At 37.5% G+C, this 56367-nt stretch carries 61 protein-coding genes, 1 tRNA gene and 1 pseudogene (2 of these 63 running past the window's edge); 39 read left to right on the top strand and 24 right to left on the bottom strand.

The features are described from left to right. From MRZ19_RS08105 to MRZ19_RS08130, 8 genes and pseudogenes are all read right to left on the bottom strand, one after another. Window positions 1-444, bottom strand: partial view of a radical SAM protein gene (locus MRZ19_RS08105; protein ID WP_291031790.1) — the beginning only. Its footprint begins 465 nt before the window's first position; the window shows 444 of its 909 coding nt (coding positions 1-444); the start codon lies at window positions 442-444; its stop codon lies beyond the left edge, outside the window. After that, window positions 378-701 carry a hypothetical protein gene (locus tag MRZ19_RS08110; RefSeq protein ID WP_291031791.1) on the bottom strand — a complete coding sequence of 108 codons (324 nt, stop codon included), beginning with the start codon at window positions 699-701 and terminating at the stop codon, window positions 378-380. Before MRZ19_RS08110 ends, MRZ19_RS08105 begins: the two co-directional genes overlap by 67 nt. A gap of 24 nt (window positions 702-725) precedes the next feature. After that, a pseudogene (gene rfbF / locus MRZ19_RS08115) lies at window positions 726-1520 on the bottom strand (glucose-1-phosphate cytidylyltransferase). A gap of 9 nt (window positions 1521-1529) precedes the next feature. Continuing rightward, window positions 1530-2069, bottom strand: a complete 540-nt coding sequence (locus MRZ19_RS08120) for a hypothetical protein (RefSeq protein WP_291031792.1) — start codon at window positions 2067-2069, stop codon at window positions 1530-1532. A gap of 29 nt (window positions 2070-2098) precedes the next feature. Further along, the gene (locus MRZ19_RS08570; protein ID WP_366936159.1) at window positions 2099-2314 is read right to left on the bottom strand and encodes a glycosyltransferase; all 216 of its coding nucleotides are present in this window, start codon (window positions 2312-2314) and stop codon (window positions 2099-2101) included. After that, window positions 2286-2453 carry a glycosyltransferase family A protein gene (locus tag MRZ19_RS08575; protein WP_366936158.1) on the bottom strand — a complete coding sequence of 56 codons (168 nt, stop codon included), beginning with the start codon at window positions 2451-2453 and terminating at the stop codon, window positions 2286-2288. Before MRZ19_RS08575 ends, MRZ19_RS08570 begins: the two co-directional genes overlap by 29 nt. A gap of 142 nt (window positions 2454-2595) precedes the next feature. Further along, on the bottom strand, window positions 2596-3288 hold the full coding sequence (locus MRZ19_RS08125) for a hypothetical protein (protein ID WP_291031793.1): 693 nt from the start codon (window positions 3286-3288) through the stop codon (window positions 2596-2598). Window positions 3289-3501: 213 nt separating this feature from the next. Then, window positions 3502-3990, bottom strand: coding sequence for a glycosyltransferase family 2 protein (locus MRZ19_RS08130; RefSeq protein WP_291031794.1), 489 nt, complete (start codon window positions 3988-3990; stop codon window positions 3502-3504). A 132-nt stretch (window positions 3991-4122) separates the two neighbouring features. On the opposite strand from MRZ19_RS08130, the gene MRZ19_RS08135 reads away from it, so the two are divergent. From MRZ19_RS08135 to MRZ19_RS08170, 8 genes are read left to right on the top strand one after another with little or no spacing between them, the layout of a single operon-like run. After that, window positions 4123-5373 carry an amidohydrolase family protein gene (locus tag MRZ19_RS08135; protein ID WP_291031795.1) on the top strand — a complete coding sequence of 417 codons (1251 nt, stop codon included), beginning with the start codon at window positions 4123-4125 and terminating at the stop codon, window positions 5371-5373. Window positions 5374-5390: 17 nt separating this feature from the next. Then, window positions 5391-6218, top strand: coding sequence for a mechanosensitive ion channel domain-containing protein (locus tag MRZ19_RS08140; RefSeq protein WP_291031796.1), 828 nt, complete (start codon window positions 5391-5393; stop codon window positions 6216-6218). A 2-nt stretch (window positions 6219-6220) separates the two neighbouring features. After that, window positions 6221-7528 carry an aminofutalosine deaminase family hydrolase gene (locus MRZ19_RS08145; RefSeq protein WP_291031797.1) on the top strand — a complete coding sequence of 436 codons (1308 nt, stop codon included), beginning with the start codon at window positions 6221-6223 and terminating at the stop codon, window positions 7526-7528. Beyond that, window positions 7522-8925, top strand: a complete 1404-nt coding sequence (locus MRZ19_RS08150) for a phosphomannomutase/phosphoglucomutase (RefSeq protein ID WP_291031798.1) — start codon at window positions 7522-7524, stop codon at window positions 8923-8925. Before MRZ19_RS08145 ends, MRZ19_RS08150 begins: the two co-directional genes overlap by 7 nt. Next, window positions 8926-9924: a dihydroorotase gene (pyrC, locus tag MRZ19_RS08155; protein ID WP_291031799.1), complete on the top strand. Its 999-nt coding sequence runs from the start codon at window positions 8926-8928 to the stop codon at window positions 9922-9924. Beyond that, window positions 9924-10418: a pantetheine-phosphate adenylyltransferase gene (gene coaD / locus MRZ19_RS08160; protein ID WP_291031800.1), complete on the top strand. Its 495-nt coding sequence runs from the start codon at window positions 9924-9926 to the stop codon at window positions 10416-10418. The genes pyrC and coaD overlap by 1 nt, the downstream gene beginning before the upstream one ends. Before the next feature lie 5 nt (window positions 10419-10423). Next, window positions 10424-10990, top strand: coding sequence for a dTMP kinase (gene tmk / locus MRZ19_RS08165; protein ID WP_291031801.1), 567 nt, complete (start codon window positions 10424-10426; stop codon window positions 10988-10990). Next, a complete protein-coding gene (locus MRZ19_RS08170; RefSeq protein ID WP_291031802.1) occupies window positions 10990-11571 on the top strand; it encodes a ComF family protein in 582 nt (193 codons plus the stop codon). The genes tmk and MRZ19_RS08170 overlap by 1 nt, the downstream gene beginning before the upstream one ends. On the opposite strand, the gene metE is transcribed toward MRZ19_RS08170, so the two are convergent. Next, a complete protein-coding gene (gene metE, locus MRZ19_RS08175; RefSeq protein ID WP_291031803.1) occupies window positions 11566-13824 on the bottom strand; it encodes a 5-methyltetrahydropteroyltriglutamate--homocysteine S-methyltransferase in 2259 nt (752 codons plus the stop codon). The two genes, MRZ19_RS08170 and metE, sit on opposite strands and share 6 nt — an antisense overlap. Before the next feature lie 180 nt (window positions 13825-14004). Here metE and rplI point away from each other — a divergent pair, with 180 nt between their 5' ends. The 5 genes from rplI to MRZ19_RS08200 are packed head-to-tail and all read left to right on the top strand — an operon-like array spanning window position 14005 to window position 18217. Then, the gene (rplI, locus tag MRZ19_RS08180; protein ID WP_291031873.1) at window positions 14005-14451 is read left to right on the top strand and encodes a 50S ribosomal protein L9; all 447 of its coding nucleotides are present in this window, start codon (window positions 14005-14007) and stop codon (window positions 14449-14451) included. Further along, the gene (gene hslV, locus MRZ19_RS08185; protein WP_291031804.1) at window positions 14451-14984 is read left to right on the top strand and encodes an ATP-dependent protease subunit HslV; all 534 of its coding nucleotides are present in this window, start codon (window positions 14451-14453) and stop codon (window positions 14982-14984) included. The genes rplI and hslV overlap by 1 nt, the downstream gene beginning before the upstream one ends. A gap of 26 nt (window positions 14985-15010) precedes the next feature. Further along, window positions 15011-16333, top strand: a complete 1323-nt coding sequence (hslU, locus tag MRZ19_RS08190) for an HslU--HslV peptidase ATPase subunit (protein ID WP_291031874.1) — start codon at window positions 15011-15013, stop codon at window positions 16331-16333. Window positions 16334-16341: 8 nt separating this feature from the next. Beyond that, on the top strand, window positions 16342-17229 hold the full coding sequence (era, locus tag MRZ19_RS08195) for a GTPase Era (protein ID WP_291031805.1): 888 nt from the start codon (window positions 16342-16344) through the stop codon (window positions 17227-17229). Window positions 17230-17242: 13 nt separating this feature from the next. Beyond that, a complete protein-coding gene (locus tag MRZ19_RS08200) occupies window positions 17243-18217 on the top strand; it encodes a L,D-transpeptidase family protein (protein WP_291031806.1) in 975 nt (324 codons plus the stop codon). Between the two features lie 7 nt (window positions 18218-18224). Here MRZ19_RS08200 and MRZ19_RS08205 read toward each other — a convergent pair whose 3' ends face one another. The 5 genes from MRZ19_RS08205 to MRZ19_RS08225 are packed head-to-tail and all read right to left on the bottom strand — an operon-like array spanning window position 18225 to window position 22812. Then, window positions 18225-18611 carry a hypothetical protein gene (locus MRZ19_RS08205; RefSeq protein ID WP_291031807.1) on the bottom strand — a complete coding sequence of 129 codons (387 nt, stop codon included), beginning with the start codon at window positions 18609-18611 and terminating at the stop codon, window positions 18225-18227. Continuing rightward, on the bottom strand, window positions 18608-19684 hold the full coding sequence (locus tag MRZ19_RS08210; protein WP_291031808.1) for a hypothetical protein: 1077 nt from the start codon (window positions 19682-19684) through the stop codon (window positions 18608-18610). The genes MRZ19_RS08205 and MRZ19_RS08210 overlap by 4 nt, the downstream gene beginning before the upstream one ends. Before the next feature lie 9 nt (window positions 19685-19693). After that, entirely contained in the window at window positions 19694-21628 is a 1935-nt protein-coding gene (gene metG / locus MRZ19_RS08215) for a methionine--tRNA ligase (protein WP_291031809.1), read from the bottom strand. Continuing rightward, entirely contained in the window at window positions 21618-21926 is a 309-nt protein-coding gene (locus MRZ19_RS08220) for a hypothetical protein (RefSeq protein ID WP_291031810.1), read from the bottom strand. Before MRZ19_RS08220 ends, metG begins: the two co-directional genes overlap by 11 nt. Further along, a complete protein-coding gene (locus MRZ19_RS08225; RefSeq protein ID WP_291031811.1) occupies window positions 21913-22812 on the bottom strand; it encodes a class 1 fructose-bisphosphatase in 900 nt (299 codons plus the stop codon). The genes MRZ19_RS08220 and MRZ19_RS08225 overlap by 14 nt, the downstream gene beginning before the upstream one ends. A gap of 115 nt (window positions 22813-22927) precedes the next feature. On the opposite strand from MRZ19_RS08225, the gene rpe reads away from it, so the two are divergent. The 3 genes from rpe (at window position 22928) to MRZ19_RS08240 (ending at window position 26155) form a co-directional block, all read left to right on the top strand. Further along, complete coding sequence (gene rpe / locus MRZ19_RS08230) at window positions 22928-23563, top strand: ribulose-phosphate 3-epimerase (RefSeq protein WP_291031812.1); 636 nt, start codon at window positions 22928-22930, stop codon at window positions 23561-23563. Between the two features lie 8 nt (window positions 23564-23571). Further along, the gene (locus MRZ19_RS08235) at window positions 23572-25398 is read left to right on the top strand and encodes a hypothetical protein (protein ID WP_291031813.1); all 1827 of its coding nucleotides are present in this window, start codon (window positions 23572-23574) and stop codon (window positions 25396-25398) included. A 136-nt stretch (window positions 25399-25534) separates the two neighbouring features. Then, window positions 25535-26155 carry a superoxide dismutase gene (locus MRZ19_RS08240; RefSeq protein ID WP_291031814.1) on the top strand — a complete coding sequence of 207 codons (621 nt, stop codon included), beginning with the start codon at window positions 25535-25537 and terminating at the stop codon, window positions 26153-26155. Window positions 26156-26171: 16 nt separating this feature from the next. On the opposite strand, the gene ftsZ is transcribed toward MRZ19_RS08240, so the two are convergent. From ftsZ to nusA, 4 genes are all read right to left on the bottom strand, one after another. Further along, window positions 26172-27338: a cell division protein FtsZ gene (gene ftsZ / locus MRZ19_RS08245; RefSeq protein WP_291031815.1), complete on the bottom strand. Its 1167-nt coding sequence runs from the start codon at window positions 27336-27338 to the stop codon at window positions 26172-26174. Between the two features lie 28 nt (window positions 27339-27366). After that, window positions 27367-28773, bottom strand: coding sequence for a cell division protein FtsA (gene ftsA, locus MRZ19_RS08250; RefSeq protein WP_291031875.1), 1407 nt, complete (start codon window positions 28771-28773; stop codon window positions 27367-27369). 43 nt (window positions 28774-28816) lie between these two features. Next, window positions 28817-30274, bottom strand: a complete 1458-nt coding sequence (locus MRZ19_RS08255; protein WP_291031816.1) for a peptidylprolyl isomerase — start codon at window positions 30272-30274, stop codon at window positions 28817-28819. 96 nt (window positions 30275-30370) lie between these two features. Beyond that, complete coding sequence (gene nusA / locus MRZ19_RS08260) at window positions 30371-31483, bottom strand: transcription termination factor NusA (RefSeq protein ID WP_291031817.1); 1113 nt, start codon at window positions 31481-31483, stop codon at window positions 30371-30373. A 198-nt stretch (window positions 31484-31681) separates the two neighbouring features. Between nusA and MRZ19_RS08265 the strand changes: the two genes are divergently transcribed. The 5 genes from MRZ19_RS08265 to hemW are packed head-to-tail and all read left to right on the top strand — an operon-like array spanning window position 31682 to window position 35444. Further along, window positions 31682-31924 (top strand): HP0268 family nuclease, encoded by a 243-nt coding sequence (locus MRZ19_RS08265; RefSeq protein WP_291031818.1) that lies wholly within the window; start codon window positions 31682-31684, stop codon window positions 31922-31924. Between the two features lie 2 nt (window positions 31925-31926). Further along, the gene (gene miaB / locus MRZ19_RS08270) at window positions 31927-33243 is read left to right on the top strand and encodes a tRNA (N6-isopentenyl adenosine(37)-C2)-methylthiotransferase MiaB (protein ID WP_291031876.1); all 1317 of its coding nucleotides are present in this window, start codon (window positions 31927-31929) and stop codon (window positions 33241-33243) included. A 14-nt stretch (window positions 33244-33257) separates the two neighbouring features. Next, a complete protein-coding gene (locus MRZ19_RS08275; protein ID WP_291031819.1) occupies window positions 33258-33911 on the top strand; it encodes a lysophospholipid acyltransferase family protein in 654 nt (217 codons plus the stop codon). After that, the gene (locus MRZ19_RS08280; RefSeq protein ID WP_291031820.1) at window positions 33899-34366 is read left to right on the top strand and encodes a hypothetical protein; all 468 of its coding nucleotides are present in this window, start codon (window positions 33899-33901) and stop codon (window positions 34364-34366) included. Before MRZ19_RS08275 ends, MRZ19_RS08280 begins: the two co-directional genes overlap by 13 nt. Further along, entirely contained in the window at window positions 34356-35444 is a 1089-nt protein-coding gene (gene hemW / locus MRZ19_RS08285; RefSeq protein ID WP_291031821.1) for a radical SAM family heme chaperone HemW, read from the top strand. The genes MRZ19_RS08280 and hemW overlap by 11 nt, the downstream gene beginning before the upstream one ends. On the opposite strand, the gene MRZ19_RS08290 is transcribed toward hemW, so the two are convergent. The 5 genes from MRZ19_RS08290 to cysS all read right to left on the bottom strand — a co-directional run bounded on the left by MRZ19_RS08290 (window position 35437) and on the right by cysS (window position 39811). Next, a complete protein-coding gene (locus MRZ19_RS08290; protein ID WP_291031822.1) occupies window positions 35437-35955 on the bottom strand; it encodes a hypothetical protein in 519 nt (172 codons plus the stop codon). The two genes, hemW and MRZ19_RS08290, sit on opposite strands and share 8 nt — an antisense overlap. After that, the gene (locus tag MRZ19_RS08295; RefSeq protein ID WP_291031823.1) at window positions 35952-36464 is read right to left on the bottom strand and encodes a hypothetical protein; all 513 of its coding nucleotides are present in this window, start codon (window positions 36462-36464) and stop codon (window positions 35952-35954) included. The genes MRZ19_RS08290 and MRZ19_RS08295 overlap by 4 nt, the downstream gene beginning before the upstream one ends. Next, window positions 36461-37504: a hypothetical protein gene (locus MRZ19_RS08300; RefSeq protein ID WP_291031824.1), complete on the bottom strand. Its 1044-nt coding sequence runs from the start codon at window positions 37502-37504 to the stop codon at window positions 36461-36463. The genes MRZ19_RS08295 and MRZ19_RS08300 overlap by 4 nt, the downstream gene beginning before the upstream one ends. 108 nt (window positions 37505-37612) lie before the next feature. Beyond that, window positions 37613-38380 (bottom strand): sulfite exporter TauE/SafE family protein, encoded by a 768-nt coding sequence (locus tag MRZ19_RS08305; RefSeq protein ID WP_291031825.1) that lies wholly within the window; start codon window positions 38378-38380, stop codon window positions 37613-37615. Window positions 38381-38407: 27 nt separating this feature from the next. Beyond that, window positions 38408-39811 (bottom strand): cysteine--tRNA ligase, encoded by a 1404-nt coding sequence (gene cysS / locus MRZ19_RS08310; RefSeq protein WP_291031877.1) that lies wholly within the window; start codon window positions 39809-39811, stop codon window positions 38408-38410. Between the two features lie 120 nt (window positions 39812-39931). On the opposite strand from cysS, the gene hisD reads away from it, so the two are divergent. From hisD to hemC, 8 genes are read left to right on the top strand one after another with little or no spacing between them, the layout of a single operon-like run. Beyond that, the gene (hisD, locus tag MRZ19_RS08315; RefSeq protein ID WP_291031826.1) at window positions 39932-41248 is read left to right on the top strand and encodes a histidinol dehydrogenase; all 1317 of its coding nucleotides are present in this window, start codon (window positions 39932-39934) and stop codon (window positions 41246-41248) included. Window positions 41249-41250: 2 nt separating this feature from the next. Continuing rightward, entirely contained in the window at window positions 41251-41517 is a 267-nt protein-coding gene (locus MRZ19_RS08320) for a DUF2018 family protein (protein WP_291031827.1), read from the top strand. Between the two features lies 1 nt (window position 41518). Continuing rightward, the gene (locus MRZ19_RS08325; RefSeq protein ID WP_291031828.1) at window positions 41519-41977 is read left to right on the top strand and encodes a hypothetical protein; all 459 of its coding nucleotides are present in this window, start codon (window positions 41519-41521) and stop codon (window positions 41975-41977) included. After that, the gene (locus MRZ19_RS08330; protein ID WP_291031829.1) at window positions 41955-42875 is read left to right on the top strand and encodes a polyprenyl synthetase family protein; all 921 of its coding nucleotides are present in this window, start codon (window positions 41955-41957) and stop codon (window positions 42873-42875) included. The genes MRZ19_RS08325 and MRZ19_RS08330 overlap by 23 nt, the downstream gene beginning before the upstream one ends. A 20-nt stretch (window positions 42876-42895) precedes the next feature. Next, a complete protein-coding gene (gene hemA / locus MRZ19_RS08335; protein ID WP_291031830.1) occupies window positions 42896-44227 on the top strand; it encodes a glutamyl-tRNA reductase in 1332 nt (443 codons plus the stop codon). Window positions 44228-44241: 14 nt separating this feature from the next. Next, entirely contained in the window at window positions 44242-45993 is a 1752-nt protein-coding gene (locus MRZ19_RS08340) for a proline--tRNA ligase (protein WP_291031831.1), read from the top strand. After that, a complete protein-coding gene (locus MRZ19_RS08345) occupies window positions 45984-46403 on the top strand; it encodes an FxsA family protein (protein WP_291031832.1) in 420 nt (139 codons plus the stop codon). The genes MRZ19_RS08340 and MRZ19_RS08345 overlap by 10 nt, the downstream gene beginning before the upstream one ends. Beyond that, the gene (gene hemC / locus MRZ19_RS08350) at window positions 46403-47335 is read left to right on the top strand and encodes a hydroxymethylbilane synthase (RefSeq protein WP_291031833.1); all 933 of its coding nucleotides are present in this window, start codon (window positions 46403-46405) and stop codon (window positions 47333-47335) included. The genes MRZ19_RS08345 and hemC overlap by 1 nt, the downstream gene beginning before the upstream one ends. A gap of 50 nt (window positions 47336-47385) precedes the next feature. On the opposite strand, the gene MRZ19_RS08355 is transcribed toward hemC, so the two are convergent. Beyond that, window positions 47386-47625: a hypothetical protein gene (locus MRZ19_RS08355; protein ID WP_291031834.1), complete on the bottom strand. Its 240-nt coding sequence runs from the start codon at window positions 47623-47625 to the stop codon at window positions 47386-47388. Window positions 47626-47833: 208 nt separating this feature from the next. Between MRZ19_RS08355 and MRZ19_RS08360 the strand changes: the two genes are divergently transcribed. The 10 genes from MRZ19_RS08360 to galU all read left to right on the top strand — a co-directional run. Beyond that, window positions 47834-47911, top strand: a tRNA-Pro gene (locus MRZ19_RS08360). Window positions 47912-48081: 170 nt separating this feature from the next. After that, the gene (locus MRZ19_RS08365) at window positions 48082-48999 is read left to right on the top strand and encodes a branched-chain amino acid transaminase (RefSeq protein WP_291031878.1); all 918 of its coding nucleotides are present in this window, start codon (window positions 48082-48084) and stop codon (window positions 48997-48999) included. 12 nt (window positions 49000-49011) lie between these two features. Further along, window positions 49012-50085, top strand: coding sequence for an SPFH domain-containing protein (locus MRZ19_RS08370; protein ID WP_291031835.1), 1074 nt, complete (start codon window positions 49012-49014; stop codon window positions 50083-50085). An 8-nt stretch (window positions 50086-50093) separates the two neighbouring features. After that, window positions 50094-50789, top strand: a complete 696-nt coding sequence (gene hisIE / locus MRZ19_RS08375; RefSeq protein ID WP_291031836.1) for a bifunctional phosphoribosyl-AMP cyclohydrolase/phosphoribosyl-ATP diphosphatase HisIE — start codon at window positions 50094-50096, stop codon at window positions 50787-50789. Between the two features lie 8 nt (window positions 50790-50797). Further along, the gene (locus MRZ19_RS08380) at window positions 50798-51331 is read left to right on the top strand and encodes a DUF2393 family protein (protein WP_291031837.1); all 534 of its coding nucleotides are present in this window, start codon (window positions 50798-50800) and stop codon (window positions 51329-51331) included. A gap of 1 nt (window position 51332) precedes the next feature. Next, complete coding sequence (gene pdxA, locus MRZ19_RS08385) at window positions 51333-52304, top strand: 4-hydroxythreonine-4-phosphate dehydrogenase (RefSeq protein ID WP_291031838.1); 972 nt, start codon at window positions 51333-51335, stop codon at window positions 52302-52304. Window positions 52305-52437: 133 nt separating this feature from the next. Next, window positions 52438-52743, top strand: coding sequence for an ATP-dependent Clp protease adaptor ClpS (locus MRZ19_RS08390; RefSeq protein WP_291031839.1), 306 nt, complete (start codon window positions 52438-52440; stop codon window positions 52741-52743). A 10-nt stretch (window positions 52744-52753) separates the two neighbouring features. Then, on the top strand, window positions 52754-55033 hold the full coding sequence (locus tag MRZ19_RS08395) for an AAA family ATPase (RefSeq protein WP_291031840.1): 2280 nt from the start codon (window positions 52754-52756) through the stop codon (window positions 55031-55033). Beyond that, window positions 55026-55802, top strand: a complete 777-nt coding sequence (locus tag MRZ19_RS08400; RefSeq protein ID WP_291031841.1) for an ATP-binding protein — start codon at window positions 55026-55028, stop codon at window positions 55800-55802. Before MRZ19_RS08395 ends, MRZ19_RS08400 begins: the two co-directional genes overlap by 8 nt. Before the next feature lie 9 nt (window positions 55803-55811). After that, window positions 55812-56367 carry the 5' portion of a UTP--glucose-1-phosphate uridylyltransferase GalU gene (galU, locus tag MRZ19_RS08405; protein WP_291031842.1) on the top strand. Its footprint extends 278 nt past the window's final position, so the window shows 556 of its 834 coding nt (coding positions 1-556); it begins with the start codon at window positions 55812-55814; its stop codon lies beyond the right edge, outside the window.

Consider the following 56367-nt stretch of genomic DNA (forward strand, 5'->3'; position numbering starts at 1 on the left):
GTAAAGGGATTCTTGGAGCATTTCTTGACTAAAGGCTGTTAAAAAGACGACTTTAACTTCTTGTAAGCCTACTTTGTGAGCTAATTCTACCATTTTTGGTAATTCTCTAATGTTGGATTCCATTGCGACAAAGACGAAGTTCATATATGGAAAATCAACTTTAAGTTCTGCTTTTTTAGCTTGAATTTTATTGATATTTTCAATGATTTTATCAAAGCTAGAACCCACGCGGATAGCGTCATTAACGGCGGAATTTGCGCCATCTAGGCTGATTGCTATAATATCAACATTGTATTTAAAAATATCATCTATAAATTTATCTAGCCTTGTGCCATTTGTTACAAAATATTTTCTCACAGGCGTTTTATCTAAGCGTTCTAAAAATTTGCTAAAGTTTGGATTAATGGTTGGTTCTCCCCAACCAAAAAGGTAACTTCCTCGCATTTTTGTAGGACATTTTCTAGCTTGTCAAGCACGCTAAGTGGGAGATAAGTTTGGTTAAACTCCGCCTCATCTCTACCGCAAAACACGCATTTAATGTTACAAGCACTAGTCATTTCTAAGATTATGCGTCTTGGGTAGGATTTTAGCAGAGTTGCTCCGTCTTCAATTTCTTTTAAGTTTAGTGCGGAGTTCTCTTGCCGTGCTTGAGTTAGGGTAGATTTAAAAAGTTCTTTTGTTTTTGCGCGTAAAATTTCCATTAGGATTCCTTTCTTTTGATTTTCTCATTCCCATATTTTCCACGGGGCATTGCCACTTAGCCACATTTGCGTTAAGTCGTTTTTGTCTTTTAAGGTGTCCATACACTTCCAAAAGCCGTTGTGTTGGTAGGTATAAAGCTGTCCATCTTTGGCTAGATTTCTTAGCGGTTCTTGTTCAAAAATTGTAGTATCCCCTTGTGTGATGTAGTCAAAAACTCTTGGCTCACACACGAAAAATCCCCCATTAATCCAACCACTATGTTGCCCGCTAGAATCGCCTTTAGGTTTTTCAGTAAAGGATTTTACGCATTTAGATTGTGTGTCAATTTCTAGTGCGCCAAAACGCCCTTCAGGCAATATAGAAGTCATTGTGATTGCTTTTTTGTGAGATTTGTGGAAGTTTAAAAGTGCTTGGAGATTGATATTGCTTAATCCATTGCCATAGGTTAGCATAAAGGTTTCATCTTGGATATAGGGTTTAGCGTGTAGGATTCTGCCACCTGTCTGGGAATCTTGTCCGGTATAGAGCATTGTAACCTTCCAAGGCTCGTGGCGATTGGTATGCGCTTCTACGCGATTGCTAGCCATATCCACGCTAATATCGCTGTATTGCGTGTAGTAGTTTAGGAAGTAGTCCTTGATGATATGCCCTTTATAGCCTGTAAGGATAATAAATTCATTAAAACCATAATGGCTATAAATTTTCATAATATGCCACAAAATAGGGCGTCCCCCGATTTCTACCATAGGTTTTGGTCTAAGCCCTGTTTATTCAGATAATCGTGTGCCAAGCCCACCTGCTAAAATTAAGACTTTCAATGTGATTCCTTATTGATTTGCTTGTAAAGTGTTTTGAAACTCTACAAGCTTTTGCATATTTGTGTTAAAAGCATCTTCTAAATCTTTAAACTCATTGATTGCTTTGCGCAACTTTTCATCTTCTTTGATAGAGTGTAGATATTCAATGATTTTTTCTTTATTTGAGATGTATAATTGACAAGAAACTAATAAAAATATCATATATTTTTTATCAAAATATTCCCACATACTTCCCCATAAAAGTGCGTTGCTTAGGGCTTGTCCTGTGGCGCCTAGTGAGGACCACTCACCTCCGCCGTGATGGCGATATATGCAGTCAATTTTCGTGCTATGGTAGGCTTTTCCATCGTGTAAGGAGGCGAAGTTTCTAAAGCTATCTCCGCATACGATTTTTCTAATGCCTTGTGTTTTAGGGCTTTTAATTTTACTTGGGAGTCCTTTTTTAAAAAGTGTGTTTCTAAAAATCGCGCTAGCTACGCTTCCCATAGTCGCGCCCTTTCCTTGACAAAGGCTTTGAAAATCACAAGTATGATCGACTAGATAGTCCACATAAATGGTTTCTTTATCAGGGTGTTTAACTATGTTTTACCTTGATAGCTTGTGTAGTCTGTATGGGATTGTAGAAAATCTAGGGCATCTTGTATTTTTGTTTTACTAGTCCAATAATCATCAGGGTCTAAGGCGCAAAAATAGTCTGTTTGTGTGTGGGAGTAGAGTTTTAGGTAATTATTGATTACGCCTTCATTTTGTGGTGATTCTAGGACTTTAATTAGATTTGGATGCTTGGGCTTGATATTCCTTTGCGATTTTTAGGCTGTTATTAGTGGAAGCATTATCAGAGATTAAAATTTGATATTTATAAGTGGTCTCCTGCATTAAGATGGAATCTAGCGCGTCTTTTAGATAATTTTCTTTGTTGTATAAAGCCATCATAATTGTCAAAAGTGGTTTGTCTGTTTTTTCTGTATGCGGGGGGGGGGGGGATTTTTAGTTGCTATTATTTTTTGATTTTTCTGCCTTGACATTTTGTTCCTTTAGCGCGAAATTATTCCAAAAATTTATTAAATTTTAGCTTTTAGCGTGGAAAATTGAATTTGGATTCCAACATTTTGATTCTCTCTTGTGCTTGAGTTAGGGCGTTTTGGAGTGCTTGGTTTTCTTGGTTTAGACGCACGATGTGGGAGTTTTCTAAATACAATAAATCTTTTACAAATTGGATTTGTCTTGCGCGCTCTTTTGATTTAATAACGCTTGGGTTTTGTAGATCATCAAAAATGCCTTTATTGGGAATTTTTTTTAAAATCTCAAAAACTACATTGAAGCAAATGGTAAAATATTCCTCTATGCCAATGTCTGTTTGAAAAGATTGTAGAAAATAGATGAAGTTTAGGTAATTGTAAAAAAACGGCATTAGTGTTTCTTTGAAAAGATCAAGATTGGGAAAATTTGGCTTTTTCTCCATAAAGTCTTTAAGAATCCAGCAGATTGTCATCCAAGACATAGTATTATGAACTTGTCTTGCTAAATAGGGATTCTTTAGAGATTTCACTACCCCCTGAAAGACTTTAGGGATAATCGGAGTAGGATCTTTATCGTTATGCACAGACCAAGAGCCTTCGCGGTATCTGTAGCGATAGAGCTTTTTGGGCAAAACATAGATTGTCTTTGCTTGTAAGAATAGTAGCATTCCTAGGATTCCATCTTCATAGACAATATTGGGCACAAACTTTAAATAAATAGATTTTAAAAATTTTAAAGAAATTAGCATATTCACACTACAATGGAATAAATTGTGTTGAGCTGTTTTAATGCTTTCTAGCCATTGCTTTGGGGTGATGATTTGTGCGGTGTTGTAACCTAGTATTTCGTGCAGTGTTGTGTGATTAACTTCTATGTTTCCTTCTACAATTTTATCTACATCATACCAAATAATATCAGAGTTTTGGTGTTTTAAAAGACATTCTTCTAAAAGGCTTGGATGTCATACATCATCAGAATCCAAAAAGGTGATGTAGTCTGCATCGGGTTTAGCTAGGGATTTTTCTTCTGTGTTTTTATGGATGAAGTCAATGTTATAGATATTTTCTGTGGTAATTTCAAAAATGGAAAGCTCATTTTCTTTTTTGGTGTGTTTTGCTTGGATTTCGCCTTTAAAATAACTGATTACTAGTTCTCTGCCTGTGGTTGCCCCTTCATTGATTCTTTTGTGTAAAAGAGTGATGCGAGAATCGCTACAAACATAGTCTTTTGCCATTTCTTTGCAGGCTAAATCTGTGCTTCCATTATCTACTAATAGGATTTCAAAATTTTGATTGGTTTGATTAAGGACACTATCTACGCATTCTTTAAGGTATTTTGTGGAGATGTTATAGATTAGAATTGCAACTGCGACTTTTTGTGGACTTTTTCTGTGCGGGGGGGGGGGGGGATTTTTAGTTGCTTTAGTTGCTATTACTTTTTGCTTTGCCATTGTGTTCTTTTTTGGGTTTTGGTTTGATTGCTTTTAAAGATTTTAATAAAATTCTGCATTATTCCAAAAATTTATTAAATTTTAGCTTGGAATTTGTAATAATTTCTAAATTTATTTCTTTCAAGGGTGCGTATGATTATTAAAGGGGCGATGGTTTGTGATGCAAATGGTGAGCAGCGGGGCGATGTGCGTGTGGAGGGGGGTAAGATTGCGCAGGTGAGTCGTAGCATTTTACCAAAAGAGAATGAAGAGATTATAGAAGCGGAAAATCTTGTTTTATTGCCCGGTGCGATTGACTTAAATGTGCGTGTGAGTAATGGAATCTTAAGCAAGGAAAATCTGCTAAAACTCTCGCAAAAAGCCGCAAAAGGTGGAATCACACAGGCGGTTTTAATGCCTGATTGTAAGCCAACTTTAAGCAGTGAGCTAGGCTTGGAGTTGCTAAATGCGATTAAAGATGAGCTAAAGGCTGAGATTATAGGGATTACTGAAGCGGTGAATACGGAATCCAAAAACGCTTTAAATGAGCTTGCGATGCTTTATAAAAAGGGGGCGAAGGGGATTTTTGTAAAATCAAGCACGGATGGGAATTTGCTAAGGCGTGCGTGTGAGTTTGCCTTGATGTTTGATGTGCCGATGTTTTTTGCCTGTGAGGATGAGTCTTTAAGCGCAAATGGCGTGATGAATGATGGCGAACTTTCATCGGCTTTAGGACTGCCTGCGATTCCAACATTAAGTGAGACAAAAGAAGTGGCGCAAATGGCTGAAGTGGCGCGTTTTATGGGCGTTAAGGCGGTGTTTTTAGCCCTTAGCACACAAAGAAGTGTGGAGATAATTCAGCAATTAAAGGCGACTTCAAAACAAAAGGAGCAACAACAAGAGCCGTTTTTACAAACTTCCATTCATCATTTATTGCTTACAGAAAATCTTTGTAGCAACTACAACACTGCTGCTAAAATCAAGCCCCCCTTAAAGTCAGAATCCACACGCAAGGCGTTGGTTAAAAGCGTGAAAAAGGGGGAAATCGCATTGCTTACTTCCTTACAAGCGGAAAAATCCCTAGCACAAAAGGATTTAGCCTTTGAAGAAGCGGCGTTTGGCGTGGATATGATTGAGTATTTTATGGGGCTGTGTTATACGCTTTTGGTAAAAATGGAGCGTTTAACTTTAAGTGAGTTTAGTAAAATCTTAAGTTTTAATCCAGCAAATGTGTTAGGGCTTGCAAATAAGGGGCTTATTGCACAAGGTTATGATGCAGATTTGGTGCTGTTTAATCCAAAGGCAACATCTGTGGTAGATGATATAGAATCGCCTTATTATGATTCTATTATCCACGGGCAAGTTAAGCGTGTGTTTGTGGGTGGTAAAGAGATTATATTTTAGAAAATCAAGGGGCTAAAATGGAAGAAAAATTGCTACTGATTTGGGAGAGGTTTATTGTTTGGTTTTTTGGGTTTTTGCCAAATGTTGTGAGTGCTTTTTTTATTCTTATTATTGGCTATTATGTTGCAAGGGTTTTTTCAAAATATGTTGCAAAGTTAATCATTAAAGCAACAAAAGACGAAACACTGAGTGGATTTTTGAAGAATGTCGTGTTTGTGGGCATATTGGTGCTAGTGATTATCACAGCATTAACAAATCTTGGCGTAAAAACAACATCTATCATTGCTGTGCTTGGGACAGCTGGCTTGGCGATTGGCTTATCGCTTAAGGATTCTTTGTCAAATCTTGCAAGTGGAATTTTAATTGTGGTCTTAAAGCAATTTAGAAAAGGCGATATTGTTACGCTAAATTCCATTACAGGGCGTGTTAGGGAAGTGAATTTGTTCCAAACAAAAATCACAACTTTAGACAATCAGCTTGTGATTTTGCCAAATTCTATGATTATCTCAGCACCAATTATTAATGTTAATGCAAATCCCACACGGCGTTTGGACTTAATTTTTAGCGTGTCTTACACAAGCGATTTAGAGAAGGCAAAGCGCATTTTAGAAGAGATTTTTAATGGGCAAGAGATTGTCTTAAAAGAGCCTAAGCCTTTAATTGGCGTAGATGTGCTCAATGCAAGTAGTGTGGATTTTATGGTGCGCTTTTGGGTAAATAGTGGTGAAGTGCTTAATGCGAAATTAGACTTGCTCCAAAAGGTAAAAATGCGCTTTGATGCGGAGGGGATTGAGATTCCTTATAATAAGCTTGATATTAACTTAAATGCACCTTTAAAGGGGTAAGTGTGCAAATTATTGGTGCGGATTTTATCGTTGTATGCGATGAAAAGTTTAGTGTGATTAAAAAAGGTGGAATCCTTTTTGAAGCACAGAGAATCTTAGAAGTTGGCGATTTTAGCGAGTTGTGTGCTAAGTATCAAGCTAGGAGTGAGTATTTTTGCTCCTGTGTGATTACGCCAGCTTTGGCAAATTTGCATTTGCATTTGGAGTTTAGCAAAAATGAAGGGGAGTTGAAGTTTGGGGATTTTGGGGAGTGGTTAGATAGTGTTTTGCTAAACAGGGAATTTTTAATGGGTGATGGCTTGCAAGATGCGATGCAAGAAGGGATTTTGGAGTGTCTAAAAAGTGGCGTGGGCTTTGTGGGGGCGATTTCTAGCCACGGGGCGGATTTAGAGATTTTAGCAAACTCTCCTTTGCGCGTGCTGTATTTTAATGAAGCAATTGGTTTAAGCATAGAGGCAATAGATTTTTTATACCAAAATTTCTTAGCACGCTTAAAGGACTCTCAAACGAAGCAAAGTGAGCGGTTTATTCCAGCAGTGGCGGTGCATTCGCCTTATTCTGTGCATCCAAAATTGCTAGAAAAATTGCTAGAAGTGGCAAAAAAAGAAAAGTTGCCTTTGAGTGCGCATTTCTTAGAATCAAGGGTTGAGAGAGAGTGGTTAGAGTCAAGTGGAGGGTATTTTAAGGGATTTTATGAGAGATTTTTTAAAAAAACAATGGAATCTTTTTATAATGCTAAGGATTTTTTAAACTCATTTAAGGGCTTGGAGAATGTGTATTTTACGCATTGTTTGGAAGCAAATGCGGAGATTTTAGAGCAAATTCAAGCACAAAAGGGCAAGATTATTAGCTGTCCTAAGTCTAATCGCTTGCTCAATGGAAAATATTTGGATTTACAGGCGGTGCAAAAGGCTAGGATTCCGCTTTGTCTTGGCACAGATGGTAAGAGTTCTAATGATTCCTTATTGCTTTTAGAGGAGTTAAGAGTTGCGCTTTTTGCTTATGCGGATATGCCTTTAGAGCCTTTGGCAAGGGAGTTGTTACTAAGTGTAACACGCAATGCGTTTTTGGATTCCAACTTTTTGTTAGGCGAATTAAAGGCGGGGAATTTCGCAGATTTTGCGGTGTTTAAATTGCCTGAAAGTGCGTTTAAAAGTGGAGAGTTTTTAGCCCAACATTTAATTTTATATGCAAAAGAGGCGCATAGATTGTTTATTGATGGTGTGGAAGTGTTGCAACAAGCCTTAAAAAAGGCTAAAAGTTGGAATCCAAAATGCGAAGGAAGCAATAATAAAGGAAGTCAATGCTAGCAATTTTTAGAGAATATGATATTCGTGGGATTTATGGGCAGGATTTGGTTAGGGAAAATGTTGTGCGTATTGGCTATTTGGTGGGGCAGGAGTTGCATAAGCGCAGTGGTGCTACTTTGGGAGTTGGCTTTGATGCGCGCTTGCACTCTAGGGAGATTTTTCTTTGGTTTTGTGAGGGTGTGCTAGCTAGCGGAATTACGCCTTATGATTTAGGGGAGATTCCAACGCCTGTTGCGTATTTTGCTTTGTATTGTGAGTTTGAAAAGAATTTGCAATTAGATGGAAGTGTAATGATTACAGGATCACATAATCCGCCAGAGTATAATGGCTTTAAGATTACACTTTTTAAAGAGCCCTTTTTTGGGGAGCAAATTTACGCACTTGAGAAGGATTTTTACGCACTTGATTGGGACTTTGTTGCACAAAAGATTCCATCTAATATTAAGATTAAGACGCTCAATGCGCTAGATTTGTATGTGGAGTATCTTTGCAAGGAATTTGCGCATTTAAGTGGATTTAAGATTCCTTTAAGTTTGGATTGTGGGAATGGGATTGCTGGGGTTGGGATTACAAAAATTTTAGATAGGTTAGAGATTGCGTATAATGGGCTGTTTTTAGAGCCTGATGGGAATTTCCCAAACCATCACCCAGATCCAAGTGAGGAGAAAAATCTAAGCTTTTTGCACAAAGAAATCTGTCAAAAAGGTGGAATCGGATTTGCTTTTGATGGCGATGGGGATAGGCTAGCGGTGGTGAAATACACGAAAGACGGGAATAAGGTGTATAAGGGTGATGAGCTAGCGATTATTTTTGCAAACACGATTCCAAATCCTGTGGTAATTGGCGAGGTGAAATGCTCGCTTAATATGTATGAAAGCATTGATAAAATCGGCAGGGCGATAATGTATAAGACGGGGCATAGCAATCTTAAGGTAAAATTAAGGGAAACGAATGCGCATATGGCGTTTGAAGTGAGTGGGCATATTTTCTTTAATGACCGCTACTTTGGCTTTGATGATGCCACTTATGCGGCGTTGCGTGTGCTTGAGCTTGTGCATTCTAAAGGCTTGGAGTTTGATATGATTTTAGAAGGGCTGCCTAAGCTTTATTCCACTGATGAGATTAAGATTAAAACCACGGAGGAGAGGAAGTTTAAGATTATTGAAAGCTTAAAGCAAGCTTTAAGTGGCTCTAGCTTGCCTGCTAATTTCCCTAAAATTATAGAGATTATCACCATTGATGGGGTGAGGGTGGTTTTTGAAAAAGGCTGGGGGTTAGTTCGCGCTAGCAACACCACGCCTGTGCTTGTGACGCGCTTTGAGGCAAAAAGCAAGGGGTTGTGTGAGGCATACCAAAACGCCCTGCTAGAATTATTAGAAAACTTGAAGGAAGCTTAAATGATACAATTACAATCTCCTTATGATATGCATTTGCATTTACGCGATGGAGATATGTTACAAAATGTAGCAAAATACACGGCTAAATACTTTAGCGGTGCGCTTGTTATGCCAAATTTAACACCACCTATTACTAGCATAGAACTTGCTTTAGGCTATAAAGAGAGAATCCAAAATGCTTGTGGGGATTGCGCCTTTAATCCCTTAATGTCGCTCTATCTTACAGAAGGGCTTGATAGAAGCGTGCTAGAGAAGGCTAAGGAAGTTGGAATCGTGTTTCTAAAACTTTATCCAAAGGGTGCTACAACAGGGAGTGAGAGTGGAGTGAGTGCTGTGTTAGATAGGCAGGTGCTAGAGATTTTAGAAGTGGCAGAAAAGCTTGGATTTATCCTTAGCATTCACGGGGAGAGTAATGGCTTTTCGCTAGAGAGAGAAGTAGAGTTTCACCCTGTTTTTAGGGAGCTTGCAGAATCTTTTCCGCACTTAAAGATTATTTTTGAACATTTAAGCGATGCGCGCTCTGTTGCGCTTGTTGAAAAATATGATAATCTTTTTGCCACACTAACTTTGCACCATATTGCGTTAAGTTTAGATGATGTGCTAGGTTGGGGGTTAAATCCGCATTATTTTTGCAAGCCGATTTTAAAAACACCAAGGGATAGGGATGCACTGCTTGAAGTGGCACTAAATGCGCATTGTAAATTCTCTTTTGGAAGTGATTCTGCACCACATTTAAAAGAAAACAAAGAATGCTCTCAAGGGGCGGCGGGAATCTTTAGTGCGCCATTAGCACTCCTTGGGCTTGCGGAGTTGTTTGAAAAGTATAACAAGCTAGAAAATCTCCAAAGCTTTGTGAGTGATAATGCTAGGCGCATTTATGGTTTGCCAAAAACTGCAAAAATTGTAAAATTAATCAAAAAATCCACGCAGATTCCACAAGAATTTGATGGAATTGTGCCGCTTTTTGCTGGCAAAACACTTTCTTGGAGCTATGTATAATGGCAAAAATCGCCATTTATCCTGGAACTTTTGATCCTATTACAAATGGGCATTTGGATATTATTGAGAGAGCCTGTAAGCTTTTTGATGGGCTAATTATTGCTGTGGCAAAATCTAGTGGTAAAAATCCTTTGTTTAGCCTAGAAGAGCGCGTGAAAATGGTCCATCTTGCCCTTATGGAATCGCAAAATATTGCTTTAAAAATTGATGTGTATCCTTTTGAAAATCTTATTGCAGAATTTGCTAAAGAAAAGAATGCAAAAATCCTTGTGCGTGGGCTTAGGGCGGTGAGTGATTTTGAATATGAATTGCAAATGGGATATGCAAACGCTTCGTTAAATAAAGAGCTTGAAACAATTTATTTAATGCCATCTTTGCAAAACGCCTTTATTAGCTCCACGGTGGTGCGTTCCATCCTTGCGCATAAGGGGGAGATTGCGCATCTTGTGCCAAAGAGCGTGAAAGAGTATGTTATAAGTTTGGGTTTGGAGTAGTTATCGTGTATATCGCATTAGAAGGGATTGATACAGCAGGAAAAAGCACGCAAATTGCAAGGCTAAAAGAAGTATTGAAGGATGCGATTTTTACCTTTGAGCCCGGTGCTACACCGCTTGGAAAACGCATAAGAGAGATTTTATTAAACACTGAAGTCTTGAGTCTTAAAGCAGAAATGCTATTATTTTTAGCTGACAGGGCGGAGCATTTTGCAAGTGTGATTGCGCCAAATTTAGATAAACTCATTCTTAGCGATAGGAGTTTAATCTCTGGAATTGCGTATGCGAAGGATTTTGATTTTAAAATATTGGAATCTTTTAATGCCTTTGTAATGGAAAATATCCTGCCCAATAAAGCAATTTTACTAGAACTTGATAAGCAAACGCTAGAATATCGCCTAAATCAAAAGGGTAAAGATAGGATTGAGCAAAGGGGAATTACCTATCTTTTAGAATTACAAGAGAGATTAAAAGAAACAATGGAGTTTTTAAAGATAGAATCACTTGTGATTAATGCAAGCTTGCCACAAGATTCCATAACAAAGCAAATTATGGAGTTTATCCAAAATTAATGCGTTGTTTATTGTGCGGAAAATTCTCATTGAAGAGTGTGTGTAGGGATTGCTATTTAGAGTTTATTATTGTTGCTCCTTTGGTTAGGGAAATGGGGGATTTTAGGGTTATAAGCTTTTTTGAGTATGCGAATATTGCGCCTCTTTTGTATGCTAAATATTCTAAGCTTGGTAATAGGATTTATTGTTTGCTAGCACAAGCTATTGTGCAGAGTTTAAAAAAACGGAATGTTAGCTTATATGGTGTGTGTGGAGTGGGAGTAGATGATAAGATTAGACACGGCTATGCGCATAATGCGATTTTATTGCGCCATTTGAAGCAGCTAGGCTTGCAACCTCTCTATCAAACGCTACACGCTAGAAATCCTATAAGTTATGCAGGGAAAGATTTAGCCTTTAGACAAAGGAATCCTAGGGATTTTATGATAAAGCGTGAGGTTAGGGATAAGAAAATTATTTTAGTAGATGATGTTATAACAAGTGGTTTAACGCTTCAGCAAGCTAAGGAATGCTTAGAAACAAATGGTGCGCAAGTTTTGCACGCATTTGTCCTTGCAGATGCTAGCACAAAGGGATTATAAATCCTTTAGAATCTCTTTTGTTGCCTCTACCATATTTTTTAGACTTGGCTTAACTTCTTCGTATTTGCGTGTTTTTAATCCGCAATCTGGGTTAATCCATACTTGCTCTTTGGGTAAGACTTCTAAGATTGCTTGAATTTGTTCTTTTATCTCTGCAACGCTTGGGATTCTAGGGCTGTGAATATCATAAACGCCTGGTCCTATTTGCTTATCATAGCCCACTTGCTGGAAGATGTGTAAGAGTTTGTTACCATTGCGCGCAGTTTCAATGGTGATGACATCAGCGTCCATTGCTTCAATGGTTTTAATAATATCATTAAATGCGCTATAACACATATGTGTGTGGATTTGTGTTTGTGGCAAGGCTAGGGAAGTGGCAAGCCTAAAGCAATATAACGCCCACTGCTCGTATTCTTTAATGTTTTCCTTGCGTAAAGGATAGCCCTCTTTAAATGCTGCTTCATCAACTTGAATAATGCGGATTCCAGCGTTTTGTAAGTCGTTAATCTCATCAGCAATCCCTAGTGCGATTTGCTTGCACACGCTACTTCTTGGAATATCATCGCGCACAAAACTCCAATTTAGAATCGTAACAGGTCCTGTTAGCATTCCTTTCATAATTTTTTGCGTAAGACTCTGCGCATAAACGCTCCATTGAATTGTCATTGGCTGTAACCTTGCAACATCGCCAAAAATGATGGGGGGCTTCACGCAGCGGCTACCATAGCTTTGCACCCATCCATTTTGACTAAAGACAAATCCGCTTAATTGCTCACCAAAATACTCCACCATATCATTGCGTTCAGGTTCTCCGTGGACTAGCACATCAAGCCCTATTTCTTCTTGGAATCGCACGCAATCTTTAATGTAGTTTTGGATATGCTCTGTGTAGGCTTCTTCTGCGATTTTACCGCTTTTATACTCTTTTCTTGTGTTTCTTAGCTCTTTGGTTTGTGGGAAAGAGCCAATTGTTGTGGTAGGGAGCAAGGGGAGATTGAAGTGTTGTTGTTGGATTTTGATTCTGTCTTTAAAGCTTGGTGTGCGTTTTGCTTCTTGTGTTGCATTTGCGCGTGCTTGGACTTCTTGATTGTGGATTTTTAAAGAGTTTTTGCGCACTTGATTGAGCGCAATGTAACGCTCCCATTGTGTTTTGTGGTTTTGGATTCCATCTTTTAAGACATTGTTTAAAAGTTTAAGCTCTTCAATTTTTTCTACGCTAAAAGATAGCCAAGAGAGAATCTCGCTATCCATTTTAGATTCCGTATTTTTAGAATAAGGCGTGTGGAGTAGGGAACAAGAAGTTGTAAGCGTGAGTTTATTTTGTGGAATCTTTTTTGTGATGTTTTGGATTAATGTTAGTTTCTCTTCTAAATTTGCAATCCAAATGTTTCTTCCATCAATAATTCCTGCAAACAAAACTTTGCCGCTTTTTGCAAGTGTATCTAAACTTGCTAAATTTTTATTTCCATAGACAAAATCTAGCCCGATTCCATAAATGTCTGTTTTTACAAGAATTTCTGTTAATTCGCAACTCTGTTCAAAAAATGTGCTAACAATGGTTTTAACACCTTTTTTTACGATTGTATTGTAGAAGTCTTGGATTGTTTCTGTATTGCTATAAAGAGATTCTGCTTCTAAGCCTTTTGCAAAAATTGGCTCACTAAATTCGATAAGGATTCCATTTCCCAATGTGCCAACAAGTGCATCTATGAGTTCTAAATAAGCGGTTTGCACTTGTTTGAAAATTTCTTTTGCATCTCCGTTTGTAATGTGGCTGAGGGCAAAAAATGTAAAAAATCCTATCAGGGCAATTTTTGGTGTGTAGCCTAATTGCACAGCTTCTTTGTATTGTTTGATGATAAAATCAGTATTCAATATGTATTTGTTATTTTTATCAAGTTCAGGGACAACGAAGTGGTAATTTGTGTTAAACCATTTTGTCATTGCGCAAGCAACACCATTTTTATGTCCTCTAGCCATCGCAAAATAGAGTTCTAAGCCTTCTAAATTTTGGAATCTTTGTGGTTTAATGCCTAGTGCGTAAGCTAAATCTAGCATATTATCATAATAGCTAAAGTCATTCACGCAGACATAATCTAAATCTTTTTGCACTTCCCAGTGTTTTTTGCGCAAAGTCTGTGCTAGGGATTCTAACTCTTTAAGGCTAGATTCTTTTGCCCAGTAGCTTTCTAGTGCAAACTTCAATTCTCTGTGCTCTCCGATGCGTGGAAATCCTAAAATGCTGATACTCATTATTCTCCTTTGTGAAAAATTACATTGCAAAATTATATCACAAAAAATTAAAAATACACAATGTATTAAGATAATTTATAAAGATTTTTACTTATTGTGCGTGATTTAAACTCAAATTGAATAAAAAGTAGATAGAATCCGCATTTTGTTATTGAGATTTGTGAATATTTTGGAGAGATGATGAAAGTTTTATTGCTACAAGATGTCAAAGGTTTAGGCAAAAAGGGCGACATTTGTGAAGTTAAAGACGGCTATGGAAAAAATTTTTTAATCGCAAAAGGATTGGCGGATTTTGCGACAAATGCTGTGATTAACCGCTACAAAGCGGAGCAAAAAAAGATTGCTGAGTTAGCGGCTGAAGAAAAAGCACTAATGGAAATGGCAGCAAAAAAGATTGAAGAAGTTACTCTAAAAATTGTGCAGCAAGTGGGTGCAAATGGCTCTTTATATGGCGCAATTACTAAAGAGGATATTGCAGAGACTTTAGCAAAAGAGCATCGCATAGAGATTGATAAAAAAACCATTGCACTGAAAAATCCTATTAAATCCACAGGCATTTATGAAGTGGAAATTAAGCTAGGACACGGAATCTATGCAACTTTAAAAGTGGATGTGGAGGCGCAATAATGTTTCACGCAACAACGATTTTAGCTTATAAGAGTGAAAAGGGTGCAGTCATTGGTGGTGATGGGCAAGTTACTTTTGGAAATTGTGTGTTTAAGGGTAATGCGACAAAAATCCGCACACTCTACCACGGCAAAGTCTTAAGTGGATTTGCAGGAAGCACGGCAGATGCGTTTAGTCTTTTTGATATGTTTGAGAGGATTTTGGAAAATAAAAAAGGGGATTTATTAAAGTCTGTGATGGAGTTTTCTAAGGAGTGGCGTAAGGATAAGTATTTAAGGCGATTAGAAGCGATGATGATAGTGCTTGATAGGGAGCATATTTTTATTTTAAGCGGCACAGGTGATGTGGTAGAACCAGAAGATGGGAAGATTGCTGCTATTGGAAGTGGTGGGAATTATGCGCTCTCAGCGGCAAGAGCAATGGATAGATTTGGCAGTAATTTAGAGCCAAAAGATTTAGTGCTAGAATCTTTAAAAATTGCCGGAGAGCTTTGCATTTACACAAACCAAAATATTAAAATTTTAGAACTTTAGGAAAGAATGTGGAAAAACTATTTGCAATGACACCAAAAGAGATTGTAAGTTATTTAGACGAATATATTGTTGGACAAAAGGATGCTAAAAGGATTGTAGCAATTGCTTTGCGCAATCGTTATCGCAGATTGCAGTTGCCCAAAGAAATTCAAGATGAGGTGGTGCCAAAAAATATTTTAATGATTGGCTCAACAGGCGTTGGAAAAACGGAAATTGCAAGAAGAATGGCAAAGATTATGGGGCTACCTTTTGTTAAGGTTGAAGCTAGCAAATATACAGAAGTGGGCTTTGTAGGGAGAGATGTGGAATCTATGGTTAGGGATTTAGTAGTGGCTTCTATTAATTTAGTCAAAGAGGAGCATAGAAGTAAAAGCACGCAAGATATTGAAAAATATGTGTTAGATAAAATCATAGAAAAGTTGATTCCACCTTTGCCAAAGGGTGCAAGTGAGCAGAAAATTGAAGAATATGAAAAGGCAGCAAGCAAAATGCGCCAAAAGGTGCTAAATGGCGAAATGGATCATTTAAAAATTGAAGTGGAAGTGCCAAAAAAAACCTTTGAAATTGAAGATGGAAATATGCCAGCGGAGTTTGCAAAGGTGCAAGAAACCATCGCAAAAGTCTTCATTGCCTCCCCAAAAGATAGTCCTAAGAAAGAAGTAACGATTAAAGAGGCTAAAGAGCTTTTAAAGATTGAAGCAAGTGAGGCGTTGTTAGACTTAGATGCAATTAAGCACGAAGGCTTAAAGCGCGCTGAGAGTAGCGGAATCATTTTTATTGATGAGATTGATAAGGTAGCAGTTAGTGGCAATGGAGGGCAGCGTCAAGACCCTAGCAAAGAGGGCGTGCAAAGGGATTTGCTACCCATTGTGGAAGGCAGTGTGGTCAATACAAAATACGGCAGCATTAAGACAGACCATATTTTATTTATCGCAGCAGGTGCATTTAGCCTAAGCAAACCTAGTGATTTAATTGCCGAGTTGCAAGGAAGATTCCCCTTGCGTGTGGAGCTTGATAGTTTAGATGAAGAGGCATTGTATAAGATTCTAACCCAAACTAAAAATTCCATTTTGCGCCAATATGAAGCATTACTTGGCGTTGAAGATGTGCGCTTATCCTTTAGCGAGGGAGCAATTCGTGCCTTAGCGCATTATTCGCAAATGGCAAATGAAAAGACAGAGGATATAGGAGCTAGGCGTTTGCACACGGTTGTGGAGCAAGTGATTGAAGAGATTAGCTTTGAAGCGGAGAATTATAAGGGCAAGGATGTGGAAATCACAGAGGCACTTGTGAAGGAAAAGTTGGAATCCTTAGTGGCGGATGCTGACATTGCGCGTTATATTTTATAGGTAAAGATTTGGACAAGAAGGCTGGATTTGTTGCGGTTTTAGGGCGTCCAAATGCTGGAAAAAGCACCTTTTTAAACACGCTTTTAGGGCAAAAGCTAGCCCTTGTTTCGCACAAAGCAAATGCAACGCGTAAAAGAATGAATGTTATCTTAATGGAAGGTGAAACACAAATCGTCTTTGTGGATACTCCGGGCATTCACAGACAAGAGAAATTACTCAATCAATATATGCTAAAAGAAGCAATGCAAGCCTTGCAAGATTGCGATGTGTTGCTGTTTTTAGCACCTGTAACGGATGCAGTAAGTTTTTATGAAGAGTTTTTAGAAATGGCGCAAGATAAAACACACATTTTGCTTTTAACCAAAATAGATTCCGTCTCTAAGGAAATGCTGTTTGAAGCAATGCGTAAATATGAGAAGTTTAAGGATTATTATGAAGCCTTAATTCCTGTTTCTATTAAGGATTTAGGAAGCTTAAAGCGTGTGGTTGAAGTGCTCTCTCAGCTTATGCCACAAAGCCCCTATTATTATTATGATCCTGAGATTTTGAGTCCAAACACAACAAAAGAGATTGCAAAAGAGTTAATCCGTGAGGCTGTGTTTGAAAATCTAAGCGAGGAGTTGCCCTATGAAAGCGATGTGCAAATCACGCAGTATAGAGAAAAGCCAAATTTGCATTCCATTAAAGCGACAATTGTTGTGCATAAAGAGAGTCAAAAGGGAATGGTAATAGGCAAGGGTGGTGCGACTTTAAAGCGCATTGGTAAGGAAGCAAGAGTGAGTATTGAAAACTTTGTGCGTCAAAAGGTTTTTTTAGAACTTTTTGTAAAAGTTATGCCAAGTTGGAGTAAAGAGCGTGAAAACCTTAAGAAAATGGGGTATAATTTTGAAAATTAAAATAAGGAAATGTATGAATATTTTTAAAGTTGTTAGTTTGTGTTTAGTTTTGAGTTTTGCAAATGCAAGCGATTTAGAATGGGTGGAGCTTTATAAAAAAGGCGGCGTAAGTGCCATTGAGCAAAAAATAGATTCTATGATGCAAACGCGCGATTTTTGGGATGCGGCATTAAAGACACAAGACACGCGTTTTGGATATTATGAGGAGCTAGAATATCTTTTTATAGCAACTAAAGATGCGCCAACTCTAAGGCTTTATGCCCTAAATGATGGCAAATGGGATGAAAGATTAAATGTGGAGAGTATAGTTGGTTCAAAGGGTGGGCATAAAGAAAAAGAGGGAGATTTAGCAACTCCTATTGGCGTTTATGCTCTAAATGCGCGTTTGGTTAATTTGGATCAATTTTACGGACCGCTTGCATTTACTACAAATTATCCAAATCTTTATGATCGCTTACAAAAGCGCACGGGATATGGAATCTGGATTCACGGAATGCCTTTAGATGGGAATCGTGAAGATCTTAATACGCGTGGCTGCATTGCCATTGAAAACGATAAGTTAAGAAATGTAGATGCAATAGTGGATTATAGGAAGTCTTTATTGATCACTTATGAAAAAGGTGTCAAGGAAGTCAAAAAAGAAGATTTAGGCATTCTGTTAGCAGATTTATATGTATGGAGAGATGCTTGGAAAGAGAGCAATGCGGATAAATATTTGGAATTTTATAGTAAAGATTTTATCCGTTTTGATGGAATGCGATACGATGAGTTTGAGAAAAATAAACGCAGAATCTTTTCTAAAAAGGAAACAAAAGAAATTCTGTTCTCTAAAATTAATATCTCCCCTTATCCCAATGATGCAAATAAGGATTTATTTAGAATCTCTTTTTATGAAGATTACAAAGCTCCAAGTTATAAATTCAGTGGCGCAAAGGAACTTTATGTGGAGTTGAAAGATTCTAAAATGCAAATTCTAGCAGAGAGATAATCTTTGCTTAGAATTTAATGTATTTTAGTGCATCTTTTGCACTTTGGCAATTCCTATCCATTTTGCACACCTTTATACCTCTTTCATTAAAGACTTTTGCTGTATTTTGACAAGCCTTTTTAACAAGCACTACGGCGCAATCGTGGATAATCTCACCTAGCACATTGTGTTCATTTTTATGCGCGATTTGCTCTTCTTCGCTCATTTGCTCATCTTTATGTGCGCAACCCCTATTAGCATTTTCATCGCCGCGTGGGTTTTTGCGCAATTCAATGTAATCAATTTTTTTAAACATTCCGTTTCCACTTTGTTCAAAAATGGCAAAAAATGGAGTGTGTCCGGTGTTGTTAAACACTTTTAAGCTTTCATCAAAAACAGGGATTGCAATTTTCATAAGTATTCCTTTGTGTAGTCAAATAAATTTGCTTCTGTGGTTTGGTTTGTAAATCGTGTCTCTAGCGTATGTGTATCTATTCCTAAAATGAGTGCAAAGTTATATTTCTCTTTTATAAGTGCTGTAAAAAGTATCGCATTATCTGTATAGGGAATAGCCTTTGCATAGGGCGCATAAAGCTCTTGGTAAACTTTTGGAACAAAAAGCATTAAATGCGCCCATTTTGCATACATTCTAAAATAAGCTAAATATTGCTCATACAATTTGGAATCTTGGCAGGTTAGTAGGACTTTATTTGTTGTGCCGGGCTTTGCAATCACTCCGCGTTCATCTAAATAGAGTGGCTTAAAGTTGGTTAAAGTGGAAAAATTCTCTAGTTGAACATTGATGGAATAGTCTTCGCAGAATTGCAACACGCGAGCTAGCGGTTGCAAAAAGAGTTTAGGAAGTGGTATCTCATAATCTGTGCTTTTGTAAAAGAGTTTTATTCCAAAAAGGGAATAAGAATTTAATGCAAAGGGAAGTTTATTATCTTGGATTTTTTCTTGTAAAAGTATTTTAATTTCTTGTTGATTTTTTGGTAATGTACTTAAGTCTAGGCTTGTGTTACAATATAAAAAAAACCCTGCATCACTTTCAATAATATTATGGATAAGTCCGCTTATGCTTCCGCAAAAATGACCTAGTGTTTTTTTGTGTGTGGCAATTTGTGTGGCAATTTCATATTCTTCTTTGTTGAGTAAAAATAAAATCTTATTTTTTATTAGTAGATAATGGCGTAGAATCCGCATTAAAGATTGCTCCAAATCTTCTACGCTAATCCAAGCTACTTCTTTATCGTTCATTGCGATGTTTCCGCTAAAAAGGATTCCAAATGCACCTTTTTGGACAGCTTCTTCTATGTCTTTTTGGGCTTGCATATTATTTTTATTGGTAACGACAAATAAATCGCCTTTACGCACGCTACTACTTTGGTCGCAAATTTGATAAAAAAAAGAAATGCTAGGCTTGTTAAGTAGTGTTCCAAAAGTAATTTCTACAATTTCATTAACACCAATTTGTATTCCCTTCATACTATTCCTTTAGCTAATTTTGCTTCCATTTTTCCTTTTATTTTGTGGTGTGATAAAGCTTAGTCCTTCATTATCACTTGTTACTAAAAGCATTCCCTCGCTTATCTCTCCTATAAGCTTTGCAGGCTTTAAATTTGCTAGCACACAAACTTGCTTGCCTAGCAAATCTTGCGGTGTGTAGTGTGCTTTAATCCCAGCTAAAATTTGGCGTGGGCGTGCTTCACCTAAATCCACTTGAAGTTTTAAGAGCTTTTCACTCTTAGGCAAAACTTCTGCATTTATAATCGTGCCTATGCGCAAATCAATCTTTGTAAAATCCTCTTTGCTAATAGGATTTGTTATCTCTAAAGGCTCAAGTTTTGTGCATTCTATCTTTATATCTTGCAATAACTTCTCTTCAATGCGCGGAAAAAGTGCCGGAGTTGGCTCTAAAATTATGGAATCCAAAATCTCCCCTTGCGTGATGAAACGCTTAAAATTCTCCGCATTTGCACTCAAACCAAAAACTTTTAGAATCTTATTAGCACTTTTTGGCATACAAGGCGATAAGAAAAGTGCGGCTTTTAGCAAGATATTGGTAATTAACAGCAACAATTGTGCCACTTCTGCGTGTTTATTTGCCTTTATCAGTTGCCACGGCTCTTTTTTTGCAATGGTTGCATTGCCTAGACTAAAGAGCTTCCAAAGCTCTTCTAAATAGCGGTGGGTTTGCACTTCGTTCATATAGGATTCTAGGCTGTTTAAGAGTGCTTGGATTTGTGCAAGTTCCTCACAATATGTAGTTTTTAACTCTGATAAATCCGCTTTTAGTGTGTTGTTAAAATACTTTGCTCCCATTCCCAAAAGGCGGTTGAGTAAGTTTCCTAAATCATTGCCTAAATCTGCATTAATGCGTTCAATTAATGCGTTTTGTGAGAAATCCCCATCCTGTCCAAAAGGCACTTCGCGTAAGACAAAATATCTAAATGCATCAAGCCCATACGCATCTACCACTTCTTTAGGATTGACAACATTGCCGACACTCTTACTCATTTTAGCCCCATCTTTTGTCCACCAGCCGTGTGCGGCAATGTGTTTTGGAAGCGGTAAATCAAGGCTCATTAAAAAGGCAATCCAATAGATGGCGTGGAAGCGTAAAATGTCTTTGCCTACAATGTGATAATTTGCAGGCCAAAAGTCCATTTTATTTTCTAAATCATTATGGAATCCAAGCGCACTTAGATAATTAACAAGTGCATCAAGCCACACATACATCACATGTTTTTGATTGCTTGGATGATTTTCTAAAAGTTCTTTAGGAAGTTTAATTCCCCAATTAAAGCTTGTGCGTGTGATGGATAAGTCTTCTAATCCACTTTTTACAAAGTTTATCACTTCATTGCGTCTTGATTTTGGTAGGATAAAATTTGGATTTTCATCATAAAATTTTAAAAGTTTATCTGTGTATGCACTGAGTTTGAAAAAATAACTCTCTTCTTTAAGAAGTATTGTTTCTTTGCTGCAATCTGGGCAACTCTTTTCGCCTGCTAATTGGGATTTTGCAAAAAAGGATTCACAAGATATGCAATAATTTCCCTCGTATTCTCCCTTATAAATATCCCCCTTTTTATACATTTTTAAAAACACATATTGCGCACTTTGTTGGTGTGTGGAATCTGTGGTGCGGATAAAATAATCATAGTTTATTCCAAATGCGTCCCAAAGGCTTTTAAAACGCTCCGCAATCGTATCTACATAGTCTTTTGGATTCTGCCCTTTTTTTTGCGCACTTTGTTCAATCTTTTGCCCGTGTTCGTCTGTGCCTGTTAGGCAAAACACGCTCTTGTCTTTTAAGCGGTGGAATCTTGCAAGGGTATCAACGATGATTGTTGTATAGGCGTGTCCAATGTGTGGAATATCATTCACATAATAAATTGGCGATGTGATATAAAATTTAGAATTCAAAATTGCCTCCGTTTCCTTTATTCATACTTAAATACACAGCACTAACATAGTTGTTTCTAGTATCGCATTCTAGGATTTCTGTGCAATTTAAACAACTCTTTAAGCCCTTAGATTCTTGGCAGGCTTTGAGTGTTTCTTGCTTTTGGTTTAGATTTTCTTGTGTTTTATTGGCAAAGTCTTTTTTTTGGTTGCAAGTTTGTGCGTGCTTGCATAAAATACAATTGGCTACACCTTCACGCTGTTGGCATTCTTTTAAGGCTTTTAATGCGCTTTCAATTTCAACTCTATCGGCTAACAAAATCTATCTCCCAAATGCTTCCAAAATGACAAGGTGTGGTATCGTGCAAATGTTTAGGTTGCAATTTTAAAAGGGGCGTGGTTTTGGATTCCAACGCATCAATTAAAACTGCCTCATCAACAAAAACCGCTTTGCCACCGGCTCTTTCAAAGATAAAAGCAAAGGGAAAGACCTCAAAAAGCATTCTAAGCTTTCCCTTTGGTGCATCACTTGTTGCAGGATAGGAAAATAAGCCACCGCCTTTAACTAAAATGTGGTGCAAATCTGGCACCATTGCGCCACTATAACGCAAGCGGTAGCCTGCATCAAAAAGCGATTCCATCTTTGCTTTATGCGCTTTGCTCCAGTTTTTTTGTGTGCCACCTGTGGCGTTTAGCTTGCCCTTGCTTGCGAGTTTTAAGCATTTTTGTAAGCCAAATTTCTCTCCATCATAAGTGAAGTAATTCACACCTTCTTTTAAAAGTGAAGCAAATCCAATTCCAACTACCATTCCATACACGACATACGCACTTGCAACTAAGTTTTGTGGGAGAAAATCGCCCTGATAGATTCCAAAAATACTTCCCACACTTAAATTTGCTCCCATTAAAGATGAGCCATCAAGGGGATCATAAGCGATAGAATAAAGCCCATTTTCGCAAAGTGGAATCGCATTTTCTTGCTCTTCGCTACAAATTTGCTTCACGCAAGAGAGTGTTTTAAACGCATTTTGCACGATTAAATCTGCTTGCACATCAGCTTGTAATTGTGTATCGCCTGTGGCGTTGGTGCTTTGTGTGTATTCGCCTAAGTTTTTTTGTAAGATGGTGTAGATTGCTAAACTTGCTTGCTTGATACTTGTTAAAATGGAATCCAAATCTTTTGCTAGATTGGCGTTTGTTTGCACGCATAACTCCCTTAAGAAAAATTTTTTAATTATATACTAAATAATGCTATTTAGGGCAATATTAGTGTTATTTTGCTAGAATTTCTGCTTAATTTTCATTGTGAAAGGAATCTAAATGCTAGTGGCTCCTAGTATTCTCTCAGCAGACTTTGGAAGGTTAGAAAAAGAAGTGCAGGCAATTTGTGAGGCAGATTGTGATTTTGTGCATATTGATGTGATGGATGGACATTTTGTGCCCAATTTTACTTTTGGTCCTATTGTTTTAGAAGCTGTGGCAAAGGCTGCTACAAAACCTCTTGACATTCATTTAATGGTGCAAAACAATTCCTTTTTTGTGGATTTATTTGCGCCTTTTAAGCCAGAGTTTTTATCCTTTCACATTGAAGAAGAAAAGCACGCAAACCGCCTAGCGCAAAAGATTAGGGATTTAGGGATTAAGCCTGCTGTTGTGTTGAATCCACACACAGGGATTGAGAGCATTGAATACTTGCTAGAGTGCATTGATATGGTGCTTGTGATGAGTGTAAATCCTGGCTTTGGCGGGCAGAAGTTTATCCCAAATGTGATTGAAAAAATCAAACGCTTAAAAGAGAGGATACAAAGGCGGAATCCAAAATGTTTAATTGAAGTTGATGGGGGTGTAAGTGGCACAAATATTGAGCTTTTAAGAGAAGCAGGAGTGGATATTGTAGTGGCTGGAAGCTATGTTTTTAGCGGGGATTATGCGCAAAAAATTGCATCTTTAAAATAGGGGTTAATATGCTAGATAAGGCGCAAATGTGTTATTTTAATGGGGATTATCAAACAAGCTTTAATGTGTGCGTGCAGGCTTTGCAAGATTTAGACAAGCAAGAGATTAACAAGTTGGAATCTAAAAATAAACTCATAGAGCTCGCTGCTTTAAGTGCACTAAAGCTAGGGATTTCTGAGGCTTTAGAATTCTGCGCGCAAAGCTACAATTACCATCAAGATTCTGTATTTTATGCGCTAAATTTAGCAAAAGCCTTGTTTTTAGCTAAAAATTACCAAGAAGCTACAAGGCTTTTAGAAGCCTTAATCAACGCGCAACATTCCTTGCAGTTAGAGTGTTTGCAGTTGCTTTTAGAAGTGTATAAAGCCCAAAACTTGCTAGAAAATGCAGAGAGTGTGTATCGGGTTTTATTGCAAAACACGCCTAAAGATTGGCAGAAGTGGCTAGAATGTGGTGATATGTATTTTGATGCTGCCCCAAAAAAAGCGTTAGAAATTTATGGTGCGTGCCATAAAATCGCTAAAGAAACGCTAAGTGAGCTTCAAAGCAATGCGCCCTTTGTAGAGATTCCACAAACTTTTGAGCCAAACTCACTTACAGAGAGATTAAATGCTTTAAAAACTCCCAAGCAAGTGAAAGAAAATCCAGAGATTACGCATTTAAAAGCTTTTTTACACACAACATTAGAAGTAAGAATTGCGCAAAGTTTTTTGCAAATTTTTGAAAATCCTATGCAGGAGGCGCAAAGGGCGTTAGAGATTCTTTTGCCTTTACAAGAACAAAATGCAAATAATGGAAGGTTTTGGATATTTTTTGCGCGTGCTTTAGAATACACAGGATATTATGCACAAGCGGAGCAGGCTTACAAAAAGGTTTTTGCCATTCCAAATATTCCAGAGCGTTCTTTGCATATGGCAAAATTTTGGTTGGCGTATTTGCTAATGCGCCAAAATCGCTTTAGTGAAGCCCTAGAGTCCTATGAATACCGCTTGCATTTTGCAGGGAGTGCGACTTTCTCAATCTTGCATTATAATTTAGTTACAGAGGCTTTTTACAAAGATTCTAATGCTTTTAAGGATAAAGAAATTTTCGTGTATTGCGAGCAGGGGTTTGGGGATACTTTAATGTTTTGTCGCACTTTAGAAGCCCTTTGTGCGGTGGCAAAGAGGGTATATTTCGCTCCACAAAGTGCACTGTATTCTTTGTTTAAGACAAGGCTATCCCAAGAGGATTGTTTTAAAAATTTAGAGATTTTAGACACGATTCCAACGCATTTTGATTTTGCATTACCTTTAACTTCTTTGCCTTACTTTTTAGGGCTTGATAGCCTTGAAAAAATGATTAACTTAAAAACTCCCCTTGCAATTAGAAAAAAGAAATCAAAAAATATAGTAAAGAGGATTGGATTTTTCTGGCATACCAATTTTGCACTTAAAGAAGATAATACGCGTAATTTTAGCTTGGAATTTTTCTTAAACTTTTTATTGGAATTAAAAAATGTGGAGCTTGTGTCTTTGCAGGTGGGGGAGTTTGAGCTTCCAAAGAATGTGGAAAATGTGGGGAGAGACTTTAAAGGCTGGCTTGATACTTACAAGGCGATGGAAGGCTTGGATTGTGTGGTTGGGATTGATAGCTCTCCTGCGCATTTAGCTTTGCTTTGTGGAATCCCAACGCTGATAATTTTACAACCTAGATTTGATTGGCGCTTTGGCTTGTATGAAGCACCAAAGGCTAAGTTTTATGGAGAAAATGCGCATTTGTTTGTGTCAAATCCTAATGATTTAAATAGCAAAAAGGGGATTTTAGAGAAAATGCAACAAATCTTAGAATTGTAAAATGAATGTTGCAAATTAGTATGGCAAAATGGATTTTACAGGTTGTTTTAGATATTTAAAGTGTAAATTTTGTCTTTGTGCGTTAGAATCTTTTTACAAAACTCTTAAGTTTTGGATTAAATTTAAAAGGATTACAATGTTTAAATTACGCACATTGCCATTTACAGAAATAGCGGGATTGATTAGCAAAGAAACCTGTGAGTTTCATTATGGAAAGCATCATCAAACCTATGTGAATAATCTTAATAATCTTATTAAAGGAACAGAATTTGAAAATAAAAGCCTTTTTGAGATTGTAACAAAGGCGCAAGGTGGGCTATTTAACAATGCTGCTCAAGTGTATAACCACGATTTTTATTGGGATTGTGTAAGTCCTAGTGCAACTGCTAGAAGTGTGGAGTTAGATGAAGCAATCAATGCGACATTTGGAAGTTTAGAGAAGTTTAAAGAAGCGTTTTTAAATGCTGCAACAACTTTATTTGGTTCTGGCTGGTGCTGGCTTGTGTATCACAATGGCAAATTAGAAATCAAGCAAACAAGCAATGCGCAAACCCCTGTAACAGAAGGTGCGATTCCATTACTTGTTGTAGATGTGTGGGAACACGCTTATTATATTGATCATAGAAATGCGCGCCCGGCATATTTGGAAAAATTCTTTAACCACATTAATTGGGAATTTGTTTCAAAATCATTAGAATGGGCAAAAAAAGAAGGGATTAATTCTGTTGATTTTTATATGAACTCCCTGCACGCATAGGCGCAATGCGCTTATGTTAGTCCATTTGACGACGCAAAAACGCAGGAATATCTAAAACTTCGTCGTTTGTAAATTCTCCGCCACTAACTTTTTTTCTAGCAGCACTTAGAGTTTCTTGTTGGTTGATTCTTTGACTCATATCTTTGGGATTAACAAGCTTTAATGTGGAATCGTTATTGTTTTGTGTTTGCGTTAAAGTTGATTCTGCGGGAGTGCGATCAAAGCCTGTGGCTATGATTGTAACTCTTACTCTATCGCGTTCTATTCCCACATCTGTTGTTGTGCCGAAGATAACATCAGCATCTTCATCAACATTTTCGTGAATAATATCCATTGCGTCAGAAAGACTGCTAAGAGGATATTCTGGACTAGTGTAGAAATGCACAAGCACACCTTTTGCGCCGTGGATAGACATATTATCAAAAAGCGGAGACTCAATTGCCATTTTAATAGCCTCTTTAGCAGCATCAGCCCCTGTGGATTCTCCAATTCCCATTAATGCCATTCCTTTATGGCTCATTGCTGTTTTGACATCGGCAAAATCAACATTAATATCGTTTTCTCCGCAGGATAAAATCACGCCACTCATTCCATTAACGGCAGAAACAAGGACATCATCTACAATTCTAAAGCTATCTTTTATGCCTAGATTTTTATCAATAATAGCAAGGAGCTTTTCATTGGGAATCACAACAATGGAATCGCTTTCTGCTTTAAGCTCTCTATAACCTTCTTCAGCAAGTTTAGCGCGTTTTCCGCCTTCCCAACGGAAGGGCTTTGTTACAATAGATACCGTTAGCGCACCAACTTCTTTTGCGGCTTTTGCAATCACTGGTGCAGCTCCTGTTCCTGTTCCGCCACCAAGCCCTGCAGAAATAAACACAATATCTGTATTCTCTAAAAATTGCTTTAATTCTTCATAGCTTTCAAGCGCCGCATCTTTTCCTACTTGAGGACGCATTCCTGCGCCAAGCCCCTTTGTTAGCCTTGCTCCAAGTTGGATTCTAACAGGCGCACTTGAAGTGCTGATTGCTTGTGCGTCTGTATTTGCAACTGCAAGAGAAATTCCCTCGTGTGTTCCTGTTTGGATTAGGTGTTCAATCATATTACTTCCACCACCACCAACGCCTATGACTTTAATCTTTGCTCCAGCACTTAAATTTGCTTCTTGAATGTTTAACATTACCTTTGCTCCTTCTAAAATTTAATCTTTAAAACATTTGGGTGAGTTTATTCCATAATTGTCTAAGGACATTATCATTTTGCACGGGGATTTTCTTAATCTCTGTGATATTGCTTAAATCTTGTTTAATGTCTGCTGCACTTTTTGGAACGCTATTAACCGGACTTGTAAGAGTTGGTGATTTATCTTGTAGAGGGTTCATTAAGGGGATATTTTTGTGAAAGTGCAAGGTCTCATCTTCTAATCTTTCGTTGCAATAACGGATTCTTTTTTCAGAATCAATCTCGTAATTTGTGTATCTTCCAGAAGCATAAAGAATAAGCCCGATTCCAGTTGAGCAATCTGGTCCTTTTAAATCTGTGAATAATCCACCAACTTCTATGGGTTTTGCAAGGCGCACAGGCATATTAAAGAGTGCTGCTGCTAAATCTCTGATACCATCAAGTTGCACCATTCCTCCTGTTAGCACCACCCCACTGCCTAATTGCTCTCTTAATCCACTGCGTTCTAACGATTTTGCTAAAATCATTAGAGTTTCTTCTACGCGTGCATAAACTACATTATACACGGTTGCCAATGCAACTTGATGTTTGCCGCTATCTTCTCCGCCAATGCTTGGAATCTCAATGAGATTTTCTGTGTCTTCAAAAGTTTTTGGAAAGCCTCCGTATTTAACCTTGACTTGTTCAGCGATTCCTTGTGGCGTGTGCAAAGCCATTGCTAAATCATTTGTAATATGGTTTGATCCAACGCCTAAAAAGTCATTGTAACGCAAAGAATTTCCTACATGAATCATTAGTTCACAAGTGCTTCCACCCATATCAATGCAGGCCACTCCTAGATTTTTTTCATCTTCGCTTAACACGGCAATGGAAGACGCATAAGAAGCTAGCACAATGTTTTCTATCTCAATGCCTGCACTCTTAATGGCTTTTTTAAGATTGCCTAGACTTGATTTCTGTGCAGTGATGATACGCACAGAAACTTCTAAGCGACTGCCACTCATTCCCATAGGATCATCAATGAAATCTTGGTCATCAAGCTTAAAGTTATAAGGTAAAATATGGATAACTTCGTATTCGCTTGGGATTGAAGCGTTATATAACGCAGTTTGGATGACTCGGTTAATTTCTTTGATTCCAATTTCGTTATTAGGAATATTGACAATCCCCGAGCTATCAGTGCTTTTTGTATAAGCTCCAGAGATTGAAATCACTGCTCTATTGACATTTGTCCCAGCTACACGCCTTGCGTCATTGAGCGCATCTTTGATGGCGCGACTGGCTTGTTCAATATTTGTAATAGAGCCTTTCTTTAAACCTGATGATTTGTGAAATCCTGTCCCAATGATGTGCGGAGTCCCATCTTTGCAATTTGCAATGATTGCACAAATTTTTGTAGAACCGATGTCAATGCCTAAGATGGTTTGTTCCAAACTCTTACCCCTTTTATAATTTTCTTCCATATTCTCCCGCACCTTAGATTTTTCTAACAACTTTATAAAGATTTAATAAATGTTCCATAAAGATAATTTCATTCAGTCTTGATTTAACCTGCATTCCATTGCGTTTTATGAAGTCCAAATTTTGTGTCATTATATCAGAATTTTCTAATCTTTGGTCAAGGATTTCGTATAAAATTGCTTTATCTTTTAATAAAATGTAGCCTTTTGCTTCGGTTTTGTTAAAGAGTTGTGCAATAAAATCTTGACTTTCTTGCGTGTTTAATCCGCTTAGTGTTGCTTTGTTTTCGCGTGAAATATAGCCAACATCTGTGCCTTTAAAATCCGCAAGCAGTGTGGTTGCTTGCTCTTGCAGTAGTTGAGTTTTTTTAAAAGCTATAAAATCTTCTGTGGCATCGTTTTTAGCATCTTCATAGTTTTTGGTTTCACTTGGGATAATTTTTTGGATTTTAAGAGTGATAAATCCTTCTTCTGTTTTAATGGGTTTTAGGGTTTCTTGCTCTTTAGCTTGGCTTAGGAGATTGAAAAATTCTGTGTCATAGTTGGAATCCCCTTCATAGATTGTTAGGGATTCCGCCTTTTTATTCTCTCCTTTGCGCAAGGAAATGTATTCCTTTAAAGATTCCTTTTCAGCTTGAGAAGATTTATAATGCGTGATAACCTTATCTTTTGCTTTGCTAAAAGGCAGCAATTGTCCGCTTTCGTCTAAGAATTGGTTTTTAAAATCTTCATAATGTTTTCTTAATGCTTCTGTATGGACAGAGATAGAATCGGAATTAACAGAAACTTTTAAAAGCTCATAGCCACGCTCTGTTTGGTAAATGTCTTTATTTTCTTCCCAGTATTTTTTCACTTCTTCTTCTGTAGGGTTAAAGGTGATTGTAGATTGGTTTAGAATTTGAATTTTTAGATGGTCTTTGCTGAATATAGCATTACTGATAGTTTGAATTTCCAAAGGGGTAAGTGGAATTTCTAGCAGTGCATCAAGCTTTTGGAGCAAAATTCCTTCGCTTAGTTCTTCTTCAAAGTCTTTTGGGTGCATTTGATTATCTGCTAGCAAGCGTTTATAAATAGTTTCATCAAATTTTCCATTGCTTTGAAAAGTATCCATTGCAGTTAGTGTGTGGATAATTTCTTCTTGACTAACGCGTAAACCTACATCGTGTGCATAATTTAGCATCAAAGCGCGTGAGATTAAGGTGTTTAATGCTTGTTCTTCAATGCCTAGTTTTTTAGCTTGTTCATCATCTAAAGTTCCATTAAAAAGTTGATTATACACATTATAAAGTCTTGCATATTCGCGTTGTAGTCTATCAATACTAATTTGGCGATCACCAACAACTGCTGCTGCACCACTTGCGCTTGAGAAGCTATAAGTTCCCCAGCCAACAAATCCAGCAGCTAAAAATGCAAAGGAACTAATCCAAACGACAACCATTAAATATTTTTTGTGTTTTTGCATAAAACCAATCATTTAAAACTCCAGAATCCTAAATATCTCCAACACAACACCTAAAAATGTTTGCGATTCTACTCAAAAAACCTTTAAAAGCGGTAAATTTTTGACTTCTTATTCTTTAAAAAGCGATGAGAGAATGTCTATATTGTTTTTTGGTGCTTCCTGTGCGTTGTGGTTTGGGCTTTGTTGCGCTCCGTGGTTAATTTCTTTTAATGTGATTTCATAGCCTGTTAGCATTGATGCTAGTCGGATGTTGATTCCGCTTTTGCCAATGGCTTTTGGTTTTTGTTCACTTGTGATGCTAACAATTGCTTTTTTGTCTTCTAGGGCAACGCTAATGACAAGCGCAGGAGATAAAGCGCGTGCAATGTAAATTTCAGGTTGGGTAGAGTATTCTATGCAATCAATGCTTTCATTTTTTAATTCTTTGGAAACTGCATTAATTCTAACGCCTTTTACGCCTACGGTTGCACCTACTGGATCAATTTTTGTGGAATCTGTTTTTAGGGCAACTTTTGCTCTCTCTCCTGGGATTCTAGCAGAATTTACAATTGTAACATCACCATCTTTAATCTCTGGAACTTCTAGTTTTAAAAGTTCTTCAAGCATTTTTGGTGTAGTGCGACTAAGCTCAATCATAATGCCATTTTGGCGGTCAATCCCAACATGCTTTAACACTGCTGAAACAATTTGTCCTACATTAAATTCTTCCCCTTTGATGCGATTCTTTTTAGATAAAATTGCACGGATTTCATCAATTTCAATGTAGGTATTGCCTAAATTATCTGTGCGCACAACATTGCCGCTAACAATTTTTCCAACTTGGGATTTGTATTTATCAAAAAGTTGTGTTTCAATGAGGCGTTGGATTTTAAATTCTAGTTCTTTAAACAGCGCATTAACTGCACTTCTGCTCATATCCTCCAAACTTAACTCATAGCGCAATTCATCTCCCACTTTAATGTCATTATCGTGTTTTTTAGCTTCACTTAGGGGGATTGTATTTTTCGTATCTAGTGCATTAGAGTCTTCACAAACGCTGATAACTTGGTAGAGATGTAGGGTTTTATTTTTTTTATCAATTTCAACATCATAATGGATTGCAGAATCTAAACTTTCTTTGGCGACTTTTATCACCGCATTTTTAACTGTATCTGCTACACTTTCAATAGGAAGCCCTTTTTCATAAGCGATTCCTTCAATAATATCTAGTATTTTTTCCAAAATATATCCTTAAAAATTTTGTGGGTGAAGAATCTTTAGTAATGCTTTGCGCATTCTAATTGAAATTTTCTTTATAAGGGCTTACTTAATGGCATTCTCTTTTAAAAATTACGCAATCTAAAACAATGGGATGTTGAAATTATTTTTTAAGCAAAAAGTCTTTATAATAGCCCATTTTTCTAAAGTTAAAGGTAAAAAATGGATATTAAATTAGCACGCACACACATTAATGAAAAACCAGTAAAAATCACAGCAAAAAAGTTAGAAGAGATGCTAGAGGAAAAGAAATTTGACATTTTTTATTGCGACAAAGAAAACTCCCACAAAGATATGCAAGCCTTGTTAGAATATTTTGAAAAAAAGGGTAGGCGTGCATATTTCAGAGAAGTGCGCTACGGATTGGATGAGGGCGATTATATGTATGAAATCCATATTTTATGAATATGACAAAAAAGCTTTATATTGAAACACTAGGCTGTGCAATGAATGCGCGTGATAGTGCGCATATTATTGCAGAGCTTGAAGAAAAGGAATCCTATCATCTAACAGAAAATCCACAAGAAGCGGATTTGATTTTAATTAACACTTGCTCTGTGCGTGAAAAGCCTGAAAAAAAGCTTTTTTCAGAGATAGGGCAGTATGCAAAGATTAAAAAGCAAAGTGCAAAAATTGGCGTGTGTGGTTGCACAGCAAGCCATTTGGGGGATAAGATTTTAAAGCGTTCTCCTGCAGTGGATTTTGTATTAGGCGCACGCAATGTGTCAAAGATTTCACAAATTATCCACCAAAAGCGTGTGGCTTGGGTGGATATTGATTATGATGATAGCACCTATGTGTTTAGTCAAAATCAACATTCTACACTCAAAGGAATGATTAATATTTCCATTGGCTGTGATAAGAAATGCACCTATTGCATTGTGCCACACACACGTGGAAGTGAGATTTCAATCCCAACAGACTTAATTTTAAAAGAAGCAAGGCGTTTGGTAGATAATGGCACAAAAGAGATTTTGCTACTTGGACAAAATGTCAATAATTATGGTAGGCGTTTTTCAAGCACACATCGTGCGATAAACTTCACGCAACTCCTTAATGAGATTTCTCAAATTAATGGGTTAGAGAGAATCCGCTTTACTTCGCCACACCCTTTGCATATGGACGATGAGTTTATCTTAGAATTTGTACGGAATCCAAAAATTTGTAAGGCTATCCATATGCCCTTACAAAGCGGTTCTACTGAAATTTTGCGCAAAATGAAGCGGGGATATAGCAAGGAATGGTTTTTAAATCGCGTGGAAAAAATGCGCCATTTAATCCCTGAACTTAGCATTGGCACGGATATTATTGTGGGCTTTCCAACAGAGAGTGAAGAGAATTTTTTGGACACTTTAGATGTGCTAGAAAAGGTGCGTTTTGATACGCTGTATAGTTTTATTTATTCTAGTCGTCCGCATACTGAAGCACACCATTGGTTAGAAGAAGAGCAAGTGCATTTGGTGGATGAAGAGATTGCAAAAGAGCGATTAATGCGTCTAAAAGATAGGCATAAAGAGATTTTAGCACAAGATAATGCAATGCAAATTGGAAAAACCCATAAGGTTTTAGTAGAGAGTTATGACGCACAAAATCTGTGGTTAGAGGGACGCAGTGATACCAATAAACTTGTGCGCATAAGAGCGGGTAGGGATCTTGTAGGTGAGCTGTGTGATGTAAGAATCACAGAAGTTAAAGGCGCGCAACTAATGGGCGAATTAGCGTGATAAGTTAGGCTAAAGTGAGAGAAAATTTTAGGGGGCTTAAACACAAGGTTTTAGCAAGAATTTTACCCTTTCTTCTTATTGGAATCCTTCGTGCTTTGGCTACCTTTTTGCGTTTTGAGTTTAGGGTATCTCAAAAGGCACTACAAAAGGTTAGCAATAATGAGCCTTTTTTGGTTGCGTTTTGGCACGGGGAGTTGTTCCTTCAACCCTTTTTGGTTCAAAAATATGGGGATAAAAAGAAGTTTTGGGTGCTAATTAGTAAGCATTTTGATGGGGAGATTATCAGTAGCGTTGTGCGTTATTTTGGCATTGGCGCATTAAGGGGTTCAAGTTCAAAGGGTGGAATTAGGGCGTTGTATCAAGCGATTAAAAAAATAGAAAGTAAAGAATATGTTGTAATAACCCCTGATGGTCCGCGTGGTCCTTATCATAGTGTTGCTGATGGTGTGGTGCTTTTAGCGCAAAAGGCGGGTGTTCCTGTGGTGGTGTCTAGGGTTTTTTATAGCAATGCGTGGGAGCTTAAAAGTTGGGATAGATTTAGAATCCCAAAGCCCTTTAGTAAGGTGGTGTTTGTGTTAAAAGATCCATTTTTTTTAGAAACACTAGAATTAGAAGCTGCTAAGGCATTGGTTAAAGAGAAAATGGAAGAGGATAAATGCGTTTTTTAGCGGTTGGGATTATTCTTTTATGCGTGCTAGTTGGAATCGTTTTTTTCTCACCTTCTTATAAGCTAGGGAGAGAAGCAAATAGGGAGCTAGAAAGGGGGAATTTTAAAGAGGCGCATAGTCTTGCAACACAAGCCTTGCAAAAAGATCCTTATAATCGTCTAGCTTATGGAGTTGAGAGTCAAGCAAAACAGCGTTTAAACATCCAAAAATTCTTAACAGATTCCAAAGAAAATCAAGAAAGTGCATTTAAAGTTTTAAAAGATGGAAGTTTAAGCCCAGAAGAATTTTTGCGATTAGAATGGATGGTAGAGGAGTTTCAAAGGAGCTATCGGATGCTTTTTATTTTAAATCAGCCAAATGATTGGGAAAAGGAGCAGTTGCATCAGTATAAGCAATGGTTTGATAGCTTAAAGAAGCGTTTAGAGGAAGTTAAGCAAGTAAAAAATGCAAAGTGAGAATTTAAGTTTATATTTGCACATTCCTTTTTGTGATAGTAAATGTGGATATTGTGCTTTTAATTCTAAGATTAATAAGAATCATTTGCAGTCCATTTATATGCAAAAGTTAGCTGTGTATTTGCGCGATAAGTTAAAGAATTTACAACAAAAGTGTAAGGTGCAAATTGCTTCAGTGTATATTGGTGGGGGGACGCCAAGTGTTGTGGAATCGCATTTGTATGCAGATGTTTTTAAGGAGTTTTTGCCTTTTTTAGAAAATGGGGCAGAGATTAGCATTGAAGCCAATCCGAACCATTTAAGCCTAGATTGGTTGCGTGCAATGCGAGCTTTTGGCGTGAATCGCTTAAGCCTTGGTGTGCAAAGCTTTAATAGACAAAAGCTTGCTTTTTTGGAGCGAGAACATAGGAATGAAAACACATTTTTAGCCATTGATTATGCACAAAAAGCAGGATTTGAGAATTTAAGTATGGATTTAATCTATGGCACACCTTTGTGCGATGAAGCACTTTTAGAGCAAGAGTTAAAAACTGCCTTAGAACTTCCTTTATCGCACATTTCTGCATACCATTTAAGTTTAGATCCGGGCAGTCGTTTTTATAGGCAAAAGGAGCAAGTGTATGTGGAATCCCAAAAGCGTTTTGAAGGGGAGTTTGGTGGGTTTTTAAGCATTGGGCATTTTATAAAGGCGCATTTAGAGAAATTTTTACATTATGAAGTGAGTAATTATGGAAAAATTTCTACACACAATTTGCATTATTGGAAGGGGGGAGATTATATTGGAATTGGTGCTGGAGCGGTAGGTTGCATTGGGGGTGTGCGCACAAGTATGCCAAAGAGTATTGAGAGATTTTTAGAAGGCTTTAGTGAGCAAAAAGAGATTTTAACGCAAGAGGACAGAGAGTTAGAGCATTTATTTTTAGGGTTTCGTTCCTGTGTGGGTGTGGAGAGAAAAAAGATTCTAAACCAAAAGCATTTAGAGATTCTTTTACAAGAGGGAATCCTATTCCAAAAAGATGAGCGTGTGTTTGCAAAGGATTATTTTTTAGGGGATGAGATTGCGTTATTTCTTAGCTAAAATATGCATCTAAGCGGAAGGAAAAGATGATGTTATCCTTTTCTCTTTCAATGTGAATAGGAAAATTAAAGCGTGCAATTCCGGGCAATGTTTTGGTTAAAATAAGAGCATCTTTAAGCTTGGCAATGTTTTCTAGTTTTCCGCTAATAATGTAGCGTTGTTTGAAATACTTTCCTTCTTGTATGGGGCTTCCATCAGGAACAACGCCGGCATTCTCAAAGATGATTTTAAGTTTTTCTTCAATTTCATTTTGTGTAATTTTGTGTTTAAAATGCTCTAGGCTTTGTGCGTTTTGCTCTTGATAGTCTTGGAGGTTTTTAAGCTCTGCATCTCTTTGCGCTTGGATTTGTTTTTGGACATAAATTTCTTTGCGGTATTTTGCATTGGTTTTGCGAAAAGTATCCAGAGCGGGCTGGATGACGCTTAAGAAAATAATAATTATTAAGAAGAAGTAAAAAACAAAGAAAAAAGTGTTGCGAATCCAATCAATTTGTGCGAAAAATGCTTTCATTGCTCAGTTTCCTCAAGTTTGCTGACAGAAACGAAATTATACCAGCCATTAGGTAGCATATAAAAATCTGCGCGACTTTGGTGAAAAATTGAACGCAAGGGAACTTCTAGTAAGAAAGTGTAGATTTGCTTAGAGGGTGTTGTGCCATAAAGAATGAGTTGGTATTGCTCCATTTGGATTTTATTAAGTGTGATTTGCTCTGGGATTAAATCAAAGAGATTTTCCACACTTTCTTTTAAGAGCATATTTTGGTGTGTGATGTACTCTGTAAATTGCACCTTTTCTTGCTCAACTATTAATTGTTCTTGGAATCCTTTGATCTCTTCTAATAGGATTTTTTGCATTTGGGATGCAGTTTCTGCATTTTTTTGCATATAATGCCCTTGCACTTTTAAAATTGCCACAAATCCTGTAAAAATAAAGAGTGTTAATAGGATATAGCCCCACCAAATGCGTGAAACTTTTCTTAGAAATGTTTTTTTTCCGGGCTGGGTAAAGCTATAATTCATACTTCCCCTCTACTTTCAAACACTTCATAGGAGTCATAACCTAGATTTGCTAGCTCTTGTGCAATATCACAATTAAAAATACTAATTTCAAGCATTGTGATTTGTTCAATTTGTTGCAAAGTTTCTTGTCTGATGTTGTGCGGATTAAAAATCACTATCTCACTGATAAACTCACTATTGTATAAGGGATTGCTGTAAAATTCATTGAGTGCAGATTGTATAAATTTTGCAGTTGTATTCACGCGTGAGAAATCATCTAAATCTTCATTGTTCTCGGTTTCTGTGTGTAGTTTTATGCCATCATCTTCACTATCGCCTTTGAGCATTTCAATGAGCTTTTCATCATTTGCATCATTGTTTAAATCTACCTCTTCAATGTCGCTTAACTCTTCTTGCAAGTCTTTTGTAATATCTTCTTGTTGGATATCATCAACATCTTCGCTTAGGGAATTCCTAACAACTGCAAGCTCTGCGTCAATTTCGCTTTCAAGGACATAATACCCACCAAATAATGCACCACAATTTTTTTTAGTGATTAGCATTGTGATATTAGAGTGTTGGAAGAGCACATAAAGTTTGCAATTCTCTTGAAAAGTATCTTTAGCAAGACGATAAAGGAGCAAAAAAGGTGAGATGATAAAATCTGCTCCTAGTTTTAAAAAACGCTTTTTAGTTTCTGCGATTCCTTCATTAGCAATAAAGACAGACCAGTTATTGTCAAAGCGTTTATAAGTAATTTCAGAGCAATTTACACCAAAGTTTTTAAACTCACTTTCCTTATCAGTGCTTAAAACCCCTTGTATGATAGAGCAAGGAAGGACAGAGGTGTAGGTAAAGGGATTTTTTGCGCGGATTTTTTGGATAAAGCGCACTGCCTGCATAGGAAGCTCGCCGGGGCTTGTGCGAAACTCTTTGCGTTGGCTAGAGATGAGTCTTCCGCTTTTGTAGAAATGTGTTGCAACATTGCAGGTTTTATGATCAATTGCAATGCCAACAATCACGGTTGAAAAAAGTGGGCGGATAAGCCTGCTAAGATTCATAATAACTCCCAAGCTAAACTAGGTGCAATGATAAGCAATTTTGGCTTAAATAACAGACTTTTACGCATAAATTCTAAAAAGCTCTATTTTAGATTCCATATTTTGTCCTTAATGGTGGTGGTGCATATTAGAGTGGTTATGGCTAGGATGAGTTGCGTCAATTTCCATATGTGCTTTATTAGCTATTTGAGGGTTTTGCAGAACTTCTATGCCCATTTGTATCATTAATATCCCAAACACGATGATTGCAAGGGCAGCAAGATTCATTAAGATTTTTCTAAACTTTGGCTTATAAAACGCTGTGTTTGCAAGTAAGCCAAAAAGAAACACAGATGGCAATGTGCCAAGCCCAAAAACTAGCATAATTAGCATTGCTTTTGGAATGCTAGCAAATCCGATTGTGCTAAAAAGGAAGGTATATACAAAGCCACAAGGGAGTAAGCCATTTAACACTCCTAGTAAATACAAGCTAAAAGGCGTTTTAAGGCTTAGGGCTTTTTGGAATCTATTTTGATACCATTTAGAGTTTTGCAGGGAATGTTCCCAATGCTTTAAAAATGTAATTCTTCCAAGCAAGGATAGCCCAGCTAGAATTGTCGCAACCCCAGCAGTTATAAAAAGCACTCCTTGTAGTGTGGCATTAAGATTAAACATATTGCCTAACGCTCCAACAATTGCCCCTAAAAGCACATAAGTAGTAATCCGCCCTAGGCTATAAAGTGTGTGGTAAGCGATGAGTTGCCCCTTTTTTATAATGCTATGGTTTGTTAGCTTGCTGCTATAGGCTAACACGATTCCGCCACACATTCCAATGCAATGTCCAAAACCCCCTAAAAGGGCAATCATAAAAAGTCCAATTAAATCTAAATGTTGCATATTTTCCTTAATTTCTCAAATTAGATTCTATATTTTTTCCCACACACAGCCCTTTGGTGTATCCATTATGGCAATTCCTTTGTTGCGTAGTTCTTCTCTGATTTTATCTGCATTTTGAAAATCTTTTGCTTTTTTAAATTCTAATCTTTTTTCAATTAATTTTTCAATCTCTGTTTTTAAGTCCTCACTTACACCAAGTTTAAAATATTCAAAGCAATCTTTAAGCCCGATTCCTAGCACCCTTCTTACAAGCTCTAAATTCCCATAGATTTGTGGAATCTTATCCTTTTGCTTAGAATCTAATTGCTCATTAGCACTTGTTATAAAATCATCTAGCACGCTTAGGGCTTTTGAAATATTTAAATCATCGTTTAACGCCACCAAAAACGCTGTTTTAAACGCATTATCTAAGGAAGTTGGAATCTTTTTTAAAGAAAGCATAGCAAGGCGTTTTTTTAAGCGATACAAGCGGTCAAGCCGCTTTTTAGACGCTAGCAAATCCTCTTCAGCAAAGTTTAATCCAGCCCTATAATGCGTGCTTAAAAGGTAGAATCGCAAAACTTCTCCGTCATAATTTGCAAGAGCGTCTTTAATAAAAAAGCTATTGCCCAAAGATTTTGCCATTTTTTCGCCATTGATGGTAACAAAGCCATTGTGCATCCAATATTTTGCTAGTGTTTGATTCTCTGCACAGCGCGTTTGACAGGCTTCATTTTCGTGATGGGGAAAGAGTAAATCCGCCCCCCCTCCGTGAATATCAATAGCATAATCCCCTTTAAGTGCTAAATGCTCTTTAATCATCGCACTGCATTCTATGTGCCAGCCCGGACGCCCCTTGCCAAAAGGGGAATCATAGCCTATATCACCGATTCCTTTGTAGCTTTTCCAAAGTGCAAAGTCTTTGCCATCTTGTTTTTGTTCGCTATTTTGCACGCGACTTTGGGATTCTAACTCTGCAATTCTGCCGCTTAAATTGCCATATTCTCTATCTTTGCTAACAGAGAGATACACATCGCCATTTGGCGTTTGGTAGGCGATTTTCTTGTCTAACAAGTTTTGAATCATTGCAAACATTGCTGTAAGATTCTCTGTTGCTTTTGGTTCAATATCAGCGCGCATTACGCCAAGTGCTTGCATTTCATCTAAATAACGCTTGGTGTAAGTTTGCGTGATTTCTTCAAGGGAGCAATTGCTTTGTGTGGCTTTATTAATGATTTTATCATCAATATCAGTGAAATTTTTTGCAAAAATAACTTTATAACCATTTTCTCTTAACACACGGCGGAGCAAATCAAAGACAATCGCACTTCTTGCGTGTCCTAAATGGGAGTCATCATACACGGTTGGTCCGCACACATAAATCCGCACTTCATTGGGAATTATAGATTTAAATTCTACCTTTTCTTTTTTGTGGCTATCATAGATTTTCATCATTTCTCTTTTTTGCAAAAATAAAGTCTAAAGTATAGCAAAATTTAAATTTAGTAACATTTGCTTATAAAATTAAATTAAACATTAAAGCGATAAAATACACAGCCTAAAGGATTTAAAATGATTGCCCTATTAAAGAGTAATGATAGTGATTTTGCAAAAAGTTTTGAAAGACTTTTAATGCGTGGCGCAATGGATATTAGCAATGTAGAAGGGCGTGTTAAAGAATTGCTTAATGCGATTAAAACGCAAGGGAGTAAAGCAGTGATTGCGCAAGTGGAACGCTTTGATAATTGGAATCCAAAAAGCTTTTTGGAGCTTAAAATGACGCAACAAGAAATGGAATGTGCGTACCATCATTTAGATTCCAACTTAAAGCACGCATTAGAGCTTGCATACCAGCGCATTTACGCCTTCCACGCAAAGCAAAAGCCAAAAACTTGGCTAGACTTTGAAGAAAATGGTAACATTTTAGGGCAAAAAGTTACTCCAGTGGAGCGTGCAGGGCTTTATATCCCCGGTGGAAAAGCGGCTTATCCTAGCTCGCTTTTAATGAATGCCATTCCAGCACTTGTAGCAGGAGTTAAAGAAATCGTTGTTTGCACGCCAACCCCAGAGAATAAGCCCAATACACTTTTGCTTGCAGCAATGTATCTTTGTGGGATTAAAGAAGCGTATAAAATCGGCGGGGCAAGTGCGATAGGCACGCTTGCTTATGGAGTTAGTGGAAAAGATGGAATCCAAAAAGTAGATGTGATTACAGGACCAGGGAATATCTATGTGGCGACTGCAAAAAAACTTGTGTTTGGAGAAGTTAATATTGATATGATTGCAGGACCAAGTGAGATTGGAATCTTGCATAGTAAGGGGGGAAATGTGGATTATGTTGCGTGGGACTTGCTCTCACAAGCTGAACACGATGAGATGGCAAGCTCGCTTTTAATCACTACAAATGCAGAGTTTGCAAATGCTGTTGCAAAGCGTATTGATGAGCTTTTAAAAGACTTGCCACGCAAAGACATTGCAGAAAAATCCATTAAGGAGCGTGGTGCAATTATCATCGCCAAAGACTTAGAGGAGGCAGTGGAATTAATGAATAAAATCGCCCCAGAGCATTTAGAAGTGCTTGTGGAGAATCCTTTAGAGATTTTGCCAAAGATTAAGCACGCAGGGGCAATTTTCATCGGCGAAAACACGCCTGAACCCATAGGGGATTATATTGCAGGACCAAATCATACTTTGCCAACAGGTGGCAGTGCGAAGTTTTTCTCTCCGCTATCCACAGAGCATTTTATGAAAAAGAGTTCTATCATTTCTTTTTCAAAACTTGGCATCACACAATTAGGCAGAGAATGTGGAATCCTAGCTCATACAGAAGGGTTAGATGCGCATAAAAATGCAGTCTTAGTGCGATTAAATTTAAACAACAAGGAATAAAAATGGATCATCTTTTAGAAGGTTTGCCGCAAGAAAAATGGATAGATATTATTTTCAATGCTTCGCGTGGGCTTGCAACAAGGGAGCTTACAAAAATGCTAGAAAAACAAGCAGCGATGGAGGTGTTGCTAGAAAAGCGCTTAGGGGAAATGTGGGAAGAGGAACTTGCATATCTCCAAAAGAGTGAAGAATGCTCTGAGGAAATCCATCGCAAAACACAGGATTTAGCCATTATTTCTATGCAAGATATTTTGACGCAAAACGAGTAGTATGCGCATTATTGTTACGCTAATTTTTACTTCATTTTTTAGCGCAATTTGTGGAATCGCATTGCTTTTTGCACCGCCTGAGTGGAAGGCGCAAAAGTTTATTGAGCTTAAAAAAGATGAGTTTTATGTCTTAACACTTCAAGCAGATGCTACACAAAAGACATTGTTTTTTCGCTGGACTTTGTTAAAAAATAAAGGTTTAGTGGTGCATTTAAATTACGATTCTTTTCCCCATCAATTCATTCTTTATCAAGATTATCAGCGTGCTTGCTATGAGATTCCTTTATGGAAGGCAGAGCAGCGTTATTACACAAGAGAGCCGTTTTTTATGCTGTGTTTTAAGGATTATCATCGTGCAAAAAAGATTGCAACGCTGAAGTTTTATATTTATGAAGGAAGCAGGGATTTTAAGATTATAAATGAAAGGAAGGTGTTAAATGGTGGCTTTAACACATATTGAAGCAAAGGTGCAAGAGTTTTTAAAAGAACTAGATTCTCCTTTGGTTTTAAATCTTAGCAAGCATCTCCAAAGGGGTAAAATGCTCCGCTCAAAACTTGCTTTAAACATTGCTGGGGAGAGTGAAGAGAGTGTGCGATTGTGTGCGATTATTGAGATGATACAAAGTGCAAGTTTGCTGCACGATGATGTGATTGATGGCGCAACCACAAGGCGTAATAAACCCTCTATCAATGCGCTTTTTGGTAATAAAAATGCGATTATGTTGGGCGATGTGCTGTATTCTAAAGCATTTAGCGAACTCACTTATTTTGCAAAGGATTATCCACAAATCCCACGCATTGTAGCAAATGCAGTCACTACGCTTGCAATAGGTGAGATGGAAGATGTGGCATTAACAAGTGCATTTAATTTTGATGAGGGAAAATATTTAACAATGATAGAACACAAAACCGCAGCCCTTATTGAAGCCACAGCCTATGCGGCGGCATTTTTAGCAGGCAAAGATAAAAAAGACGCAAAAGGATTCCAAGTTTATGGACGAAGTCTTGGGGTTGCGTTTCAAATTATTGATGATGTGCTAGATATTGTTTCAGATTCTAAAACACTAGGAAAGCCAACCTTAAGTGATTTTAAAGAGGGAAAAACAACGCTACCTTATTTGTATTTGTATCCTACCTTAGATGAAGTAGGAAAGGCACGCTTATGCAATGCCTTTGGTAAAGATTTAGAAAAAGAGGAACAAGAGTGGATTTTGACGCAATTGCAAGCAAGTGGTGCGGTTCAAAAGAGTCTAGAGCTTGCAAGGCATTTTGGCAAAATGGGTGTTGAAGCAATTGCTAATCAATCTTGTGATACACTCATTGAAATTATGCACGCAATGATAGAGCGAGATTTTTAGTAAGATTGTTAGGCGGAAGTATGGAATATTATCTTTTAAGTTATTCTCATAAAAATACGGATATTAGCACGCGTGAGAAGTTGAGTTTAGATACAAAAAACCCAAAAACTGCAAAGTTTTTAAAAGATTTAGTGGAAAATAAGTGCATTACAGAAGCAGTGATTTTATCCACTTGTAATCGCATAGAATTTATTTTAAATGTCCAAAATACGCAACAAGCAGAAGCATTTTTATTAGAGAAGTTAAGTGTTTTATCTGGGATTGCAATAGAGAGCTTAAAGAAGCGCGCAGATAGCTATGAAAATCTAAGTGCTATCCATCATCTCTTTAGTGTGGCAAGTTCATTGGATAGTCTAGTTGTAGGAGAAACACAAATTGCAGGGCAGCTTAAAAATGCGTTTAAATTTTCTTATGAAATTGGCTGTTGCGGGTTGTATCTTTCGCGTGCGATGCATTATGCTTTTCGGTGTGCTGCAAGTGTGAGAAATTCTACAAGCATTTCACAAAATTCTGTGTCTGTGGCAAGCACAGCAGTAGCAAAGGCAAAGGCTATTTTAGGCAGTCTTGATGGTAAAGAAGCATTAGTGATTGGGGCTGGGGAGATGAGTGCGATTTGTGCAAAACATCTAGTGAGCGCAAATTGTGCAGTGGTTTTAATGAATCGTGATTTGCAAAATGCAGAAAATGTTTGCAAGAGTGTGCTTGAAGTCAATCCGTATGCTAAGATTAGGGCGGAGAGTTTTAAAGATGTGGGCAAATACATCAATACGATTTCGCTTCTCTTTAGTGCCACAGGTGCTCCCCACACAATTATCACTGCAGATATGGTGGAGCAAAAAGATTCCAAGCGTTATTGGTTTGATTTAGCAATGCCGCGTGATATTGCGCCTAATATTGCTAAAGAGCATAGGAATGTGCAAATTTTTGCTGTGGATGATTTAGAAGATATTGTGCGCAAAAATCTAGCCTTAAGAGAGGAGCAGGCACGCATTGCTTATGGAATTGTAGGGCGTTCTACGCAAGAGTTTTTTAGTTGGTTGCAAACACTAAATGTGGAGCCGCTTATTAAAACTATCCGCACTCTAGCAAAAGATTCCGCTTTAAAAGAGTTGCAAAAAGGAATCACTAAGGGTTATTTGCCAAAAGATTATGAAAAGAATATTGAAAAGACTTTGCATAATGCTTTTAATGTGTTTTTGCACGATTTAACATTGAATTTAAAATCTGTGGCAAACACTCCAAAGGCTGATAGTGTTGTTGAGAGTTTGCGTTTTTTATTTGGTTGGGATTCTGAAGATAAAATGTTAGAATCCTATAAATGCGAATACGCACAAGATAAAGCCCTATCTTAAGCTTAAGGAAAACTATGCGATTTTCAAAAATCTTTATTCCCACCTTTAAAGAAGCCCCAAAAGATGTGGTGTTAAAAAGCCACGAATATTTAGTGCGTGGTGGATTTATTCAGCAAATTGGAAGTGGGATTTATCATTTTTTGCCGCTTGGAAAGCGCGTTTTGGATAAAATTAAAAGCATTGTGAAAGAGGAAATGGACAAAGCTGGAGCAAATGAAGTGGCTTTAGGCTTTGTAACGCCTGCTAGCCTTTGGCAAAAGAGTGGGCGCTATCAGCGTTATGGCAAGGAATTATTGCGCTTTAATGACAGAAAAGATAATGCCTTTGTGCTAGGTCCAACGCACGAAGAATCCGTTACAGAGCTTGTTAGAGCAAATGTTAAGAGTTACAAGCAATTGCCCTTGCATCTCTATCAAATGAATATTAAATTCCGTGATGAAATGCGCCCACGCTTTGGGCTTATGCGTGCGCGTGAGTTTATTATGAAAGATGGATATAGTTTTCATTCTAGTTTTGAAGATTTAAAGCGTGAATTTGATTTGATGGAACAAACTTATAGCAAGATTTTTTCAAGGCTTGGATTAGATTTTCGTGCTGTGTTTGCAGATAGTGGTGCCATTGGTGGAAGTGGAAGCAAAGAATTTATGGTGCTTGCAAAGAGTGGCGAGGATACGATTTGCGTGTGTGATACTTGTCAATATGGAGCAAATTTAGAAGCAGCAACGCGCAAGCAAGTGATGCCAAGCACTGATGCGCCACAAGCAGAATTTGCTAAGTTTCATACACCGGGCATTACAAGTATAGAAGCTCTAGCAGATTTTTTTAAAATCACTCCGTTTTGGACATTAAAGGCAGTGGTAAAAAGAGCGATTTTTGATGAAGGAAGAAGTGCATTGGTGTATTTTTTCTTGCGTGGAAGTGATGTGCTAAACCCAATAAAGGCTCTAAATGCCATTGTAGGAGCAAATGAATTGGTAGAAGCTAGCCAAGAAGAGATTAAGGAAGTGGGATTGATTCCGGGCTTTATTGGTCCTTTTGCGTTGCGGAATCTCACAAATAGTCCTTACATTTACTTTGATAAAGAATTGCAAGATGCAAAGAGTCTGATTTGTGGAGCAAATGCGTTAGATTATCACTTTGTGGGTGTGGATTTAAGCACTTTTGAAGGCTTGGAGTATAAAGATTTAATAGAAGTGCAAGTGGGGGATTTATGCCCTGTGTGCGGAGTGAGTAAGGGGGGGGAGTTGTATTTTACTAAAGGCATTGAGGTGGGGCATATTTTTCAGCTAGGTACAAAGTATTCTAGTGTGATGGACGCAACATTTTTAGATGAAATGGGTAAGGCGCAACCCTTTGTTATGGGCTGTTATGGGATTGGAATCTCAAGGCTTCTCTCGGCTATCATTGAACAGCATCACGATGAAAAGGGAATGCTTTGGACGCAAGCAACAACGCCTTTTAGCGTGGATATTATGGTATCAAATATTAAAGATTCCGCGCAATTAGAAATGGGTGAAAAAATTTATACAGCCCTAAGTGCAGAAGGGATTGAATGCTTGCTTGATGATAGGGGGGAACGCTATGGGGCAAAGATTGCAGACTTTGAATTAATCGGCTTGCCTTTTGGAATTATTGTTGGAAAAGGACTTGAAAAAGGTGAGATTGAGTTTGTAAGGCGTAAGGATTTAAGTAAGCAAGTGCTAAAGGTTTCAGATTTTAGGGCACTTATTGCAGGGCTTAAAGAATGGATTAGCAAATGCCATTAATTCTAGGCTTTTTATATCTTTTCTTAGAAGTGCTTGCAAGCTATGAGGTTATTGGAATTATTGGCGTTTTAGGTTTTGTGCTAGAGATTATTGTTACAGCGTTTTTTGGATTCTTTATTTTGGTCAATTTTCGTTTATTTTTAGGCGATGCTCTAATGCGTGTTAGAGATAGGCAGTTAAGTTATGAAGCCTTTGTGGGTTCAAATCTTTTTAGAATTTTAGGGGCAATTTTATTAATTTTGCCCGGAGCTTTGACAGATATTATTGGAATCTTAATGCAGTTTAGCGCAATTGGTTTTTTATTTGTTAAGCCTTTTGTTAGAACAATGGAATCCAATGCTTCAAGCAATCAAGAGTTTAGGAGAAGTGAAATTATAGATGTGGAAGTGGTTGAAAAGGATAAAAAATAATGCAAAAACTCACCATTGGCACGCGTGGAAGTGTGCTTGCACTTTGGCAGGCAAATCATATCAAAAGCCTTTTAAAAGCGCAGTATCCAAAACTTGAAGTGGAGTTACGAATTGTTAAAACAAAGGGGGATAAGATTTTAGATGTTCCCTTAGCTAAGATTGGTGGCAAGGGGCTTTTTACAAAAGAACTTGAAATGCTATTGTTAAATGGAAGCATAGATGTAGCAGTGCATAGCTTAAAGGATGTCCCTGTGGAGCTTGTAGAAGGACTTGAGCTTGTAGCAATGACAAGGCGCGAAGATGTGCGCGATAGTTTTTTAAGTTTTCAATATGCAAGTTTGGAATCTTTGCCAAAGGGGGCTAGAGTTGGCACAACTTCGCTTAGGCGTGCAATGCAGATTAATGTTTTAAGGAATGATTTGGATTGTCAAAGTTTGCGTGGAAATGTCCAAACACGCTTGCAACGCCTTGAAAATGGAGAATTTGATGCGATTATCCTAGCGCAAGCAGGAGTGAATCGCTTGGAATTAAAAGGGATTCCTTATATCACTCCGCTTGATTTTATGATTCCAGCAATGGGGCAGGCGGCACTTGGGATTGAATGCAGACGGGATAGTGAGTGTGTAGGATTTTTAAGTTTTTTAAATGATAAAAATGCAGTGTTTGAAACACATTGTGAAAGGGCTTTTGTGCGCGCATTAAATGGTGGCTGCCAAGTTCCTATTGGGGTTAATGCGCAATTTGAAAATGGAAATTTAAAGGTGCGTGCAATTTTAGGATTGCCCGATGGGAGCGAAGTCTTGCGTGAGCATTTAGAGGCTAAGGTGTCTGATGTTAAAGATTGTGAAGACATTGGAATGGGTTTAGCAAAATCTTTTTTAAAGCAAGGGGCAGAGAGGATTCTACAAAAAGTGCAAAACTGGAAGTTTTAATGGAGGGATTTACTAGGATTATCCTAGTAAAAACTTAGAGTCTTTTTGGATTAAGATTCCATTTTTTTCTTGTGCTTACTAAAGTTAAAGTTCTTTTTTGCAAAATTGTGAAAGTTGCTGTAACTTGTCTTTATGTTGTATTCTTCTTGTAAAAATCCATAAATATTTCTTAAAGAAGTCCCTAGCTTTAACATATAACTAATTTGTTCAGTGTATTGGTGCAGTTCACTTTTGTTGAGTGATTTTTTTTCTAAATAGCTTAAAATTTTCTTTTCTGTTGCTTTGTCCATTTGAAATCCTTGTAAAGATTAAGTTTATTTATCTTGTGTAAAAACACGATTCAGTTAGGCAATTATATTATTATTTCTTTATAATTTTTTTAAACATTTTACAAAAATAAAATATTAATATTTTTAGTATTTTCTTTTTATCTTTTTTTGTATAGAATAGCATTGCAATTTTATTTTGTCATTTTGCAATTCTTATATTCTTATTGTGCGGAGTATAGCGCAGTCTGGCTAGCGCACACCCTTGGGGTGGGTGAGGTCGTGGGTTCAAATCCCGCTACTCCGACCATTAACACTTACTAACTTACAATTTAATAAGCTAATATCATTGGCTTTAGGTTGCCAAGTCCTAAAGGTATAAATAACCTTTTAAGAAAGTTTTTGTTATATTTCTGCGTTTTTGCGCTAAATTTTAGTGGTTTATCCCTAGAAAGTGCGTCTATGGAATGGAGATTTATTATGAATGAAGCAAAATCAATTTGGATGGATGGAAAATTGATTCCTTGGAGGGAAGCAAAGGTGCATATTTTAACCCATACCTTACATTATGGAAATGGCGTTTTTGAAGGCGCTAGAGCTTATAAGACAGGTAAGGGAATGGCAATTTTTCGCTTAAAAGAGCATACAAAGCGACTTTTAAATTCTGCAAAAATTGTAGCGATTGATGTGCCTTATACGCAAGAGGAATTAGAAAAGGCGCAAATTGAAGTTTTAAGGGATAATGCTTTTAGTAGCAATGCTTATTTGCGTCCTTTAATTTATCTAGGCTATGGTGTGATGGGCGTGTATCACAAAAAAGCTCCGGTTAATGTAGCCATTGCTGCTTGGGAATGGGGTGCATATTTAGGTGATGAAGGCTTGGAAAAAGGGATTTGCGTTAAGACTTCTTCTTTTGTTAGAAATTCTACAAAATCTCTTTTTGGTAAAGCAAAGGCTACTGGGAATTATTTAAACTCGCAAATGGCAAAATTTGAAGCGATTGAATGCGGATATGAAGAAGCCTTGCTTTTAGATGATAGTGGAATGGTAGCAGAGGGAAGTGGGGAGTGCTTTTTTATTGTGCGTGATGGTGTGATTATAACGCCCCCAAGTGATAGTGCACTAGAGTCGATTACGCAGCATTCTGTAATCACCATTGCAAAAGATCTTGGTTACCAAGTGGAGCGGCGTAATATCACGCGCGATGAAGTGTATATTGCTGATGAAGCGTTTTTTACAGGAACTGCCGCAGAGGTTACACCTATTAGAGAGCTTGATGCGCGTGTTATTGGAAATGGTAAGCGTGGAGAAATTACGCATCAATTACAAAATGCTTATTTTGATGTTGTGCAAGGACGGAATCCAAAGTATGCACACTGGCTAACTTATATTAATTAAAAGGAATCTTTTATGCCAATTGATTTAAACGAACATTTAAGACGCAAGAATAAAGGTTATACTCCTGATGAAAATAGAAACAATGGCAATCCTAACCCAAATCCAAATCGCGGGTTTCAATCCCCTAAAATGCCAAATTTTACAATGCCAAGTGGCAAGAAAATGGCTGGAGTTTATGTTGTTATTATTTTGGCTGTTTTATTTTTCTTGCTTAAGCCCTTTACAATCATTAATAGTGGTGAAGTAGGGGTTAAAATTACAACAGGGGAGTTTGATCCGATACCTTTGCAGCCTGGAATCCATTTTTTTATTCCCGGAATCCAAAAAATCATTGCTGTGAATACAAAGGTTAGGATTGCTGAATTTACTAGCGGTGAGACATTGAATTTGCGTGCTCGTGATGAGGGGAGCTTGAGAAATCAAGCCATTAGTGTGCTTGATTCTAGAGGTTTGTCTGTGTCTGTGGAGCTTGCAGTGCAGTATCGCCTAGATCCTTTAAGTGTCCCACAAACCATTGCAACTTGGGGACAGAATTGGGAAGAGAGGATTATTACTCCTGTAATTAGAGAGATTGTGCGCAATGTTGTAGGAAGCTTTCCAGCTGAAGAGTTGCCAACTAAGCGCAATGAAATTGCAACTTTAATTGATGAGCGTTTTAGAGAAAACATTAATGGTCTTGAAAATCGTCCTGTGGAGCTTGTATCTATTCAGTTAACAGAGATTGTTTTGCCCCTTGCGATAAAAGAGCAAATTGAGCGCGTGCAAGTAGCACGCCAAGAGGCAGAACGAGCAAGATATGAAGTGGAGCGTGCTAAGCAAGAGGCGGAGAAAAAAGCAGCCCTTGCAAAAGGGGTTGCTGATGCAACAATTATTGAGGCAGATGCGCAAGCAAAGGCTAACCGACTAATTAGCCAAAGTTTAAATAGTCCCTTGCTGCAATTGCGTCAAATTGAAGTGCAAGGCAAATTTAATGAAGCCTTACAAAATAATCGCGATGCTAAGATATTCTTAACACCCGGTGGTGCGACTCCTAATATTTGGTTGGATTCTAAAGATGCTCAGCGTGCAAGTTCCATCCAAAATTAAGGATTGTAGTGCAAGCAATTTTAGAGCAGATTTTATGGGAGAAATGCGGGGGATTGATTCCAGCTATTGCGCAGGATTACCAAACGCAAGAAGTTTTAATGCTAGGCTTTATGGATAAAGAAGCTTTAGAGTTAAGTTTAAAGAGTGGTTTTGTGCATTATTTTTCGCGCTCTAAAGGGCGCATTTGGAAGAAGGGTGAGCAAAGCGGACACACGCAAAAAATCCATACAATTGCACTTGATTGCGATAAGGATTCCATTTTAATCGGTATAGAGCAAATTGGCGTGGCTTGCCACACAGGGAAAAAGAGTTGCTTTTTTAATACAATCAACATAAAAGAAGGTAAATTGGATTCTAATATGGAATCTAAAAGGGATATGCGTGCGATTTATGGGGCAGTAGATGTGCTATATCATACCTTACTAGAGCGTAAATGCAGTGATCCTAAGACTTCTTACACAGCAAAGCTTTATCAAAAAGGTGAGAATACCATTGCGAAAAAAATTGTAGAAGAAGCTTCTGAATTAGGATTTGCTATCAAGGATGGTGTGCGCGAAGAGATAATCTATGAAGCAGCGGATTTGCTTTATCACTCTCTTGTGGGTTTAGCTTATAAGGACATATCTCCAGATTTGATTAAGCAAGAGATTTTAAGGCGTTTTGGGTTAAGTGGCATTGATGAGAAGAATGCAAGAGAAGAGTAAGCGCAGAAATGGACGGATTAAAAGGATATTTATTAAGACTCCTAGATGTTGAGCGTTTTTTTGCGCTCACAGATTATTTGGTATTAATAAGCCTTTTTTTAATCATTCTTTTAATGTTTTTATTAAGCATTGCATTACGCAAATATGCTATTCCCTTTGTGATATTGTTTTTGTCTAGTGGGGGATTGATTCTTGTGTCGCCTTTTATCTATCAATGGATTATGGAATCGTATTTGAAGAAAATAGAATTTACTCTTACACACAATGCGAGCTTGCAATATGATGCTGTGTATTTTGTGGAAGGTAGCCTTAAAAATCTAGGGTATTTAGACTTTAGGGGCTGTGTGGTGGAAGTAAATTTCATTCCAAAGGGTTTAAAACAGCTCCAACGCATAAAATACAAAATAAAACCTAGATATTTACACACAGAGATTTATAAAACTCCTTTAAAAAAGCAAGAATCTATGGATTTTAAGTTTGTCATTCCCTCGCCTAATCCTGCATTGAATTTTGATTTAAACACAAAGGGTGCGTGTTATTAAAATGAAAATTGCAATCAGCATTGGTGATCCAAATGGTGTGGGTTTAGAGATTTTATTAAAAAGCCATAAAAAAATCTGTAAATTTTGTAATCCTGTGTATTGTGTGGATAAGGGTTTGCTAAAAAGGGCAGCTAGGATTTTAAACCTTAAACTTCCAAAAGATTTAAAATGTATTTCTCTTGAAAGAAGGATTCCTAAGATTGTCCCGGGAGACATTAATAAGGAAAGTGGGGCGTATGCTTATGCGAGTTTTTTACAGGCTTTAAATTTAACATTGGAAGGGAAAACGAAAGCATTGGTAACTTTGCCCATTCACAAAAAAGCGTGGCAACTTGCTGGGATTTCCTATGTTGGGCATACAGAAGCTTTAAGAGAAGTTTGTAAATTTGACAAATTAGAATCTAAAAAGTTGGAATCCAAAAAGAGATTCCAAAGTCAAAAAGCCATTATGATGTTAGGTTCTCCAAAGCTTTATATTGCGCTCTTTAGCGATCATATTCCCTTAAAAGAAGTGCCGTTGCTCATTAACTTAGAATCCCTAAAGGAGTTTTTATTAAATCTTGCTCCACATATTTTAAAAACACCTTGTGGAGTGCTTGGGTTAAATCCACACGCTGGGGATTTTGGCGTTTTGGGTGATGAAGATGTTGTGATTAAAGAAGCAATAAAGCTTGCTAATGCAAGTTTGGGCAAGGAAGTCTTTATTGGACCACTTGTGCCTGATACTGCTTTTATTGGTAAGCATTTGCGCTATTATGTGGCGATGTATCACGACCAAGGATTGATTCCGCTAAAAACTTTGTATTTTAAAGAGAGTATTAATATTACACTTAATCTCCCTATTATTCGCACTTCAGTAGATCACGGCACGGCTTTTGATATTGCTTATAAAAATAAGGCGGAATCTAAAAGTTATGTTAATGCAATTAAAGAAGCAATTTTGCGTGTCAAGTCGCAAGCATTAGTGCGCTAAGTTCTCTTTATATTTTATATTAATTTAAGCTAGGGTTTTAAAAGTAAGATGTTTGGTTAATTTATTTTTAATTAAAAGAAAAGTTGTCAAAAAATGCTATAATTTGCGCTATCTTAACATTTCAAGGAATACCTTGCCAAGAGATGCACAATTTGATCCAACCACAGAAATACTAGAGAAAATTCAAGAACCTATCCGCTACCGCGTGATTTTATTAAATGATAATTATACGACGCAAGAATTTGTGATGGAAGTGTTGCAGATTATTTTTCATAAAAATTTTGAAGAATCGCTCAATTTAATGCTACAAATTCACCACAATGGACAGGGCATTTGCGGAATCTATCCTTATGATATTGCAGAGATTAAGGCAGCCCAAGTGCGTAAGATGGCAAAAGAGAAACAATATCCCTTGCGTGCAATTTTAGAAAAAATATAAGAGAATTAGAATGTTTGAAATTAGTAAAGAATTAAATGTTGTTTTACAAAATGCGCAAAAAGAAGCAAAAAATAAAGGACACGAATATTTAACGCTAGAACATATTTTCTATGCGCTTTTAGAAAATAAAAAGATTACCAAAGTCTTGCAGGAGTGTGGAGGTAATGTAGAGATTATGAAAAAGCAAGTGGAGCGGTATTTAAAGCAGTTTTTGCAGTCCTATCCTGAGCGTCAAAAAGAGGGTTTTATGCCTCAAGAAACGCTAGCTGTTACGCGTGTGATTGAAATAATGATAGGGCATGTGAAAGGCTCACAGCGCAGACAAGCACAAGTGAGTGATTTGCTAGCGGCAATTTTAGAAGAAGAAAAGGCGTTTTGCGCACAGATTTTAAGCGCACAAGGCATCACACGCCTAAATGTTTTAGAATACATTACTGAAAATCAAGAGAATTTTAATGGCGAGCCTTATAAGGGTGTAAAAGATGCAACAAAGGAAAGCGGAGAGAAAAAGGAATCCGCATTAGAAAATTATTGCACAAACCTTACGCAAATGGCAAGAGAAGGGAAGATTGATCCGGTTGTGGGTAGGGAAGTGGAGATTCGCCGTTGCTTTGAAGTGTTGCTTAGAAAAAAGAAAAATAATCCCCTTTTAGTAGGAGAACCCGGAGTTGGAAAAACGGCTGTTGCTGAAGGGTTAGCCTTGCAAATAATTGCTAGCCCTTTAGAAAAGACAGAAATGTATATGCTAAATATGGGTGCGCTTGTTGCTGGGACAAAATACAGAGGAGATTTTGAAAAGCGCATAAAGGCACTCACAGATGAGGTGTTAGAGCTTGGGAATGTGATTTTATTTATTGATGAGATCCATATGTTAATTGGTGCAGGTGCTACAAATAGCGGCAGTATGGATGCTAGCAATTTATTAAAGCCGATGCTTGGGAATGGGAAGTTGCGTTGTATTGGTGCTAGCACTTATGCAGAGTATCGTTCCTTTTTGGATAAGGATAAGGCACTCTCGCGCCGTTTTGCAAAGATTGAAGTCAAAGAGCCTAGCAGAGAGGAGAGCATTTTAATTTTAGAAGGGATAAAAAAACATTATGAAAAACACCATAATGTGAGTTATTCTAGCGAAGCGATTCAAACTATTGTGGATTTATCCATACGCCATTTACACGATAGATTTTTGCCAGATAAGGCAATTGATGTCTTAGATGAAGTGGGTGCGAGTTATAAATTAGAGGGTAAAAGCGGCAAGGTTAGTTTGCAAAGCATTAAAAAAATGATAGCAACAATGGCTAGGATTCCAGAAATTGAAGCCACAAAAGATGACAAAAATTTGCTTAAAAATCTTCAGAAGCGTTTAAAAAGTAGAATCTTTGGGCAAGATAGTGCAATTGTTGAGGTTGTGAGTGCATTAAAACGCAATAAAGCGGGGCTTGGCACTCCAAATAAGCCTATTGGTTCTTTTCTCTTTAGTGGTCCTAGTGGAGTTGGGAAAACAGAGCTTGCAAAAGAGCTTGCAAAGGCATTGAACATTAACTTTGAACGCCTTGATATGAGTGAGTATATGGAGCGCATTTCAAGCTCACAATTAATCGGTGCAGCAGCAGGATATGTAGGCTATGAAAAAGGTGGAATCCTAACAGAGATGATTAAGAAAAATCCATACACTTTACTGCTTTTAGATGAGGTAGAAAAGGCGCATCCTGATGTGTTCAATGTGTTTTTGCAAGTGATGGATTATGGAAAGCTTACGGATAATAATGGGGAGAGTGTGGATTTTTCATCGGTGGTTTTGATTCTAACTTCTAATGTGGGTTCTAAGGAAGCCCCTGTGCTTGGGTTTAAACAAGATGCAAATTTACGCTTTTCTAGTGCGATTAAGGATTATTTTTCTCCAGAATTTAGGAATCGCCTTGATGCAATCATTGCTTTTAATCCGCTCTCACACAAAGAGATTCTAAAAATTGTGGATAAAAATATTGCAGATTTAAATGCACAAATTGTAGAAAAAGGTGTGGAAGTTATTTTAGAAAAAAGTGCAAAAGAATATTTAGCAAAAGTTGGATTTGATTTAGAACTTGGGGCGCGTCCGCTTGGATTAGTGATTCAAAAAGAGATTAAAAATGCTTTGAGTGATGCAATGCTTTTTGGGGAGTTAAGTAAGGGGGGAGCAGTGCAGTTTGCTTGCGTTAAAGAGAAATTAACGCATAAATTTTTGCCAAAAAAGTTGGAATCTAAAATCAAACCTAGCACTACAAAAAAGCCAAAAAAGGCTAAAAATGCCTAAAAGTTGGAATCCAAATTTACAATGGGATATGGAGAGTTGCATCGCTGGAGTGTATCGTAAAAGCGGATATATCCACGGAATTAAAGAAGTGGAAGCAAAAAGTTTAGATGCCTTTGTGGGTGTGCAAAAAGAAATTCAGTTATTGTGCGCTAATACGGAATCTTTTTTGGTGCAGAGTTTAGGGGTTAATGTTTTATTATGGGGGGCTAGAGGAAGTGGAAAAAGCTCACTTGTTAAAGCCTTACTTTTAAGGTATGCTGCTAAGGGATTAAGGCTTTTGCAAGTGGATAAAGAGGATTTGGAGATTTTACCAGAAGTGTTTGATGCTTTAAGGGAAAAGCCTTATAAGTTCATTATTTTTTGCGATGATTTGAGTTTTGAAATCAATGAAAACTATAAGGGTTTAAAAAGTGTATTAGAAGGCAGTTTAGAGGAATTACCCAAAAACATTAGAATCTATGCAACAAGCAATAGAAGGCATTTGCTCCCAGAATTTAATGATGAAAATGAAATTTTTGGTTATGAAGGCAATGAAGATAAGATTGCCTTAAGCGATAGATTTCCCTTGTGTATTGGCTTTTATGCGCAAGGGAGTAAGGAATATTTAGAAGTGCTAAAGGGTTATTTTAATGCTGAACAATTGCCTAAAAATTGGGAGAGAATTTGTCAAAAAGCGACACAATATGCCACGCAAAAAGGCTCACGCAATCCGCGCACAGCAGCGCATTTTTACGCATTGTATCAAAGCAATTTGTGGGAATTATTATAAGGAATGCAAATGATTAAAAAATGTTTATTTCCCGCAGCAGGTTATGGGACGCGCTTTTTGCCAGCAACAAAGGCAATGCCAAAGGAAATGCTGCCCATTGTCAATAAACCGCTCATCCAATATGGTGTAGAGGAAGCAATGGAGGCGGGAATTTATAAGATGGCAATTGTTACAGGGCGTGGAAAAAGGGCTTTGGAGGATCATTTTGATATTAGCTATGAGCTAGAGAGTCAAATTAAAGGCACAAATAAAGAAAGCTATTTAAAGGATATTCGCCATATTTTAGAGGCTTGTAGTTTCTCTTACACGCGCCAAATGGAGATGAAAGGCTTAGGGCACGCAATTTTATGTGGGGAAACACTCATTGGCAATGAGCCTTTTGCGGTGGTTTTAAGTGATGATTTGTGTGAAAATACAGAACTTGGTGTGTTAAGTCAGATGTGTAAAATCTATGAAAAATACCGCTGTTCTATTGTGGCAGTAGAGGAAGTGGAGAGGGAGGAGGTGAGTAAATATGGTGTGATTGCTGGGCGTGTGATTGATAAGAATGTTTTTATGGTGGATA

Source organism: Helicobacter sp., assembly GCF_022770205.1.
GTDB lineage: Bacteria > Campylobacterota > Campylobacteria > Campylobacterales > Helicobacteraceae > Helicobacter_D.

Coding starts and splice junctions, on each gene's coding strand:
- MRZ19_RS08130 (WP_291031794.1), bottom strand. CDS start 3,990: ATGGCAAAGCAAAAAGTAATAGCAACTAAAGCAACTAAAAATCCCCCC.
- hslU (WP_291031874.1), top strand. CDS start 15,011: ATGACACCAAAAGAGATTGTAAGTTATTTAGACGAATATATTGTTGGA.
- MRZ19_RS08235 (WP_291031813.1), top strand. CDS start 23,572: ATGCTAGATAAGGCGCAAATGTGTTATTTTAATGGGGATTATCAAACA.
- MRZ19_RS08325 (WP_291031828.1), top strand. CDS start 41,519: ATGCGCATTATTGTTACGCTAATTTTTACTTCATTTTTTAGCGCAATT.
- hemC (WP_291031833.1), top strand. CDS start 46,403: ATGCAAAAACTCACCATTGGCACGCGTGGAAGTGTGCTTGCACTTTGG.
- MRZ19_RS08345 (WP_291031832.1), top strand. CDS start 45,984: ATGCCATTAATTCTAGGCTTTTTATATCTTTTCTTAGAAGTGCTTGCA.
- MRZ19_RS08205 (WP_291031807.1), bottom strand. CDS start 18,611: ATGAAAATTGCAATCCCTGTTTTTGATGAAAGCTTAAAAGTGTTTAAC.
- MRZ19_RS08380 (WP_291031837.1), top strand. CDS start 50,798: ATGGACGGATTAAAAGGATATTTATTAAGACTCCTAGATGTTGAGCGT.
- MRZ19_RS08125 (WP_291031793.1), bottom strand. CDS start 3,288: ATGCTAATTTCTTTAAAATTTTTAAAATCTATTTATTTAAAGTTTGTG.
- MRZ19_RS08320 (WP_291031827.1), top strand. CDS start 41,251: ATGGATCATCTTTTAGAAGGTTTGCCGCAAGAAAAATGGATAGATATT.
- MRZ19_RS08150 (WP_291031798.1), top strand. CDS start 7,522: ATGCTAGCAATTTTTAGAGAATATGATATTCGTGGGATTTATGGGCAG.
- miaB (WP_291031876.1), top strand. CDS start 31,927: ATGACAAAAAAGCTTTATATTGAAACACTAGGCTGTGCAATGAATGCG.
- MRZ19_RS08280 (WP_291031820.1), top strand. CDS start 33,899: ATGCGTTTTTTAGCGGTTGGGATTATTCTTTTATGCGTGCTAGTTGGA.
- MRZ19_RS08240 (WP_291031814.1), top strand. CDS start 25,535: ATGTTTAAATTACGCACATTGCCATTTACAGAAATAGCGGGATTGATT.
- MRZ19_RS08300 (WP_291031824.1), bottom strand. CDS start 37,504: ATGAATCTTAGCAGGCTTATCCGCCCACTTTTTTCAACCGTGATTGTT.
- MRZ19_RS08305 (WP_291031825.1), bottom strand. CDS start 38,380: ATGCAACATTTAGATTTAATTGGACTTTTTATGATTGCCCTTTTAGGG.
- pdxA (WP_291031838.1), top strand. CDS start 51,333: ATGAAAATTGCAATCAGCATTGGTGATCCAAATGGTGTGGGTTTAGAG.
- MRZ19_RS08170 (WP_291031802.1), top strand. CDS start 10,990: ATGCGTTGTTTATTGTGCGGAAAATTCTCATTGAAGAGTGTGTGTAGG.
- ftsZ (WP_291031815.1), bottom strand. CDS start 27,338: ATGTTAAACATTCAAGAAGCAAATTTAAGTGCTGGAGCAAAGATTAAA.
- hisD (WP_291031826.1), top strand. CDS start 39,932: ATGATTGCCCTATTAAAGAGTAATGATAGTGATTTTGCAAAAAGTTTT.
- MRZ19_RS08575 (WP_366936158.1), bottom strand. CDS start 2,453: ATGATGGCTTTATACAACAAAGAAAATTATCTAAAAGACGCGCTAGAT.
- MRZ19_RS08265 (WP_291031818.1), top strand. CDS start 31,682: ATGGATATTAAATTAGCACGCACACACATTAATGAAAAACCAGTAAAA.
- rplI (WP_291031873.1), top strand. CDS start 14,005: ATGAAAGTTTTATTGCTACAAGATGTCAAAGGTTTAGGCAAAAAGGGC.
- MRZ19_RS08200 (WP_291031806.1), top strand. CDS start 17,243: ATGAATATTTTTAAAGTTGTTAGTTTGTGTTTAGTTTTGAGTTTTGCA.
- MRZ19_RS08295 (WP_291031823.1), bottom strand. CDS start 36,464: ATGAATTATAGCTTTACCCAGCCCGGAAAAAAAACATTTCTAAGAAAA.
- MRZ19_RS08355 (WP_291031834.1), bottom strand. CDS start 47,625: ATGGACAAAGCAACAGAAAAGAAAATTTTAAGCTATTTAGAAAAAAAA.
- MRZ19_RS08365 (WP_291031878.1), top strand. CDS start 48,082: ATGAATGAAGCAAAATCAATTTGGATGGATGGAAAATTGATTCCTTGG.
- hslV (WP_291031804.1), top strand. CDS start 14,451: ATGTTTCACGCAACAACGATTTTAGCTTATAAGAGTGAAAAGGGTGCA.
- MRZ19_RS08370 (WP_291031835.1), top strand. CDS start 49,012: ATGCCAATTGATTTAAACGAACATTTAAGACGCAAGAATAAAGGTTAT.
- MRZ19_RS08340 (WP_291031831.1), top strand. CDS start 44,242: ATGCGATTTTCAAAAATCTTTATTCCCACCTTTAAAGAAGCCCCAAAA.
- MRZ19_RS08135 (WP_291031795.1), top strand. CDS start 4,123: ATGATTATTAAAGGGGCGATGGTTTGTGATGCAAATGGTGAGCAGCGG.
- pyrC (WP_291031799.1), top strand. CDS start 8,926: ATGATACAATTACAATCTCCTTATGATATGCATTTGCATTTACGCGAT.
- MRZ19_RS08330 (WP_291031829.1), top strand. CDS start 41,955: ATGGTGGCTTTAACACATATTGAAGCAAAGGTGCAAGAGTTTTTAAAA.
- MRZ19_RS08140 (WP_291031796.1), top strand. CDS start 5,391: ATGGAAGAAAAATTGCTACTGATTTGGGAGAGGTTTATTGTTTGGTTT.
- MRZ19_RS08395 (WP_291031840.1), top strand. CDS start 52,754: ATGTTTGAAATTAGTAAAGAATTAAATGTTGTTTTACAAAATGCGCAA.
- cysS (WP_291031877.1), bottom strand. CDS start 39,811: ATGAAAATCTATGATAGCCACAAAAAAGAAAAGGTAGAATTTAAATCT.
- metE (WP_291031803.1), bottom strand. CDS start 13,824: ATGAGTATCAGCATTTTAGGATTTCCACGCATCGGAGAGCACAGAGAA.
- MRZ19_RS08290 (WP_291031822.1), bottom strand. CDS start 35,955: ATGAAAGCATTTTTCGCACAAATTGATTGGATTCGCAACACTTTTTTC.
- MRZ19_RS08110 (WP_291031791.1), bottom strand. CDS start 701: ATGGAAATTTTACGCGCAAAAACAAAAGAACTTTTTAAATCTACCCTA.
- MRZ19_RS08255 (WP_291031816.1), bottom strand. CDS start 30,274: ATGATTGGTTTTATGCAAAAACACAAAAAATATTTAATGGTTGTCGTT.
- MRZ19_RS08400 (WP_291031841.1), top strand. CDS start 55,026: ATGCCTAAAAGTTGGAATCCAAATTTACAATGGGATATGGAGAGTTGC.
- hemW (WP_291031821.1), top strand. CDS start 34,356: ATGCAAAGTGAGAATTTAAGTTTATATTTGCACATTCCTTTTTGTGAT.
- MRZ19_RS08210 (WP_291031808.1), bottom strand. CDS start 19,684: ATGAAGGGAATACAAATTGGTGTTAATGAAATTGTAGAAATTACTTTT.
- coaD (WP_291031800.1), top strand. CDS start 9,924: ATGGCAAAAATCGCCATTTATCCTGGAACTTTTGATCCTATTACAAAT.
- rpe (WP_291031812.1), top strand. CDS start 22,928: ATGCTAGTGGCTCCTAGTATTCTCTCAGCAGACTTTGGAAGGTTAGAA.
- hemA (WP_291031830.1), top strand. CDS start 42,896: ATGGAATATTATCTTTTAAGTTATTCTCATAAAAATACGGATATTAGC.